Annotated in this window: 35 protein-coding genes; 9 read left to right on the top strand and 26 right to left on the bottom strand. The window is 37.4% G+C overall.

Features of this window, described 5'->3' with window-relative positions:
- Nucleotides 1-187 precede the first annotated feature (187 nt).
- The 7 genes from hemL to RTP52_RS04855 form a co-directional block, all read right to left on the bottom strand.
- Entirely contained in the window at nt 188-1,489 is a 1,302-nt protein-coding gene (gene hemL / locus RTP52_RS04885) for a glutamate-1-semialdehyde 2,1-aminomutase (protein WP_312369573.1), read from the bottom strand.
- A complete protein-coding gene (gene hemB, locus RTP52_RS04880; RefSeq protein ID WP_312369571.1) occupies nt 1,489-2,472 on the bottom strand; it encodes a porphobilinogen synthase in 984 nt (327 codons plus the stop codon). The genes hemL and hemB overlap by 1 nt, the downstream gene beginning before the upstream one ends.
- A gap of 189 nt (nt 2,473-2,661) precedes the next feature.
- Nucleotides 2,662-4,146, bottom strand: coding sequence for a uroporphyrinogen-III C-methyltransferase (gene cobA / locus RTP52_RS04875; protein ID WP_312369569.1), 1,485 nt, complete (start codon nt 4,144-4,146; stop codon nt 2,662-2,664).
- Nucleotides 4,143-5,048, bottom strand: a complete 906-nt coding sequence (gene hemC, locus RTP52_RS04870; protein WP_312369567.1) for a hydroxymethylbilane synthase — start codon at nt 5,046-5,048, stop codon at nt 4,143-4,145. Before hemC ends, cobA begins: the two co-directional genes overlap by 4 nt.
- Nucleotides 5,049-5,185: 137 nt before the next feature.
- A complete protein-coding gene (locus RTP52_RS04865) occupies nt 5,186-5,635 on the bottom strand; it encodes a precorrin-2 dehydrogenase/sirohydrochlorin ferrochelatase family protein (protein ID WP_312105366.1) in 450 nt (149 codons plus the stop codon).
- A gap of 48 nt (nt 5,636-5,683) precedes the next feature.
- Nucleotides 5,684-6,925 carry a glutamyl-tRNA reductase gene (hemA, locus tag RTP52_RS04860; protein WP_312369565.1) on the bottom strand — a complete coding sequence of 414 codons (1,242 nt, stop codon included), beginning with the start codon at nt 6,923-6,925 and terminating at the stop codon, nt 5,684-5,686.
- 293 nt (nt 6,926-7,218) lie between these two features.
- A complete protein-coding gene (locus RTP52_RS04855; RefSeq protein ID WP_312369563.1) occupies nt 7,219-8,127 on the bottom strand; it encodes a LysR family transcriptional regulator in 909 nt (302 codons plus the stop codon).
- Between the two features lie 164 nt (nt 8,128-8,291).
- On the opposite strand from RTP52_RS04855, the gene RTP52_RS04850 reads away from it, so the two are divergent.
- From RTP52_RS04850 to RTP52_RS04825, 6 genes are all read left to right on the top strand, one after another.
- On the top strand, nt 8,292-9,911 hold the full coding sequence (locus RTP52_RS04850) for an FAD-dependent oxidoreductase (protein WP_312369562.1): 1,620 nt from the start codon (nt 8,292-8,294) through the stop codon (nt 9,909-9,911).
- A gap of 32 nt (nt 9,912-9,943) precedes the next feature.
- Nucleotides 9,944-10,897 (top strand): (4Fe-4S)-binding protein, encoded by a 954-nt coding sequence (locus tag RTP52_RS04845; protein WP_312105375.1) that lies wholly within the window; start codon nt 9,944-9,946, stop codon nt 10,895-10,897.
- A gap of 117 nt (nt 10,898-11,014) precedes the next feature.
- A complete protein-coding gene (locus tag RTP52_RS04840) occupies nt 11,015-12,049 on the top strand; it encodes a YeiH family protein (RefSeq protein ID WP_312105378.1) in 1,035 nt (344 codons plus the stop codon).
- Between the two features lie 267 nt (nt 12,050-12,316).
- The gene (locus tag RTP52_RS04835) at nt 12,317-13,105 is read left to right on the top strand and encodes a sirohydrochlorin cobaltochelatase (protein ID WP_312105381.1); all 789 of its coding nucleotides are present in this window, start codon (nt 12,317-12,319) and stop codon (nt 13,103-13,105) included.
- Nucleotides 13,106-13,206: 101 nt separating this feature from the next.
- Complete coding sequence (locus tag RTP52_RS04830) at nt 13,207-14,202, top strand: SPL family radical SAM protein (RefSeq protein ID WP_312369560.1); 996 nt, start codon at nt 13,207-13,209, stop codon at nt 14,200-14,202.
- Between the two features lie 193 nt (nt 14,203-14,395).
- Nucleotides 14,396-14,959 (top strand): DUF6512 family protein, encoded by a 564-nt coding sequence (locus RTP52_RS04825; RefSeq protein WP_312105386.1) that lies wholly within the window; start codon nt 14,396-14,398, stop codon nt 14,957-14,959.
- Between the two features lie 218 nt (nt 14,960-15,177).
- Here RTP52_RS04825 and RTP52_RS04820 read toward each other — a convergent pair whose 3' ends face one another.
- From RTP52_RS04820 to RTP52_RS04770, 11 genes are all read right to left on the bottom strand, one after another.
- On the bottom strand, nt 15,178-17,610 hold the full coding sequence (locus RTP52_RS04820) for a GH36-type glycosyl hydrolase domain-containing protein (protein WP_312369558.1): 2,433 nt from the start codon (nt 17,608-17,610) through the stop codon (nt 15,178-15,180).
- A 20-nt stretch (nt 17,611-17,630) separates the two neighbouring features.
- Nucleotides 17,631-23,750 carry a glucoamylase family protein gene (locus tag RTP52_RS04815; RefSeq protein ID WP_312369557.1) on the bottom strand — a complete coding sequence of 2,040 codons (6,120 nt, stop codon included), beginning with the start codon at nt 23,748-23,750 and terminating at the stop codon, nt 17,631-17,633.
- 268 nt (nt 23,751-24,018) lie between these two features.
- Nucleotides 24,019-25,275, bottom strand: coding sequence for a MerR family transcriptional regulator (locus tag RTP52_RS04810; RefSeq protein WP_312369556.1), 1,257 nt, complete (start codon nt 25,273-25,275; stop codon nt 24,019-24,021).
- Nucleotides 25,276-25,355: 80 nt separating this feature from the next.
- Entirely contained in the window at nt 25,356-26,000 is a 645-nt protein-coding gene (locus RTP52_RS04805; protein WP_312369555.1) for a flavodoxin family protein, read from the bottom strand.
- Nucleotides 25,997-26,479 carry a flavodoxin family protein gene (locus RTP52_RS04800; protein ID WP_312369554.1) on the bottom strand — a complete coding sequence of 161 codons (483 nt, stop codon included), beginning with the start codon at nt 26,477-26,479 and terminating at the stop codon, nt 25,997-25,999. The genes RTP52_RS04805 and RTP52_RS04800 overlap by 4 nt, the downstream gene beginning before the upstream one ends.
- Nucleotides 26,480-26,553: 74 nt before the next feature.
- Nucleotides 26,554-27,348, bottom strand: coding sequence for a MerR family transcriptional regulator (locus RTP52_RS04795; RefSeq protein WP_312369553.1), 795 nt, complete (start codon nt 27,346-27,348; stop codon nt 26,554-26,556).
- A 146-nt stretch (nt 27,349-27,494) separates the two neighbouring features.
- The gene (locus tag RTP52_RS04790) at nt 27,495-29,720 is read right to left on the bottom strand and encodes a glycoside hydrolase family 3 protein (RefSeq protein ID WP_312369552.1); all 2,226 of its coding nucleotides are present in this window, start codon (nt 29,718-29,720) and stop codon (nt 27,495-27,497) included.
- A gap of 680 nt (nt 29,721-30,400) precedes the next feature.
- Nucleotides 30,401-31,879 (bottom strand): Lsa family ABC-F type ribosomal protection protein, encoded by a 1,479-nt coding sequence (locus RTP52_RS04785; RefSeq protein ID WP_312369551.1) that lies wholly within the window; start codon nt 31,877-31,879, stop codon nt 30,401-30,403.
- Between the two features lie 474 nt (nt 31,880-32,353).
- On the bottom strand, nt 32,354-33,121 hold the full coding sequence (locus RTP52_RS04780) for a hypothetical protein (protein WP_312369549.1): 768 nt from the start codon (nt 33,119-33,121) through the stop codon (nt 32,354-32,356).
- The gene (locus RTP52_RS04775; RefSeq protein WP_312369547.1) at nt 33,114-34,547 is read right to left on the bottom strand and encodes a sensor histidine kinase; all 1,434 of its coding nucleotides are present in this window, start codon (nt 34,545-34,547) and stop codon (nt 33,114-33,116) included. Before RTP52_RS04775 ends, RTP52_RS04780 begins: the two co-directional genes overlap by 8 nt.
- Entirely contained in the window at nt 34,544-35,203 is a 660-nt protein-coding gene (locus RTP52_RS04770; protein ID WP_312369545.1) for a response regulator transcription factor, read from the bottom strand. Before RTP52_RS04770 ends, RTP52_RS04775 begins: the two co-directional genes overlap by 4 nt.
- Nucleotides 35,204-35,541: 338 nt before the next feature.
- On the opposite strand from RTP52_RS04770, the gene RTP52_RS04765 reads away from it, so the two are divergent.
- Genes RTP52_RS04765 through RTP52_RS04755 form a run of 3 tightly spaced genes read left to right on the top strand, consistent with a single transcriptional unit; the run spans nt 35,542 to nt 37,589 of the window.
- Nucleotides 35,542-35,691, top strand: coding sequence for a CD1871A family CXXC motif-containing protein (locus RTP52_RS04765; protein WP_312369543.1), 150 nt, complete (start codon nt 35,542-35,544; stop codon nt 35,689-35,691).
- Entirely contained in the window at nt 35,684-36,565 is an 882-nt protein-coding gene (locus RTP52_RS04760) for a 4Fe-4S binding protein (protein ID WP_312369541.1), read from the top strand. The genes RTP52_RS04765 and RTP52_RS04760 overlap by 8 nt, the downstream gene beginning before the upstream one ends.
- Nucleotides 36,543-37,589 (top strand): TlpA family protein disulfide reductase, encoded by a 1,047-nt coding sequence (locus RTP52_RS04755; protein WP_312369539.1) that lies wholly within the window; start codon nt 36,543-36,545, stop codon nt 37,587-37,589. The genes RTP52_RS04760 and RTP52_RS04755 overlap by 23 nt, the downstream gene beginning before the upstream one ends.
- Before the next feature lie 156 nt (nt 37,590-37,745).
- On the opposite strand, the gene RTP52_RS04750 is transcribed toward RTP52_RS04755, so the two are convergent.
- The 8 genes from RTP52_RS04750 to RTP52_RS04715 all read right to left on the bottom strand — a co-directional run.
- Entirely contained in the window at nt 37,746-39,317 is a 1,572-nt protein-coding gene (locus RTP52_RS04750; RefSeq protein WP_312369537.1) for a WG repeat-containing protein, read from the bottom strand.
- A gap of 108 nt (nt 39,318-39,425) precedes the next feature.
- A complete protein-coding gene (locus RTP52_RS04745) occupies nt 39,426-41,645 on the bottom strand; it encodes a WG repeat-containing protein (RefSeq protein WP_312369535.1) in 2,220 nt (739 codons plus the stop codon).
- A 145-nt stretch (nt 41,646-41,790) separates the two neighbouring features.
- Complete coding sequence (locus tag RTP52_RS04740; protein ID WP_312369534.1) at nt 41,791-42,768, bottom strand: glycoside hydrolase family 88 protein; 978 nt, start codon at nt 42,766-42,768, stop codon at nt 41,791-41,793.
- 134 nt (nt 42,769-42,902) lie between these two features.
- On the bottom strand, nt 42,903-43,400 hold the full coding sequence (locus RTP52_RS04735) for a GNAT family N-acetyltransferase (protein ID WP_312369532.1): 498 nt from the start codon (nt 43,398-43,400) through the stop codon (nt 42,903-42,905).
- Nucleotides 43,401-43,458: 58 nt separating this feature from the next.
- The gene (locus tag RTP52_RS04730) at nt 43,459-43,980 is read right to left on the bottom strand and encodes a dihydrofolate reductase family protein (RefSeq protein ID WP_312369531.1); all 522 of its coding nucleotides are present in this window, start codon (nt 43,978-43,980) and stop codon (nt 43,459-43,461) included.
- Between the two features lie 125 nt (nt 43,981-44,105).
- Nucleotides 44,106-44,534 carry a DUF1697 domain-containing protein gene (locus RTP52_RS04725; RefSeq protein WP_312369530.1) on the bottom strand — a complete coding sequence of 143 codons (429 nt, stop codon included), beginning with the start codon at nt 44,532-44,534 and terminating at the stop codon, nt 44,106-44,108.
- A 264-nt stretch (nt 44,535-44,798) separates the two neighbouring features.
- Complete coding sequence (locus RTP52_RS04720; protein WP_312369528.1) at nt 44,799-45,779, bottom strand: lactonase family protein; 981 nt, start codon at nt 45,777-45,779, stop codon at nt 44,799-44,801.
- Nucleotides 45,780-46,134: 355 nt separating this feature from the next.
- Nucleotides 46,135-46,549: cyclase family protein (locus tag RTP52_RS04715; protein WP_312369526.1), on the bottom strand; the 415-nt coding region annotated here is incomplete at its 5' end.

The raw sequence follows: 46,549 nt of genomic DNA, 5'->3' as shown, positions 1-46,549 counted from the left end.
AAGCTTTCGCTCTCATGTCCTAAATTCTAGTGGATCTCTATTATATTTTCTCCAATGATAATTGTTCTCTCTTAGTAACTTCTCTTAGTAACTTCTCTTATCAAAAAAACTATGAACTCCATATCTCACATGAAACATAGCTTGTTACAATGGACTTTATATCATACTTAAATTTGTCTTAAATATTTTATTGATCATCTCTTTGATTGATTGAATCTTTTAAATACTGCTCAATAACGAAAAGAGTATCCTCAATATCCTGATGAGTTTGAGCATAAGAAAAGAACATTGCCTCAAATTGAGCAGGTGCTATATATATTCCATGATCTAACATAAATCTAAAATATCTAGCAAATTCCTTGGTATCCGCCATCTTTGCTGTTTCATAATCTGTAACATTTGAATCAGCGAAGAAAATACATGCCAATGAACCTACCCCAGAAACTTGATATTTTTTATTATATTTATCAAACAACTCATTTACCTTATTCCTAAAATACTCCCCTAGTTCATTAATCTTCGTATAAACCTCCGGATGATTCTTTAGGTACTTAAGCTGAGCCATACCTGCTGCCATAGCTACTGGGTTTCCACTTAAGGTTCCTGCTTGATATACCGGACCAACTGGTGCAACCATTTCCATAATTTCGCGTCGTCCGCCATAGCAACCCACCGGCATACCACCACCTATAATTTTCCCAAAGGTAGCTAAGTCTGGCATGATATTATAATAACCTTGGGCTCCGCTTAAAGAAAGACGAAAGCCTGTTATTACTTCGTCAAAAATTAGAACTGCTCCGTGCTTCGTACAGAGCTCTCTAAGACCTTGTAAAAAGCCCTCTTCTGGTAATACAACTCCCATATTAGCAGCCACTGGTTCTACAATAATTGCAGCAATTTCATCCTTATTCTGCTCAAATAATTCAATTACACTTTCTAGATTATTATACTTTGCTTGTAATGTGTCTTTTACACAATTACTTGGAACTCCCATACTGTCAGGAATTCCGGCAACCATAACTCCGGACCCAGCTTTTACTAATAATCCATCACTATGACCATGATAACAACCTTCAAATTTAATAATTTTACTTCTTTTTGTATATCCCCTTGCAGCTCGAATGGCACTCATCACTGCTTCTGTTCCAGAGTTTACCATTCGTACCATTTCAAAACATGGAACAATTTCACATAATAGTTCTGCCATTTCAACTTCAACCTCTGTAGCAGTGCCATAACTTAACCCTTTTTGTGCAGCTTCTATTACTGCTGCACGGATAACTTCATGATTATGACCTAGAATCATCGGTCCCCATGAATTTATATAATCAATATATTTATTTCCATCTACATCATAGATATAAGCTCCGTCAGCTGACTCAATAAAACGTGGGCTTCCGCCTACTGATAAAAATGCTCGTACCGGACTATTTACTCCACCTGGAAGATGTTTTACTGCTCGTTCAAATAGTTGTTCTGATTTTGTCATTATCCAATTCTCCCATCTTTTATAAACTTGGCCAGTTCTTTCGCATAATAAGTAATTAAAATATCTGCTCCGGCACGGTATATACTTGTAGCAGATTCACATACGATATTATCTTCATCTACATACCCACATTTTGCAGCAGCCTTAATCATGGCATATTCACCGCTTACGCTATAAGCAGCTACCGGTAAAGTAATTTCATTGGCAACCTCGCGAATAATATCTAGATAGGATAGCGCAGGTTTTACCATGATAATATCTGCACCTTCTTCTACATCCAGTAAAGCTTCTTTCAAAGCTTCTTTTCTGTTGTGATAATCCATCTGATAACTTTTACGATCTCCAAAAGCCGGTGCTGAACCCGCAGCCTCACGAAATGGACCATAAAAGGCAGAGCTGTATTTCACAGCATACGACATAATTGGAGTATCGATATAACCATTTTTATCAAGTAAGGCACGAATCGCATTAATTCTTCCATCCATCATATCAGAAGGTGCTACCATATCAGCACCAGCGGCAACATGTGATAAAGCAATATTCGCTAAATATGGTAAAGTGGCATCATTATCTACCATGTCTCCCTTTAATATACCGCAATGACCATGAGAAGTATATTCACACATACATACATCTGTTATTCGATACATATCTGGACATTCTCTTTTTGCCGTTCTTAATGCTCTTTGAACAATTCCATCCTCAGCATAAGCACCACTTCCACATTCATCCTTACTATCAGGAATTCCGAAGAGCATTACACTCTTAACTCCAGCATCTGCTGCTTCATAAAGAGCTTCCGGAAGCATATCTACACTATAGCGATATTGATTTTCCATTGATGGAATTTCTTCCTTAATATTCTTTCCTTCTTTCACAAAGATAGGATAAATCAAGGAAGAGGCATCCATCCTAGTTTCTCTTGTCATTGTACGAATCAGTGGATTTGTTCTTAATCTTCTCGGGCGTTTTAATAATTCCATAACTCATTAATCCTCCATGTTTCCAATACAAAGGGAACTATGTTACAGTTCCCTTTGCGTATATTTTGATTTTCGCACTTGAAATCATGCCTACTCAGTAGTCTGGCTATGCCGAGGACAACGCAGGCACAAATATCCAGACTGAAGTTTTAGATTTTTTTAGGCGTTGTCTTTTGGCGCCTTAGAAATTCACTTCACACTTTCTATAACACTCTCAATTAAACTATCAATGGTAGCTTCTTTTGCAACTGTAACTTTCATACCATGGAAAGTTGCTTCTTTCGCCGTTAGCTCACCAATACATACTGCTTGAACCTTATGAAAATCCATGTTCTTCATTGTTTTAACAAAGCTGCGAACTGTAGAAGCACTTGTAAATGTTATAATATCTGTTTCCTCTATGTTAACTTGTTCATTATTCTCAGAGGCAATTTCATACACCGGAACAGCCTTCATATGAACTTTTGTAGTCGATAAATAATTAGCAAGTTCGCTATCTGCTTCTTTTGGTATTAAAACAAGAACTTTATCTTGTGGCTGGGCCATTACCTCAATTCCTTTTGCCAGTTCCATTCCGTAATACTTCTCTGGCATATAGTCTACACGAATACCTCGTTTCTCTATTGCTTTGCGGGTCGTAGGTCCTACGGCTGCAAAACGACAATTCCATAAGCTTCGAATGTCAATCTGTTGCTTCCATAAACTATCAAAGAAAATATCGACCGCCACTTCACTTGCAAATAGAATCCATTTATAATCCTTGATTGTTATAAGTGCCTCTATCAACTGGGTATTATTCTCAATTGGTTTTGTATAAGTTCCAGATAGCATGACTACTTCTGCTCCAAGATCATAAAGTTTTGTTGCTAGTGAAGATACTTTATCTTTTGGTCTTGTTACAACTACTCTTGCCCTACCAAGTGGTCTCTTCTCTGCCCAAGCAAAGATTTCAGAAAGTGAACACACTTTACCTACTACAATAATACCAGGTGTTCCTATGTTTTGTTTTGTGGCTTCCTCAGGTAACGTAGCAACGGTTGCAATAATCTTTCTTTGTTTTGCTGTAGTGCCACGTTCTAATATTGCAGCCGGTGTAGCTTCATCTATTCCTGCATCTATTAAGCCTCTGCAAATATCAGATAATGCAGCAACTCCCATTAAGAAGACGAGTGTTGTCTCTCCAAGAGCTACTAAACTCTTATAATCTATGGATTCCTGGCATCCTTTCTTTCTATGTCCGGTAATAATATGCAAGGAGGAGGTATAATCACGATGGGTCACTGGTATCCCCGCATAGGCAGGCACAGAGATTGCAGATGTAATACCTGGAACAATCTCATAAGGAACACCATGTTCACAAAGTAACTCAAGTTCCTCTCCCCCTCTACCAAATAAGAAAGGATCACCGCCTTTTAACCTTACTACTTTTTTTCCTTCTAAAGCCTCTTCTAGTAGAATTTCATTAATCATCTCTTGTACTACAGTATGATTTCCTGAATATTTTCCAACATTTATCCTCTTAGCAGACTTTGGTATCATCTGAAGGATTCCTTCTCCTACCAATTGATCATATACCACTACTTCTGCTTGCTCTATAATAGCTTTTCCTTTTACCGTAAGTAATCCAGGGTCCGATGGTCCTGCACCAACTAGCCATACTTTTCCTGCCATCATCCAATCTCACCTCTTAAGCGTAATGCCAATTGTTCACCGACTATTTCTGCTCTTTCCTTGCGGTCTACAACTGTAGCAACTCTATGTTCTGTAGTTTTTTCATTATAATATAAGCCTATTAACTTTAATTCTTCCCCTTCTATTGTTGCATGCGCTGCGATTGGGGAAGAACAGCCTCCATCTAAAGTACGGACAAAGCTTCTCTCTGCTAAGGCAGCATATGTGGTATTTTCATCCTTAATATATTGTAAGAAATCAACATTTAAGTCTCTTCTCGCTTGAATAGAAAGAATACCTTGACCTGCTGCCGGAATCATCTTATCCACTGGGAAATAGTGACTGATACGATGAGGCAAGCCAACTCTTTGTAACCCTGCTGCTGCTAAAATCAAAGAAGTATACTCTCCCCTATCTAATTTAGCCAGCCTTGTAATAACATTACCGCGAACAAAACTAGTGCCAGCAGTTGGAAATAATTTTTGTATTTGTAACTTTCTCCTCGCACTAGAAGATCCGATATTTTGATAGTATAAGACCATATCTTTATTTTCTAAGAATTCACATCCTTGTGGTAGAACTAATACATCTCTTGCATCCCCTCGTTTTGGTAACGCCACAATCGGAAGTTCAACGTTTTCTTCCATTGGCATATCCTTTAAACTATGAACTGCGATATCAATTCTACCATCGAGTAATGCTTGGTCTAATTCCTTAACAAAGAGGCCTTTTCCGCCAATCTTATCTAGACTTTGGTCTAATATTAAATCACCGGTAGTCTTTAACGTAATTAACTCTAACTCTATTTCCGGGTTATTGCGCTTAATCTCTTGCATTACTAATTCCGTCTGCATTACAGCTAATTTACTATCTCGACTACCCACTACAATTTTATTCTTTTTCATATTTAATTACCATGCCTTCCTGCAAACTTTGGGCCGCGTGTACAATATTTGCAAAATGAATTAAAATTCTCAGAGCAAAAAAACTTTGTTCTTTCACTCTGAATTCTTATTGTCTCTAAATTTTTATTGTCTTTAAATTATAATGTTTCTAATTCCTGTTGTATTTTTCTTGTCACATTTTTTGCCAAATGATGATTCGTTCCGCTGGCTGTGATTCCAACTACAACCTCTCCCTTGACTGCGATACCAGGAAAATAGAAATTACACTCTTCTTTACAATCACAAATATTTCGGTAACAATCCAACCCTTTTGTTTCTAAATAAACGGAATAGTTAACTCTTCTATCATTGGTACATGCTAAAACCATATATCCTTGCTCACAATCACCCGTTTCATATTCCTTATGTAACCAACCAATCTGATGATTATGGAATAACTCCAGTAACTCTTCATGCAAATGCGGCGCAATAACCATTATCTCGCCACCAAACGGAAGCAGAGTTTGTATTCTTCTTAAGGCGATGTTGCCACCGCCAATCACAATAATCTTTCTATTCTGTAAATCTATAAATACTGGAAATCTCAAATCTCTCCTCCTAACTAATTAGCATCCTTAGGTAATTAAGAAACTTGTTTACTTAACATAATCCGCACAATTCATAGCTGATTGTTCCAAAGCTTGAAGTACTTCTTCACATTGGTCAATCTGTAAGATGTCACGAAGTCCGAATATAATCTTAGATACTGCTTTTTTAGAAGCCATTTGAACATTAGATTGCAATAATTCTTGTTGTTCCCTAGATAAATCAATTGATTTATAGACTTTTGTCAACTTAGCATCCGTAATATCACTCACAATATTACTAATGTCATCAACCGTTGATACAAGGTTACGGAATTGATACCATTGTTTAAATTCACTTACATACTCAGATAACAGTTCCCTTGTTTCTACTAACTCTTTTTCTCTATCATTTGCTTCCTGACTAAAGTAATCCATATTGTATACATTTACATCATTAAGCTCTTCTACACTAGGCTCGATATCTCTTGGAATAGCCAAATCAATAAGATAATAGGTCTTTCCTTTTAGTCTTTTATTTTCAAACATACTTTTATTTATGGTAAAATGATGGCTTTTTGTAGCACTAAAAATATAGTCCATAGCCTCAATATGTTCATATCTCTCATCATATAATATCACTCCACAACCTTCCGGAATGATTGCTTTACTTTTTTTATATTGGCGAAGGGTCATCCATACTTTACACTTCTTCTCTAATAAATTTTCAGCCATTAAACGACCCATTTCTCCATTACCAATTACCAAACAAGACTTTCCTGATAAATTACCCTGCTCTTTTTCTAGTTGTTCTACAATTGTGTGGGGCAGAGAAGTATTGCTCTTTGCTATTTGAATATTTGTTTTTACTTTTTTTGCGGCTGTAATAGCTGTTCGAAATAAACACTCTAAGACGGAGTCTACATATTGATAATCTCTTGCTTGCTGCAGTGCTTGTTTTAATTGAGTCAAAATCTGGTCCTCACCAAATATCTGAGAGTGAATACCACAACCTAATTCCATTAAGTATTTTGCTGCCTCATCCCCCTGCCTGCATACACAAAACTCAAGCATAGTCTCTTTCGCATCTTCTCCAAACACTAGTTTACTAAAGCATTCGGTTTCCGATGTACCTAATTCACTAAACCAGATTTCTGTTCGATTGCAGGTAGATAATACGATACAACCGCTCGCTTGATACGTATCTTTTATTATTTTTGCAATTTCTAGTTGTTTATCAGATGTTAGAGTAAAATGCTCTCTGTCTTCGATACTTGCAGTATTATAGTCAATCCCAACCATGCTGATGTTCATTTTAATCCTCACCTTTTCATTCCACATAAGTAATACGAAACTCCTAAGTATCTTTTCTTATAATTAAAAATCTAAGAAATTCCTAAGTATCTATTTCCTTTATGGAAAGAGCTTCGCAATTCTTTATAATTTTAGTTATTGTTAACATAACACAGCACTTAAATTGTTACAAATAAGAATCTCCTAAGTCATTCATAAGATTTACCTATGTTATTTTATTAACAGGTTTGGGTGTCACACATCCCCTTCTAAATTTTAATAAGTGTTATTGCAATTGATACCCGAAACCATTCTTACTGCTCTATAATAAGATTGAAGATATCCGAATATTTATACTTTTTAACTAGATTAATGAATTCTTCCATATGCTTTGAAATAAACTTGTTTTTATGATATACAAGACTAAAAGAACGATTCCATGTCGTATCTCTATTCTTAATTACCACGATACTACCATCTTTTACATACTCATTTACAAGACGAATCGACAGTACAGCCAAACATTGATTATCAATCACAGATCGTACCATCGCTGTTGGACAATTTGCAACCATGCTAACATTTATGGATACACCCTGCTCTTCTAAATAGTTTTCAAATAACTCCCTAGTTCCGCTACCTTCTTCTCGCATTACAAATTTTTCTCCTGCTAAATCCTTTGATGTAAAGCTCTTTTTCTTAGCAAATGAATGATTCGCACTACATACTAAAACCAAGTAATCGTCTACAGCTGGTATTGACACTAAATCCGGGCTTTTTACTCTACCCTCTACAAGACCAACATCTAACTCAGAATTCAATATCTTCTCTTCAATATTATGGGTGTTGTTTACATAGGAATAGACTTCAACCTCGTTATTTAACTCTTGAAATGAATTTAATATATCATTAATGAGACAACTTCCTACTGTAATCGTTGAACCAATTTTAAGCTTTTCGTACCCTGTTGTTTCAAACATTTTACTTTCTAAAAAATCAAATTGTTCTACTACTTGCTTCGAATAAGAAAGCAACTGCCTTCCCTTTTCTGTTATAAATAGTTTTTTTGATAACCGTTCAAATAATAATACCCCATAATGATCCTCTAACTCCTTAATTGCTTGACTTACGGTTGGCTGGGAAACATAAAATTTAGCCGCAGCAATACTCATCTTCCCACTTTGTGCTACTTCGTTAAATATTCTTAAATGGCGTATCGTCATGGAATTACCTCTTTACATTCGTTATATTTAGTTCCATTAGAAACTTGAATTTTCATTCTACCATAGGTTTTACCTATGACTTTAATAAGATTTTATCACTTTCCTTATGGTAAAACAAGTGATATATTATGAATATGTTAAAAAATAAACAAAGGAGAGAAACTGTGAAGATTTTAATTATTGGCGGCGTTGCCGCAGGTACTAAAGTTGCAGCAAAATTAAAACGTGAGAACCGCGATTATGACGTAACGATTCTAACCAAAAGCAAAGATATTTCTTACGCTGGTTGTGGATTACCTTACTATGTGGGTAACGTTATCGAACAACGCGAGCAATTAATAGTCAACACACCCGCTAGCTTTTCAGCATTAACTGGTGCTACCGTATTGACTGAGACTGAAGTTATTAATATAAACAGAGATCAAAAATCTGTTGAAGCAAAAAACTTAACGACGAACGAAATTTCTACATATTCGTATGACAAGTTAGTGATAGCTTCCGGTGCCAGCCCAATCAAACCACCGATCGAGGGTGTTAACTTAGATGGCGTATATTACATGAGAACTCCTGAAGATGCCATTGGTCTTCGCGAAGCGGTGGAAGTAGGAAAGATCAAACGCGCAGTAGTTGTAGGTGGTGGTTTTATTGGCCTTGAAGTTGCTGAAAACTTAAGCCTCCAAGGTGTACGTGTAACTGTACTAGATATGGCAGAACATATTCTACCTGGATTTGACCCTGAAATTGCAGAGTATGTTGAAAATCATTTGGCTAATCATGGTATTATGGCAATGACGAATACCAGATTAGAAGCTATTCTTGGTGAGGAGAAGGTTGAGAAAGTTCAAACCGAAAAACGTGCGATCAAATGTGATGCAGTAATTCTTGCAATGGGTATTCGTGCTAACACATCCTTTGTCAAAGACACTGGTTTAGAATTAATGAAAAATCAGACAATCAAGGTAAATGAATATCTTATGACAAACGATCTTGATATCTACGCAGTTGGAGACTGTGCTTGCGTAACCAATGTATTAACGAAAGAAAGTGCTTGGTCCCCTATGGGTTCATCCGCTAATATTGAAGGACGTATTGTCGCTAAAAATATAGCTGGTGGTAACATATCCTATCGTGGTGTACTTGGTACCGGTATTTGCAAATTACCTGAACTAAATGTAGGAAGAACCGGTTTAACTGAAAAAGCGGCAATCGAAGCTGGTTATGATGCTGTTAGTGTTATCACTGTTGTGGATGATAAAGCACACTACTATCCACAGGCATCTTATTTTATAGTAAAAATGATTGCTGATAGAGAAACAAAGAAATTATTAGGTCTTCAAGTATTAGGTAAAGGCAGTGTTGATAAAATGATTGATATCGCAGTTACAGCTCTTACAATGAAGGCAACTTTAGAAGATATTGAGGACATGGATTTAGCATACGCTCCTCCATTCTCTACAGCTATTCACCCATTATCTCATACGATAAATATTCTTTTAAATAAAATAAGTGGTGCATTTGGCAGTATCACTCCAACAGATTATAGGACAGGTAAAGCGGAAGGCTACAAATTAATTGATGCCTCTCTTAACCCATCCATAACAGGAGCTCCTCATTTGGATTTAACAAAGGTTACCGGTAAAGTCGCAGACTATTCGTTGGATGATAAGCTATTACTTGTCTGCTCCAAAGGTAAAAGAGCCTATTTATTACAAAATCGTCTGAAACATTTCGGATATACCAATACACTAGTTCTTGAAGGTGGATCTATATTTAATTCAATTTAGATAAAAGTCAACTAATTTTACGGAGGGAAAACATGACACAATTAAAAGTAACTGCAGAAGATGAAAAAAGAGTAAAGGCTCTTGGATTTCTTAGAAACAAAGGAACTGATAACTTTTCAGCAAGAATTATTACTGTCAATGGTAAAATTACTACAGCCCAAAACAAATGCTTGTCTGAAGCAACTGAACTTTATGGAAATGGTATCGTTACTTTAACAACAAGATTAACAATTGAATGCCAAGGTGTTCATTACGATAACATTGAGAAGTTCCGTGAATATATTGCTAAAGAAGGACTTGTTACTGGTGGTACCGGTTCTAAAGTACGTCCGGTTGTATCTTGTAAAGGAACCACTTGCCAATATGGTCTTATTGATACATTTGCACTTTCAGAAGAAATTCACGAACGTTTCTACAATGGTTATGCTAGTGTAAAATTGCCTCACAAATTTAAAATTGCTGTAGGCGGCTGCCCTAATAACTGCGTAAAACCAGACTTAAACGACTTAGGCATTATCGGTCAATTAATTCCTAACTACGATGAAGATAGCTGTAATAGCTGTAAAAAATGTTCTGTTGTAGAATCCTGTCCTATGTCTGCTGCAACTTTAGAAGATGATGTTCTTTCTCTTGATAAAGATGTATGTAACAACTGTGGCCGTTGTGTCGCTAAATGCCACTTTGATTGTATCGAAGATGGTGTAAATGGATATAAGATTTACATTGGTGGTAGATGGGGTAAAAAAGTAGCACACGGAATTTCTCTTGATCGTGTATTCACTAGCAAAGAGGAAGCTTTAGATATGATTGAAAAAACAATTCTTCTTTATAGAGAACAAGGAAAAACCGGAGAACGTTTATCTGATACTATCGCTCGTATCGGTTTTGAAAATGTTCAAGCTCAGTTATACACAAATGATTTACTAGACCGTAAACAAGAAATATTAGATGCTAAACTTCACTTAGTGGGTGGAGCAACTTGTTAATATAGGGAGTGTGCCCACTGGGCACACTTATAATAACCGATAGGGTTCACTCTATTCGGTTATTATTTCGGGCTTTATTGTTAAATAATTCACATTACAGAAGGGACATCACAAATCATGAACAAAAAATCATACTTAGCAATTGGGACTTGTGTAGTTATCGCGATCATAGCAACTTACCTTGGTAAACTTCAAAATATTATAGGCGCACCAATGATTGGCCTATTTATCGGTATTCTTCTAGTCAACATCTTACCAAACATAGACAAAGACTTTAAAAAAGGTACAACCTTTGCAGGTAAAAAGTGCCTTAACTTAGGTATCATCCTTGCAGGTGGAACACTTAATTTTACTCAAATCTTAGGATTTGGCGCGAAAGCACTCCCATTAATTATTATAAATATCTGTTTATCCTTTACAGTAGCATATGTAGTTGGTAAGCGATTAAAGCAATCATGGAATACTTGTACTTTAGTTGGCGGTGGAACTTGTATCTGTGGTGGCACAGCTATCGCTACTCTCGCTTCCATTATTAAAGCAAAGGAAACTGAGATTGCTTACGCAATGACAGCTATCTTTCTTTTTGATATTTTTGCAGCTCTATTATACCCATACTTAGCAGGTGCACTTAATTTAACTCCGAATCAATTTGGCTTCCTTGCAGGAACCGCAATCAATGATACCTCAAGTGTTGCAGCATCTGAAGCTACATATAATGCAATAAACGGTTTAGACTTAAACCTTGCAATTACAGTTAAACTTACTCGTACTACGATGCTCATTGCATTAGCAGTTATCTTTACTGTAATCACAATTCGTCAGCAATCTAAGAATAACACGGCAAATGCAGAGCAAACAAGTATTTCAAAAACTGTACTTAAAGTATTCCCTTGGTTTATCCTTGGCTTTTTAATCATGGCAGTTTTAAACACAGTTGGTTTATTCGATTTAGTTAAAGGACTAGACAAATACTTAAAAACCGGTTATAAATTATTTATTACGATAGCATTAGCAGGTGTAGGATTTAAGATTAAATTCAAAGAATTATTAACAAAGGGTCTTAAGCCAATTATTCTCGGTGGATGCACTTGGTTAGCTGTTGCTACCTCCTCTATGATATTCATTCATTTATTTGCAGGATTTATTGGTTAATTTATTCACATATTAGAGTTAAAGCGGATACTCGGATCACTTCATTACTTTCTTGTAACCTTACAGTAACTCTGCTACTATCTCAGTGGGTACTTGAACACACTGAGACAAAGATGTTCCCTCGCTTTCGCTTCCCTAAGAAAGCGGGGGACATCTTCTCTAAGGTTATAATAATATGTTTATTACAGTCAAAGCGGATAAAAATATTTGTTTTGTAGTTTATGAATCAAATTTCATTTTATTTAAGAATAAAGGAGCCCTACTACTATGAATCACTTAGATCAACCAAAGAAAGCAATTTTAATTGTAAGTTATGGTTCAAGTTCTTTCAGTACTGATAATAACTTTGACATGACACTGCAAAAACAATTAGAATTAGCCTTTCATGATTACGCTGTATATCCGGCAATCATCAGCCATGCTCAGGATAAGGATTCTACGGTTTTTCCTTTTCTCTTTAAGGTATTAGAGCAGCTACATAATAATAAAATAACTACGCTTTATATCCTACCAACATTTCTTCTACCTGGTCATAGCTTTCTTAAAATGCAACAAACTCTAGCTGATTATCAACATTTATTTCATGAGATCCACATTTGTACACCATTACTGGCTACGAAGGAATGCTATGAATCCATTACCTCGTCACTTGCAACCCTATATCCAATTCACCATAATGATGAGGTTATTGTATTCTTCGGGCATGGTAGTTCCCACTCATCCAGTACTTATTACAATGAACTTGAAGCATATTTCCATTATAATCATCACATAAATTATTTTGTGTTAACGCTTGACTTTCTTTCCGATATAGAAGACTTTATTACCACATTACATGAAAGAGGTATAAAATACATACGTTTAGTTCCATTATTAATGCTTGCAGGTTATCACGTCTTTCACGACATGGCCGGCAAGCATCAAGAATCTTTATATTCTGTTTTAACTACAGCTGATTTTAAAGTAGACTGTGTTCTATCAGGCCTTGGAAATGAACCTTTAATACAACAACTTTTTATAGAGCAACTACAAGCACTTATTACTTGCCACCGTTGACCTAGTTTTTCGATATCATTGACAAATATGTACTTTTGCAATAGTGAGCAAATAATATACAAGTAAAAATGACACACTAACTAAGAATAGGAGGTGGGTCAATGATTCCAAATATTGTTTACTACGAAGAAGAATCCTTAAATTATACGCTTGGCAAAAGTCTTTATGAAAAATACAAATCAGCTGAATGGGTAAAAATTGAAAATCATAACAATATTCCCGAGCTAAGAAGTAATCCGAACTGTGAGTTTGCCAGAATGAAGCAGAATCTTGTGATTGGAATTAGAAAAACTCACAAATATGTATCCAATTCAAAAACCTCTGATTTTTTAGTACCCTATACATCTTCAGGATGTAGTGCTATGTGTCTTTACTGCTATTTAGTGTGTAATTACAATAAATGTTCCTATCTGCGACTTTTCGTAAATAGGGAACAGATGCTAGGCAAACTGATTAAATCGTCAAATCAGAGTAGCACGGATTTGACGTTTGAAATAGGTAGTAATAGTGACTTGGTTCTTGAAAATACGATTACCGGTAACCTTGAATGGACAATAGAGAATTTTGGAAAAAATGAACGAGGATATATAACACTTCCAACTAAATTTGATATGGTGGATTCCTTATTAAATCTCGAACACAAAGGCAGGACAATCATCAGAATGAGTGTCAATCCCCAGGAAATTATAAAGAAAGTTGAATTCGGTACATCTTCTCTGGTAAACAGAGTAAAAGCATTAAATAGCTTAAAAGAAGCTGGGTACAAAATTGGAATATTAGTAGCTCCTGTGATTTTATTGGAAAATTGGGAATATTTATATAAAGAATTATTTCATATCTTGGCTGATACTCTGTCTCAAAAGGTTAAGAATGAGGTGTCTTTTGAAGTAATTTTTATGACATACAGTTATGTTCATAGAATGATTAACACGGAAGCCTTCCCAAATGCTATTGACTTATACGATAAAAATATAATGACAGGGAGAGGGCGTGGAAAATATTGCTACAATTCTATTACAAGAGAGACAGGAGAAGAATTTTTAAGATTTGAAATTACAAAGCATTTCCCCAAGAACAAAATCATGTACGTTGTATAAATTAGTAATTGGTATTTTACACGGACATCTTAAAAATATCAACCAACATTCATACAACTCAGTCGGTAAAAGATTAACAGGCAGCTTATTCCCAATCCCAGGATCAGCTGCCTTTCTATTCTTATATTTAACATCATAGTGTCAAGCCATTTTTACATATACTTTAGTAAACTTAGAAAGGATGTGGTTAGAGGTGTCCAAATCTTCATTCACAACTTCAAAAAATTCCGATCAGCACTGGATTCTTTTAGGCATTCCTATACTCTTCATCGCTGGTTTCTTTATGCACTATATTTATGAATGGTCAGGCAACTCATTAATTGTAGGAATTTTCGCACCAGTCAATGAAAGCATATGGGAGCATTTAAAATTAACCTTATGGCCTATGCTTATCTGGTGGATTGTAGGGTATATTCTCCTTGGTAAAAAAAATAACATTTCTGCTAGTCAATGGTTTACTTCGTGTACAATAGCGGAATTGATATGTCCATTGGTAGTTCTGTGCTTTTACTACACCTACACAGGGGCATTGGGCATTGAATCACTTATACTTGATATATTTTCACTGTTTCTTGGTATTGCTGTAGCTCAAGGCTTGGCGCTTCATGTGTACAAATATGCGAGATTCAGCCCGTATTGCTTGTATATTTCTGTTGGAATACTAATTCTGTTGGTTGTCACATTCACTGTCTTCACCTTTGCTCCACCTCATATTCCCGTATTCAAAGATTCGGTGACTGGGAAATATGGAATCTAAAAGATCCCTTTTATATTGAAATCCATAAATCGTAACAAGGCACTTTACGAAGTTAAACGTAGAGTGCCTTGTATTTTCATAGTATATGCGGAAGGAAGGCTTGGTTAATATTAAAAAAATGTTTACCCATATGGCCATCTGTTCTTATTCTATTGTATTTATTATGCAAAAAAAGTAACTATGCAAAGTAGCATGGTAATACATTACTTTTATATAAACTATACGATAATCCGATGCGTTTCTCCGTCATCCACCAGCAGAACTCTGTTCCCTTTAATTAACCTGTCATCCAAAGTGATTGTTTCCGTTGTCAACATTCCCTTGCTTCTGCTCTCAACACTAATTTCATAGAGAGAACTCCCATACTTATACTCAATGGAAAAATCTCCGAAACTTGCCGGTGTCGCTGGATCAATGACCAGCTCATTCCCCTCTTTTCGAAAGCCCAAAAACCAACTTACTAGCCCTTGATACATCCAGCCTGCGGAACCGGTATACCAACTCCAACCGCCTCTTCCAGTATAGGGCGGACTGAGAGAAATATCTGCTGTCATTACATAAGGTTCCTTCTCATACTTGAGCGCGTCCTTCCTATTTTGAGTAATGTGAATCGGATTAAGCATGGTAAACAGAGTCCTAGCCATGTTATAGTCGTGTAACATCGATGTAGCGATGGCCAGCCAAGCCGCCGCGTGAGTATACTGGCCTCCATTTTCCCGAATTCCAGGGATATAATTTTTTATATAACCAGGATTTTTACTTGTTTTATTAAATGGAGGTGCCAAGAGTAAGGAAAGGGCTTCCTCTTCCATTACAAGATAACGCCATGCTGACTGCATGGCTGTTTTCGCCCGTTCTTTTTTTGCTCCTTTTGATATCACGCTCCAGGACTGGCTGATGGAATCTATCCTGCACTCATCATTTTCCTTGGAACCAAGTTTCGAGCCGTCGTCATAAAAGGCTCGTAGATACCACTCTCCATCCCAGGCGTGTTCTTCGATACTTTGAAGCAGGTTTTCTCTTTTCTGCTCCAGTTCCTGACCATAAGCTGCATCATCTTCCTGATAGCACAAAGGAATGAAGTCACCCAATACGGTATAAAAGAACCAGGCTAACCAAACACTCTCTCCCTTTCCCTTTATCCCTACCTCATTCATACCGTCATTCCAGTCACCTCCCCCCATGAGAGGAAGTCCATGCTCACCGAAGAAGGTCCGGTCGATGGTTTTTTTACAATGCTCATAGACACTTTCTGAGCGCTCGGATATTTCAGGGGTAAACATTACATCATGCTGATCCTCATCAAGTACCGGACCTTTGATATAAGGAACTAGCTCCTTTAAAATTGCAGTATCTCCGGTACTTTGAATATAAGCAGCGGTACAATAAGGCAGCCACAGTAAATCATCGGTTATTCTCGTTCTTACCCCGATCCCCATCGGAGGATGCCACCAATGCTGGACATCACCTTCCTCAAACTGCCGGCTGCAAGCAATTAGAATTTGCCTGCGTAGAATACTTGAGTCTGCAAAGAGAAGTGAAAGGGTATCCTGAAGCTGGTCCCGGTATCCATACGCTCCTCCGCACTGATAAAAGCCTGTCCTTGCATTAATACGGCAGGATACCGTCTGATAGAGTAGCCATCCGTTCACCAGGATATCGATTGCCCTGTCCTTTGTCTTCACCTGAACGTTCCCCAATAACCCGTCCCAGTAGGCTTTCACCCTGGCGAGCTCCTTTTCTGAGGCAGCGACATCTCTGTACTTGTATCTGATTTTGTATATTTCATTAAGGTTACCACTCTGCCCAAGCCCGAACAACACAGTCTTACTTTCACCCGGCTGTATTGCTACGGATACCTGAATTGCTCCGCAGGGATCATAGCATACACCCGTATTACAGGATAGCTTGACTTCCGCTCCCCGCGGTTCCAGTATGCTACCCTTTTGCCCCAGAAACTCCTGCCTATCGCCTGTAAACCTAGTGATCATCTCACTGGAAAACAGGTAGGAATAGCTGTTTTGAAAGTTCAGTGTATAAATGTTCTTTGCATATAAATATTCATGCTCATTGTCGTAGGAGGTTAGAATATAGGGATTGGTTTGCTCCCTCTGGGTGCCCAGAACCCATTCCACATAATAGGTAAGACTCAAATATTTTACTTTATCCGAATTGTTTGTCAGCTTAAGATTCCATAGCTTAAGTGACTCATCCAAAGGAGTAAAAACCGTCAATTCCTGATTAACGAGTGCTTCCTCATGAAGGAACCTGCTGTATCCAAAACCGTGCCTTACTCGGTAAATACCCCTGTCAGATCTTCCTAGGGACATCGGCGTCATTACATCACCGGTTATTTCATCCAGAATATAGATTGCCTCGGAGGCTCTGTCACTTACGGGGTCGTTGGACCAAGGCGTAAGCTTATTCTCTCTGCTGTTGATACTCCAGGTAAAGCCGGCACCCGACTCCGATATCTGGAAGCCAAAACTCTCATTTGAGACAACATTAATCCAGGGTGCCGGTGGTCTGGTATTTCCCTCCAGCAGAATTTCATACTCTCTACCATCACAGGCAAATCCCCCAAAGCCGTTAAAAAATTCATAATTTTCTTTTTCTTTCTCCTCTGTTGTTGGCGCATATGCTGTGTTCAAAGCTTCTTCCTCCTTAAAGCCTAATATTCCTCAAGTAACTCGTACTGATTTTCTTTCATATTATTAAAATAAATACCTGTCTTTTCCGAAAATACGACCTGTGCTACCGTATACAGCAAATCAATCTCTGCTGGTATCATCTCATACGTATGCAGCGTAAAGAAGCTTGGTTTCTCGCTTCCTGAATCATAAAGCCTAAGAGAGCTTGTCATATCGTTGATTAAATCATCTACCTCCTGCAGATAACCATGTTTGGAATCAATCAGGATAATCAAATCCACGGGAACTCGGTTGATTCTCAGGTATTCGTAGGCCTTTAATACATCCTTTACAATTCTTTCCACTTCAATGGACCGAACCATTAAAAGCATGATAGGATTATCACCGGACACGCCGAATTTCCATAAGAAGCTCTGATTCTTAAAATTCCGTCTAATGTTTTCATGCGGGCCTCTGTAATTACCTGAGATATAGAAAATCGGGCTGATCAGATCTTGAAATGCGTTCAGCTGAAGGTTCGTAATCTCAAGATACTTTAACTCCAGATTCGTCTGAAGCCGGAACTTCTCTAAGATATCATCAATCCGGTAACATACATTCAATTCCCCAGCAATTTTTATTGCTTCCTCCTTACTGCCGCACACTCCGGTAATGAACGAAATACAGGCTGTTTCACCTGGCTCTATGCAAACCTGTGCACGCAGGCTCATAATCGGATCATTACAAAAGCCCGAATTATTGAAAAAGGTAATACTGTTAACTACAGAATCTGGATTCTCCAGGGTATTATTTCTTCCGATAAAGCGTTTTCTATCATTCTCGAATTCTATTTTTTTGCATAGCTTCGATCCTGTTCTTACCACATGCATCAGATAAGGATTATCATCGTCCTTCTTCCGCCGTCTTTTTGTAAGAAAGATTTCCTGTTCTTGCAGATACTCACTTTCCAGAAAGAGCTTATTAAACGCAGGATGGCTTAACTCTGCCAGATGGGTATCATCCACCACCTCCAGATAACTGGTCACTTCCAGCTGCTTTTTCTCATTTCCGTGATTGGTTAATGTAACCTTGCGTACCTCAAAATTATGATCCGCATCCAAGCTAACAATCATGTGTGTTGAGACATCCCCATCCCTGCGTTTAAATTCTGCCTTGTCCGGACAGAATACCACCTGATATTCCTCTGGCTCCGATCTTGTAGGATGATAGGTAGTACTCCAAATCTTACCCTGCTTCATATCCTTTATATAGATATAATTTCCTGTATTTGCATAGATATCCGACCGGAAGCGGTAAAGCATTCGGTCCTCATATTTACTAAAGCCGTCCCCATCCGAAGTTATCATTAGTGAATACTTCCCGTTAGAAAGATAATTTACAACCGGCGGATTCATCCCTGTATTACTAACATATCGATTACTGTAAATAACTTCTTTAAAGAGGGGCTTACCGATTTTTATTGTATAACCCCGCTTTGCAATGGAAATTAAATGGGACTGGCGTTTTTCCTCTAGCAAGACTTCTGTTGCCTTAATCATCATCTCCGCATGAAATCTCTCCCGGAGGATACCCTCATTCAGATAATTATTAATCGCAGCCAGATTCATCCCCTGATGATGCGCCATATAGGATTTTACAATGCAATAAGGTGTCAGATCCACAGAATTCGGTACGTTAAAATCAATAGATTCATAGAAACCGTAGTCACCGAAAACTCCTAATTCCTTTAGCCGCGTAAGATTCTTCATGCATTCCTCTTCTGCGATATCAAGTGCTAACATCGTTGCATAGGGAGCAACCACCAGGGAATTTCTACGGACTGGCTGAAGTCTTATTTTGGGAACACCGAAGGCTTTGTACTGGTAATTTGAGTTTAAGTCAAAACGATAATATTGGGATTCTGATATACCCCAAGGTATCTCCGCTTCCTTTGCATACTTCATGTGCTGGAGTACCGCTGCCCTGGAGGCCTGTGCATAGACAGAGCCTTCATACTCCTTAAATACAAGATTCGGCATCAGATATTCAAACATCGTACCGCTCCAAGAAACGAAGCACGGAATGCCGCCAACAATGGTCAGCGGTCTTCCTAATTTATACCAATGTTTTAACGGAACTTCTCCCATCGCGATTGCAAGAAGGCTTGTAAGTGCAGATTCCGACGCCATCAGGTCATAACAACCGTCATCTAGCATGTGCGACGATACATGATATCCGATATGGAACAGCATTCTCTTTTCGTCAAATAAAAAACGTAAATCAACATTTTTTAAAATGCAGTCTATTTTATTACTGAGTTCTCTGATCCGGTTAATCATACTATTCGCAAATTTATTGTCCTTTGCTGCAACGTAGCGAAGCGTAGGATAAGAAGAAAAGCTCTCTTCTTTTAGCTTTAAAGCCGCTACTTCATTTACAATACTATCAATCTTGTCCATCAACAGCCTGGTATAGCAATAATCTGTAGATGGTTTAAGCTCCATCTCGTGTAAGTTTTCCCAGATATCCGCAATATCTTCTATTAGTTCACCTATCTTTTGATACTCGGCTCTAAGCCCATTTTCGGTAGAATTGCCTGTTCTTAGCTGAATTTCCTCATTACTGTTCTTTATCGCTATCCTAAGTTCAGATAGAAAATTGTCCAGATAAACCGGTTTGTCGATTTGCTCCAGAAGGCCGTTTTTTAAGGCAACCAGATGTCCCAAAAAATTACCGCTGTCTACGGTTGATATATAGGCTGGATTAAGCACCTCCAAGGTTTTAATATCATACCAATTATAGAGATGTCCCTTCCATTTTTGCATTTTCTGAACCGTTATCATCAGGTTTTCCACATATGCAACCATAGAGCTCAGAGTTTCAAACCCAAAATCCCTGGCTGACAGAATTGCCAGAAACTGAAGTCCAACATTGGTTGGTGATGTTTTTTCGCTGACTTTTTCAACCACCTCAATCTGGTAATTATCCGGACAAAGCCAGTTGTTTTCCTTCGTAGAAAGATCCTTAAAAAACTGCCAGGTTCTGCGCGCAGTATTAAGAAGCATCTCATTATCCTGAACTTTATCCCTCAGATGAAAATTCTTTTTCGGCTGACTGATTCGGTATGCTATCTCATAGGCAAAACTCCAGTCAGCGAGTATGATTGCTGTCAGAATGATCCCTGCTGGACTTAAATATCCCATAAATACAATTACCACAAGAACAAACGCCGGGAGTAGAGAGCTCCACATGGTAAGAAAATATCCTTTTCTGGTATTCGTAATGGAAGCATCCACTGCTTCCGCCGTGTTCCAGCGAAGCAGATTTCTTTTGCTGATAAAGATTCGATATAGGGTTCTAATAATTGCATCCGATACGATATAAGCACGGTAGGGAGTGATTGTAAACTCTAGGAATGTTCTTTCAAACATCGTAGCAATTTCCTTTAAGAAGCCTTTATAAACAAGGGCAAGCTTCGGACGAATCAGCTTCTGGGTTATCACTGCAATTAATAAAATAATCAGGTTAAATATATCATTAAAGAAAACGAGAGGTATCCAAAGGTAATATGCTCCTGGCATCCATGCAAGATTCAGCAAAATAAACAGCGTCTTACTCAGAGGAACCAAGCTTCGTCTCAGATTGTCAAAGATTTTCCATTTTGACAATGGGCTTAGACTTCTCCCATCCGGAGTCTTCTTCAAAAATAACCAGGGTAGCAGCTGCCAGTCCCCGCGCAGCCATCGATGTTCCCTTTTGGTAAAGGATAAAACGCTGTTCGGAAAATTATCCATGATTTTGGCTGCACTAGAAAAAGCCGTTCGTGCATAGCAGCTCTCAAAAAGGTCATGACTAAGAATCCGATTTTCCGGTACCTTATTATGAAGTACCTTGTGGAAGGCTTTAATATCATAGATCCCCTTCCCGGTATAGATACCTTCGTTAAAAATATCTTGGTAGATATCTGATATTACGGTTCCGTAATGGTCAAGACCCGATTCTCCTCCGAAGATTTTCGTAAACCTGCTACCATTCTTATTTACGATATGATTTCTTACTGAGGGCTGAATGATGACATAGCCCTCCTTCACCTTCCCACCTTCGTGATCCAGAACTGGTTTATTTAAAGGATGATCAATCAGTCCAACCAATTTTGCTGCATTGTCACGAATCAGATTCGTATCCGCATCCAGTGTAATCACATATCGGAAGGTGGTAAGAAGCTCTTCGTCACAATAAATAGAGGAAAAGGTGGTATTCTCCTTTACAGTCCCATTTAAAAGGTTATTAAACTCTTCCAGCTTTCCTCTCTTGCGCTCCCATCCCATATAACAATTCTCAGCTTCATTCCATTTGCGGTAGCGAAAGAATAGAGAAAATTGCTGGTGCTCCGACGGATAGAGGTCATTTAGTTCCTTCATACGTGCAGTTAGAGCACTCTCTATCACCTCGTCCTTTTGCATGTACTGGTCCGAGGAATCCTCAAAATCAAGAAGCAATGCATAGTAAAGGTTCGGCTGTCGGTTGGCCAAATAATTCTTTTGAAGACGGTCCATGTATACCAGCCCCTGTTCCTTCGAGGAGACGATAACCGGCATGACAACAAAGGTTCTTGCTTCCTCCGGTATTTCCTTCAGATAGTTCAGGGATGGAATCTTCTTAACCATAATCCTTCTGGTAAATATAAAATTTGTAATCTCTATGGAAATACCCATTAAGAGCGGCATTACCACCAGAAGGGTAATTACATGTCGGCTGGTATCCTGCATGCCGCCAAAAATTCGGAACGCATAGAGCAGGCAAGAACTCAGTCCCAGAATAATAAGAAACAGGGAAAGGAAATAAATGAAGCCCTTCACATTCTTTTTTTTCTTAAGGATTTGGGGGATCGGTTTTCCTAATATCTTTGCTTTCAGAATCGGATAACCCTTGCCCAAAAGATAGGCTCCCACATGATGAGAGCAATACAGGTCATCCCTTCCTTGAACTGCCAGTTCCAGGCAATCTTTCGCTATCTTTTCTTCCACCAGCTTATAACGGTGCGATAATTTAACGATAATACCTCGGTACATTCCCCTGGCTTCCAAATCCATCTTTGAATAGACTCCATCCGGATCTTGTGACAAAATCTGCTCCAGGGAGGAATATTCCTCAAAGAATTTTTCCTCATCCACTTCATTGATATCCCTCAGGCTGACAATTAAAGTACGGATATTTGTCTCAAGAAATGATTCTATCTTTCCTTCCTTCAGGAATATTTCGGAGGTTTTCACTTGTCTTCCTACGGAAGCAAAATGATATTCCAAGTATTTTTGAACAGAAGCCTCATGAAAGGACATATTTTTCAGCAGGTATAATACATGGGCATGGAACGAGTAGTTAATCTTCAGGTTATCTTCTATTTCGCAAAGCAGTGTCGATATATCTGTTAGCCCCTGATTACTTTCCTGCTTTTCTCGGAGGAATTTATCAGCCTTCGACTTTACATCAATGATATGAAGAATCTCATCCGCAATTACAATGATTTCTTCAAGAAGGCAAAATCCCAGCATTTCCGGCAGAACCCAGATTTCCCTGTCCGTAAGCGGTATCTTTTGCTGATAAGCGTTTAACATTACAGAAATATTTTCTTCACTTAAGTGTCCGCCGGATAGGGCCACCATCTTCTTAGCCACAACATAGATACGTGGGAAATTACGGTATTCCTTTACCTTTAGGATCGGTAATACGGCATAGCTCGTTCCCGAGGTACGTACTTTTTTAATTTCCCGGTACATCATTTGGAAATTATCAAAGAGCCAGCGTGCTGCTGGAATTAGCGAAATGATATCGGAGGGTAGGGTAGAGATACTGTCCCTGATTTTATTCAGTTTTTTATAGGCGGCTTGATTATAGTCATTAAGAACATAGCTATATCCAATCAGCCTAACCTGATTGTGGCTCTCTGCCAGATCAAGCATCTGTTTCTCCCATTCCCTCGAATCCGGTTTATCTCCTTCTCCCTGTGAATAGATTTTGAAATGCACTTTCTTACCAAAATGGTTATACCGATAATACAGCATTAATAGAACAAAACAGATCAATGCAATCAGGATCAAAAATATAACTAGCAGAAACGGTGAATTTATATAAAAATTAATTCCATCCAACAAGATCAGCAATTACAGCCCCTCCTTATTTAAGAAATCTTTCATGCATGATGGCATCATCTCACAGATAGTTTATCTGTTTTCCAAAAAAAAATAGCACATTATTATATTGTTGCATTTTTTATGTTTTTTATTAAATTTTTGTCAGATTAATCATATCATTCTTTTATTCGAATTCTTTTAGTAACCTAAATAGAAAAGACGCCACGTAGTGGTAATACCCTTTCTAAAAAAGACATAGCTCCCCTTTGGTGGGAAACTATGTCTTTTACCTATATACTTATTTTACATAAAGTTGCATTGGATAGGAAAGATATTGAAGTTCACTTAACTTTTCAACTGTTACAAAGCCAGCAGGCGCATTAAGGATTGTGGGAATCCTATTAACTATGTTTGCACATGTATGCTCCACGGTGGCTGGTTTTTTTACAAAGAATGTAGTATCTGGCTCTCCGATAATCTTCCAATCACACATATCACCGTCATCAGGGCCATATACTTTACCAATACACTGGGTCTCAAGGATAGGACCTTGGAAAGTTTCTGTGGTTACAACTGCACTCATTCCAATACAATTACCCTTAGGGATTACGCGGCCAAGAGTCTCGGAATACAGATCCGTCTCATAAAAATAAGGAACACATTTTTGTGTCTGAGATTTGATCGTCCAGCCCATCTTCGAGCATAGAGCTTCATTGGAATTCCATACATAACTTGGTTCCAATGTTTCAGGATGAGCAATCTGTGCTTCAAACTCTTCTGGGGTTAGGCCTGCCCCATGAGCTTGTGCTAAAGCTAATCCATAATCCTCTACATTATAACTTACAGCACCTTCTATTCTGTCAATCCTATGTACACCGCCTGCTACACATCCAATCATATTGATCCAATAAATATCCTGCATTCCTGCACCTACGATTGTGCAGTTATGTTCCTTTGCAAGTTTATCAAGCTTATTTGTGATGGCAGAGGATGTCGTCCATGGATAAATTGCTTCTTCACAAGTAGTTACAACATTAATACCGCGCTTCACACATTTCTCAAAATGAGGATAGACACTTTCCTTAAGTTCTCGAAGTATTTTCTCGTAGGTAGCAATTCCATAATCATAGAAATTAATCCCTGAATCAATATAGTAAATTTGTCTTTTGGGTATGTATTCCAATACAATTGATCCATCTGATGGAGAACATTCATACCTTTCGAGGCTTTCTACAGTACGATCAATTGCTCGTTTTTGATACTCAAGTTCCTTAATCTGATGATCCATCTGATTCTTTCGTTGGCTTAAAATATCCTTGATGCTTGGCATGTCACTACAATCTAGCTGCTTTTTAATTTCTTTCAAATTCATACCAAGCGATTTCATGTATTGTATCATGTCTAACTGAGCACTTTGTCTGATATCATAGTATCGATAACCATTGGATTCATCACGGCGGCATGGAGATAATAGACCGATTTTATCATATAACCTAAGTGTCTGTTCCGAGATATGGTTTAGCTTTGCCATTTGTCCTATCGTAAGATTTTCCAATATTGTCCACCCCCCTGACTGAATTATAATCCTAAAAAATTATAGTTGCAATAAGGTTTGTAACTATGAAATGCCTTATCCTATAAAAATGGTCTATCAAGCCGTTTATCAAATGCATGATTCTGCCTTAGCATTTTGTGCCACCCCACATTATTAAGTCCTAAATCACATAATAACTGAAATAGAAACGTTTGGATCTTTGATAACTCATATGGTTTCCCTAAATCTTCAATTATATTTTGATCAAAAGCATGAGTTTCTTCATAAATCTTGCCTAAATCATTTATTTTCTTTAACACCTTTTTAAACATTTTGGGGAACATATATATTCCAGCGGCTTCTCCCTTGGAAACAGTGCCCAAATAAATATAATTAAGCTGTTTTGCTAAAGATGCAAAATAGCGTTCTACATACTTTTCCTGTGCTGTTTCTACAAAACCTGCCTGTATAATAAACCCAAGGTATTTCCCTTGTATGGATGCCGGTTTTAAATGTTCAATAAAATTCATCATGATTCCAGGCATAGCATGAATGTAAAGAGGTAGAATGATAATTACTGTATCATACTTCTCTATATGATGTGCCAGTTCTTCTAAATCAGAATTTGCAATACATTTTATATCACAGGGCGTTTTCATGCCCCGCACAAATTCTTCACTTATAATTCTTGTATTACTGTTTCGTGCATTTCCTTTTGGTGATCCGTTTATAATAATTGTTTTCATTTCTTATAACCTCCAACTCCAACAAAATCTTCAATAGGCTTAACTATGATGTTTTTTGAATAAAATTGGTAAAACACACGATTGATGTATCTTTCGAAAATTTCTAGGCCATCGTCAGTTTGAAATTGCCCATCATAGTAAAATTCTATATCAGGGTATTTTTCATACCTTTTTACATGCATGGACTCGCCCGTTTTATAGGTCGTATATGGAAGGTAGAGAGGTATCATGCGATCCAAAAGGCTTTTTAGATTGCCTGAGATAAATCCCTTTGTTACTTTCGCTAAATAAATAGCTTTATCTGCTGTTATATATTCATGATAAAATTCGTTTAAGTCATTAAACACGCATTTTCCAGGGGTTTTCCACCAGCAAGTCCAGCAACCGACACAGTGGGTAACCTCTATTCTTGACAGGTCAAAGGTATAGGTATTTGCAATTGAAATATCTGTACATTCCTTAATTACTACGGTTTTCATATCCTACTTTCCTCCTTAAATTTGAATCTGATTCAAGTATAAAGTAGGGGGTAACACCCATGTCAATATGTCAATTATTCAAAAGGAATAAAAATTTCTATGTAAGATTTAGCCTTATTTTCCTTATATGTAATAAGACGTATCATAGCGAAAGCTTCTCCTAATAGCCTCAGACCATGTGTATTTGCATATTCAGATGATAGTCTGTGCATTCTTTCCATTAAATCTTCCTGCTCATTTTGCTGTTGTATTTCTTCCGTAACTGTATATAGGCACTTAGGATATTCCAGGAAAATATCATTTTCATTTTTAACTTTAGTAGCATCAACTATTAACATTTTTGTTCCAGTAACACTGTTTTTATTGAAGGTAATGTAGCGTATAATTTGTGACAGCATATCATTATTATTGGAATTCATAATATCTATTACATTTTCATATTCTTCAACCGCAATAAAATCCGACACCTCTCCATTTACTCTGTACAAGGGTAACGGCTTAATAGTAAATTCATTTAAGCTACTGCTCAAATCTCTATTAAATAATTGCGCCTGTTCAATCCTTTTCATCATGCACTGCCCATCATATATCACTTTTTCAAGCTCTTTTTTCTTGTTCTCAAGTAGGTATTCTATATCCTGCACATCACTTTTCTTTAGTAAGTCTTGAATCTGGTGAATTGACATACCCCGCTTTTTATAGAAATCTATAATCATTATGTTATATATATCAAAAATATCATAGCTTCTATAGTTGTTTTCACTATTCTTTTTGGGACTTAATAATCCTTTCTCCTCATAAAAACGTAATGTATCTCTTGTCACCCCTAGATAGCTTAACAGTTCACCCGTACGATATTTTTTAAGCACTTCACACAATCTTGCGCCTACCTCCCTTTTTCTTTTTATTTTGAGATTTCTAAAATAAATTTACCTATTTCAATTGCACAATCTTCACTTTGAGGATATACTCCTACATTGTCTGTAATCGATTTACAATTTACTTTATACACAGCTTATTTTTTATATGTTTTTACACGTTCATCTATAATAATCCCGTTAAAGTTCATGCCATAAGCAAAATCATATTTATGACCTTCTTCATCAATATAACATTCCATATCATGAGCTAAATCTTCCTTTTGCTCTTCCACTGTTTTCATATCTTTTGGCATTTGGAATGGAAGTAATCCACTCGGCTCTTTCGTTCCACTCATAATGTCTAAAATTGCTTGTGTTTGAACATTAAAGTTAAGTAGAATTGAATCAACTACATTTTCAAATTCCCCGACTACTGTAGGGTTTTTACAATTCATAGATACAATCACTGGTTTATTATTCATTGCAGTTTTTGTCTCTAAAATAATATCTAAATCCTGTTCATTCGTAGCTGTGTTTGATTTATTTTTATAACTTCTACTTTCTCCTATATCACTAGCAATGCTCTCTTCTCTCGCATACTCTGCTGTGTAAGGTCTATATTGAAGCGTTACTGGTATATATCCCTCTTCTTTTTTATACCCAACACTATCCGGTGATTCAATAAACACCATTGCAAAATCTGCATCTTCTGGTTTTTCAACTACTGTATAATATTTTTCAACAATCTTCTTTTCTACTGGGAAAACTTCACTTGCTGGTATTACATTTCCAAACCAATCCACGCCTTCCTTTAATCTACGCTTTGGAATATAAACTTTTTTATTACGATTGATTGGTAGTATATTATTTTTATTCTTAAGCATAACGATTGATTTAATTTGTGCATTGTAACCTTCTTGCATAAAATCTTCATTACCAACTATATTCTCAGACTCTTTCGGATCTACATATGGATTTTCAAACAAACCTGTTCTAAAAATATTTCTAAGTAATCTTTTTGCAGATGTTTCGAATCTATTCCGCATAAATTCTTCACCATGCTCTTTCACACCCATATCATAAGCATCTAAGATTGGTTGCATATCATTGTTTCCACCAAACTGATCAACTCCTGCCATCAATATTTTATAATGGCGTTTCGCTTCCCCCATCGTTTCTACTCCCCAGCATTTACCAACTAAAAACGAATCAATAGTAGGTGCATCTTTTGTAATCATCCAATCGGTACATACAACACCATCATAGTTATATTTATTACGTAGTAAATCTGTAATGATAAGCTTGTTATATGAATTTCCTACATTTTCATTATATTTGTGGTCTTGATCATAAGAAATAGTATAATAAGGCATTACTGCTGATGCTTCCTTCGTTCCATTTTTTAATTTAAAGGCACCATCCGTAAATGGTACTAAATGTTCATCAAAATTATTCCCAGGATAAACAGCATATTTTCCATAACCATAATGTGCATCACGCCCAGCTTCTCCACTTCCTCCACCTGGCCAATGCTTAACCATAGCATTTACACTGCCCCTGCCCCATCCGTTTTTTTCTTCCGTTGTTTGAAACCCGTCACAATATGCCTCTGCCATATCTCTAGATAATATGGAATCTTCTCCAAATGTACCATTAAAACGCATCCATCTAGGTTCTGTTGCAATATCAACTTGTGGTGATAGTGCAGTTGTAATTCCTAATGCCCTATATTCTTTCGATGCAACTTGACCAAATCGTCTTACTAACTCAGGATCAAAGGTAGCAGCTAAACCTAGCGGTTCTGGCCATTTAGAAATATCTCCACCGGCTCCTGCATTAAACTCTGTATTAGCACTTGGTGTATGACGTGGATCTGAGCTATTATTTGCAGGGATTCCAAGTCCTAATCCCTCTACAAAGGCTTGAACATTGTTATTCCACGTTGCAGCCGTCTTAGCATCATCTACAATAGTTAAAAGAATATGACGTAAATAATCTTCTTTTAAAAAACTTTTTTGTTGATCTGTTAAATCACTTATATCTTTTCCACTCTCCTCTAGTGATTTTCCATCATAAGTTCCACCAAACATTTTAGCAAATATGCTATCTTTAGTTGATACTGCTTGATGCCCACTATATAACATTAACCCTGCTATTTCTTCTTTACTCATTTTACTTGATAAATCATCAATTCTCTCTTCTATTGGTAAACGCCAATCTTCATAAGGATCGAGAACTCCATTTTTATTTAAATCTTTAAATGCAAACCCATCAACTTCTAGTATTGATATCCCTGATTCCTTAGAATAGGCAATCTCTATTCCTCCTTGACTTTTCACATATCTATAATTATCTTTTTCTATAACTGCATATTTTTTCATAGAATCCTCCTTATATTTTTATTAGCCATTGGTACTCCTCCTTTATATTAGAAACAATTATAACACACTCTTTTATGAATATGCAAAATGTGGTTTAGTTGTATCATATTGACAAGAATAGAGTGCAATTCCTTGTTCAAGAAATGCACTCTATTCTTGTTCTTCTATTCACTTATTCAATAGTTTAAGTGATAATTTTCTTAACAGTGATAGATATCACATAATCTTAGAAATCTACTTTATCCGGATGAAGCCCCGAACTTCCACAATCGGTTAGTCCATCAATCTTGTTTATTCTGTTTTTGACCATTTGATAATACAATCATATTTCTTAAGAGTATTGACATTTATGCTTGGGCTTATTTTAGCTTTTCCGAACTCTTGGATATCGTTTAGTTGATTTTATAAGAATTGATTGTAACACAATTAATAATACTTCTTGATACAAAAGCCCCCGGGTATTATACCTATACTCGAGGGCTTTTATCACTGATTTAAGCACGTTTTACTGTGTTCGATTCGAGATTTCGTTCTCTATAAAATCCTTGGAAATATACATTGCACTTATGATAGGGTTGAATCGCTTGTATTGAACCGTTTCTTTGTCATACTTGCTTTGAGCCTTCTCGGTTTTGCTTATGATTGAAAGCACAGGTGGTAATGCTTTTTCTTTTCTACCTTTACAATTTTATTGTTTTTGTTGCAACATTTTCACAAAATGCTCTATCATGCTCTACAAATAAAATTGTAGGTTCATGTTCCATTAGCAATTTCTCAATCTGCATACGAGAAATGACATCGATAAAGTTCAATGGTTCATCCCAAATATACAAATGTGCCCGTTCACTCAAGCTTTTAGCAAGCAATACCTTTTTCTTCTGTCCTCCACTAAAGTCCTCGATATTCTTTTCAAACTGTTCTCTTGAAAAATCAAGTTTTATAAGCATCGATTTAAATAAACTCTCGTCAATACATTGTTTATCTGCATACTCAGATAAGTTACCATATAAATCTGAAGTATCTTGTGAGACATATGAAATGATTAACTTATTATTCATTCTTACAGTCCCACTATGGGGGATGCCTTCTCCATAAATTAATTTCAATATACTTGATTTTCCGCTGCCATTCTTTCCTTGAATCGCAATTTTTTCACCTTGCTCTATAGTGAAGCTTATTCCTTCACAAACAATTCTATCCTCATATTTAATTGCAACATCTGTAAGTTCTACAAGTTTTTTATCATGGAAAGTAAGCGGTACTATTTCTAAACTTTCATTCGATTCAATATTTTTAAGGAGCTTCGATTTTTCTTCCATCATGTTTTGTTGTCTAGCTTCTATATTTTTAGCACGCTTCATCATTTTTGCAGCTTTATGCCCAACATATCCTTTATCTAATTTGCTCCCAGAATTGGTAGTTCCAAACTTGCTGCTTTCAACACTATCTGACCATGTAGATGTCCGTTTAGAAGAGCTTGCAAGTCTGTTAATATCCTTTTTCAATTTTTCGTTTTCTGCTAGCTCAAAACCATCTTGTAATTCTTTGTTTCTCCACCATGAAGAAAAATTTCCTTTTTGTATTTCAATATTAGTTTTATTAATAGACAAGATATGGTCAATACAATTATCCAAAAAAGACCTATCATGTGAAATCAGAATAAATCCTCTCTTTTTTTTCAAGTAATTACTTAGTTTTTGCCTATCTTCAGCATCCAAATGATTGGTAGGCTCATCAATTAGCAAGAAGGAATTCTCCTTTAAAAACATAGCAGCCAACAATGCTTTGGTCTGCTCTCCTTTCGATAGTGTGTTAAACTGTCTATATAAAGTATCGTAGTCCATATCTAACAAAGATAATTCTTTTACTATTTCCCAATCCATTAAATTTGGGCTAATCTCCCTTATGACATCTATGGTGTAATTGCTTTGATTCTGCACCTCATAGGGAAAATATTCAAAAGTTACATTAGCTGAAATGTTTCCAGCATATTCGTATTTCCCAAGCAAAAGATTTAAAAAAGTAGTTTTTCCTCTTCCGTTTCTTCCAGTAAAGCCTAATTTCCAATCGGTATCTATTTGAAAACTTACATTTTCAAAAATATTTTGATAGCTACCTTCATAAGCAAAGGTTAGGTTCGTAACATTTATTAATGACATATTTTGTCCTCCTCAGTATTTAATATTATAAATAACAAAGTCGGAACAATAGGCGACCTTGTTATTCCTCCATATAAGTGTCGTCTGCAGTATCCGACTCTATATGGAGATTATCATGTGTTAGCGAAGTATCTTTATTTATCATAATATTATTTCCCTCCTTGTTTGATTTTTTATAAAAAAATAAGAGCCGCAAGAATTAAATATTCTTACAGCTCATAGATATACGTAGTTAAACTAATCATGATAGCATAACATAAGTGTATATAGTAAGAGAAAAAAGAATAACTTTCTTGCATTAGTACAACAAAAACAAACAGAATGAACCTGTTTAACTTTGTATTAAATGTACTTTAAAAATTAGCAAGAAAAATTAATCATTTTTTCACCTCAAACTTCAAATTTTTTATCATTATACTATTATGTGTCGCAAAAGTCAATAAAGAGTGAAAAGGGAGCGAGGAAGGTTGTCAACTAACGTGCTGATGTCAGAGAAAAATTCAGCAAATCATAGTAACCGGATTCTCCCGTCTTTTTATACACAATTATTCCAATCTGATCATTTTCATAACTTTGGGTTGCGTAGTCACTATTGCTTTTTAACGATCCACTGCCAGAAAGACCGAGATAGGCTTCATATTGTTCAAGCAAATCCAATATGTTAGTACTGCTAAAATCAATCGTCTGAGTAATCAAGCGGATTTCTGCCCACCAAATTTGGCCCGTATACGCGTTCAGTGTTAGCAGTATCGATACTTCACGATTGCTTGCACTAACGGACCAGAAGCTGTACGCCGGATCCGAGGCGGGGGAACCCTCCGCGGGGACTACTACTCTGGGAGCCTGTGTATCGTATAAAACCGCATTTATCTGCGTGAAGTCACTCTCGAGGAGGTCTTTTGGCAAAACGCCGTTTTCACAAAAATACGATAACCCGGAATTTGCCGCCTTAATCGCCTCTTCCATCGTTAGCTGACCATCATACGGATCATGATAATGCTGCCTCTGGCTTGATTGCCAAACTTTGAGAATATTTGCGATTTCCTGAGTGCTCAGGGTAACCTTTGCCGGTTCGGCACCTAATTCAGCTTCCGGAGGTTCCGTAGCGCTTATGGAATGCACAGTATTCATCAGGTCAAAATGTTGTCGGTTCAGCAGCTCATTTGTTAAAAGCCAGCCCCCGAACACAATAAGCAGCGAGAAAACGGCTACAACCGCTGTGAGTATACGTCGCTTAATCACCCGATCCACCACCTTCCAACGGTAAAAGAAGAGAGACCGTCGTTCCCTTGCCCTGCACACTTACAAACTCCAACCGGCTGCCGTGTATTTGAGCTATTTTTGAAGCAAGCGAAAGGCCGAGGCCGGCGCCGTGCTGTTTTCTGGATCGGGACTTGTCCACCATATAAAATGCCTCTGTGATGCGGTCGAGCTCGTCTGCCGGTATACCGCACCCGTTATCCGAAGCGCCGATGCGATAGCCGTTCGCCGTAATTTCCCCGGTCAGGATAATTTCCGCGCTTCCCGCTTTGACCGCGTTGTCTACGAGATTGAGCAGAAGCGTTTTGACAAGGTCGTAGTCGACTCTGATATAGGCTTTCACCGTTTCCAACCTGAATTTTATATTTTCATTTAATAACAACGGCCTCAGCGTTTCCGCGATATTCTGCAGGAGCTCGTCTGCAGGAAGTTCCTCAAGGACAAAATCCTGTCGGTTTAAAACGATTAGATCCATTAGCTTGAGCGAGAGTGCCTCGAGGCGGAGGCCTTCATCCATAATGTATGCGACCGCATTTCTGGTATCCTCCCGGGACAATGAATTCTGATAGATCATATCCGCATAACCTATGACCGATGTCAAAGGTGTTTTCAGTTCATGGGCAAAATTGGAGACAAAATCCTCCTTCTGTTTAGCAGCATTTGAAAGCTCTGCGATTCTATCCTCAATCGTTTCCGCCATCGTATTGAACCTCCTTGAAAGTTCTCCCATTTCATCATTAGAAAAAACCTTCAGCCGTTCACTGTAATTACCGTCGGCGATCCTAGCCGCAGCCACCGACATCTTTCGGATTGGACCGGTCAGCAAAGCAGAAAAGATCATAACCAGGATAATGCCAAAGCCTATCGTGACGAAATAAATAGTACCGTAATTCTGGATCATTTCTTCTTTTTGGTCGATAACGGCCTGAATATCGGTTGCGGTCAGGAGATAAACCGTCTGGCCGCTCTGTGTAATCTTACCGAGCACTAAAACGTAGATTCTATCCCCGATTTGCTCTATTTTGTTGATGATTTTTTGATTTAAGTCATAGTTTGATATATTGAAACCCGGATTAGAGGGAAAGGTCGAATAGATGGACATCTTATCTTCTCCAAAAACAGAAATGTAATTCCCGCCGCTTGATAAGCCAGGCAAATTCTGACCTGCGAGCTTTGAAAAGCTTGTAGAAATCGGATCAGATAAATTGTTTTTATTGATTTGATCGCGTCGATTTAGAAGATCACCCTGAAGCAAAAACTTAATATACTGATACTGATCCATTGCGCGCTGCGTTTCCTGATCAACCGCATTTTTGTATGACAACGTTATGAGCAGATATCCGGACAGGGACAACGCGACGCTGAGGACGATCATTGCGCAGAGAAAGATTTTTGCAAACAGCTTCATTTTAATACCTCAAGCCGATAGCCAATTCGAAATACTGTCTTGATACGATCTTCCCATTCCAGCTTTTTTCGCAGACGCTGGATATGGGTATCAAGTGTCCGTGTCTCGCCTGTGAATTCACCTTCCCACACCCGCTCATATAGCCAACTGCGCCGAAGCGCTACATTTTTATTTTGAATTAATTGAATCAACAGTTCAAACTCTTTCACGGTCAGCTCAATTAGTTGGCCGTCTTTTCGTACCTCACGGGAATTCAAATCAATCGTTACGTCATACAGCTCAATTTTCCTTTCGCTTTTTCCAAAACGCCTAATGACTGCCTCCACACGCGCCAGCAGTTCTCCCACCTGAAACGGTTTGGAAATATAATCATCAGCTCCGAGTCGTAGCCCCCGGATTCGATCATTGATATCGGTTTTAGCGGTGATAAAAATTACGGGTGTTCCCAATGGACGTATGTACTCAAATAATTCGTATCCATTGATTTTCGGAAGCATGATATCTAGTAAAATCAGGTCATAGTTATTATTTTCAATGAGGTCGGCTGCTTCTTCCCCGTCATAAGCACGCGTACAGCAGTATCCTTCATCGCTCAAGTTTATATAAATTAATTGATTGATTGCCAGCTCGTCTTCTACAATCAAAATATTCAGCAAGTGATCCACCAGCCTTTCTATGCTACAAAGATAATTAAAGAATAACACGAAGTTGTCTCAAAGATGTTAACACGCTAATGTAAAACTAACATTTTTTCCCTTACACCAATACAACAGTTCTATTTATAAGTATAACTCTTTTTTGCTGGGTTGTAAATTTTATAATGGTATTTCCTCCCAGACAAGAATGACGGACGGATATGGCAAATAAGAGTGGCGCAAATCTTTTCATTACCTTTATTACATCTTTGACACAACTTTTACGCAGCTATGCAACAACCGCCTGCTAACATGAAAATGTCGGCGATAATATTCTATTCAAAAAGAAGGAGGGTTCTATGAAAAATAAAATGAACATACGATTTACGCAATATTCAATACTTTTTCTGGCTGTTGCGGTTCTGGTGATTGGTACTTTAAATCGGGAGTATGTAGCAGTGTTTAATAAAGCAATAAACATATGTCTGGAGTGTATTGGCATTGGTTAAAAAATCTAAACGTACAATAATTCAGTGCTTGTCTGCCGTTTTGATGAACGCCAATTTCGCCGGCTTTTGGAAGGGTAAGATTTTCACTGGAAGAAGCAAAAACCTCTGCCTGCCGATACTTAACTGTTATTCCTGTCCCGGGGCTCTTGGAGCTTGCCCTGTCGGCTCCCTCCAGGCATCGGCAGGATGTTCGCCTTACGGCATATCCTTTTATGTGCTTGGATTTTTAGCTCTTATGGGAATATTGTTTGGAAGACTTTTGTGTGGATTTCTCTGCCCATTTGGGTTTATACAGGATCTTTTGTACAAAGTCCTCCTTCCAAAACTAAAAATCCCACAAAAACCTGATCGGATCATGCGGTTTGGCAAATACCTAGTGCTAGCCATCCTTGTAGTACTATTGCCGTTATTGGCTGCAGATTCCTACGGATCCACGGTTCCGTTTTTCTGTAAGTATTTATGTCCCGCAGGTACCTTGGAGGGCGGTATTCCTCTGGTCAGCATGAATAAGCCTCTTCAAGCCACCATCGGCTGGTTATTCTCATGGAAAATGCTTATTTTAGTGGTTGTAATTCTTTCCTCTATGATGATATTCAGACCGTTTTGCAAATATTTATGTCCATTGGGTGCTTTTTACTCACTGTTCAGTCGTTTTAGCTTTTATCGCTATTACATAAACCGGAACAAATGCACTGACTGCGGGATATGCAGCAAAATCTGCCCCATGAATGTGGAACCTGTGAAAACACCGAACCATACGGAGTGTATCCGCTGTGGTTTATGTAAGAATAAATGCCCTAAAAATGCAATTCAAGTAGAAAAAACAACAAATAAATTTTCGGAGGAAAATCATGAAAAAAAATATTATGAGTAAGATATTTACTGTTCTCTTGTGCGCATTCATGCTCACCGTACTCTTAACCGGCTGCACACAAGGTGTAACTTCAAAAAATGACCAAAGTACGGTACGTCAGGAAGAAAACTATGATTATACCGATTATAAAGACTACACTGAAGATGGTTTGGGCATCACACTTAAGCTACCGGGCAAATATTTCGATAACGAAACCATCATACCGGGTAAATATGAAGTGATGTTTGGCGATATTTCTCTATTGGGGAAGGATATTCCCAAGGCTGAAACCGACCCTTCCGACCATTTAGATATATTCTTCATGCCTCAAAAGGGTGAATACTGCCCGTTCAAAGTTCTGGCATATTCTGCGGAAAAGTGGGATGGATGGATGAATTCCGGTAAAAATGCCGCTGACATCACGAAGTGTGCCGCCTCGGAGGAAATTTGCCGGAAGGACGGCACCGTATATATATACACACAGACCACAGTTGACACCTCCGCCTTTGATTCCAATATGAAAGTAGATTATGACGAGATCATGCAAATGCTCCCAGCCATAAAGGCAAGCATAAAACCTGCAACATTCACCGTAGGCGACCTAGGTGCATTTTCTGCAAATGATCTAGGCGGCAAACCTGTTGACAACTCCATTTTTGCGGAGTATAAACTGACAATGGTCAATATATGGGCTACCTTCTGCCAGCCTTGCATTAAGGAAATGCCCGATTTGCAGAAAATGAGCGAAGACATGCCGGAGGGTACCCAGCTGATTTCCATTGTAGGCGATGTAAAAGATGAAGAGCTTTTAAAACTGGCCCAAAAAATTGTCAATGATACAGGTGTCTCTTTTACAAGTATCGTGCCCGACAATTTACTGAAGCAGTACCTTGACAATAATTTAGTTGCCTATCCGACCACACTGTTTATTGACTCGGAGGGAAAAATTATAGGAGACCCCATCGTTGGCGAACGGGATATGTCTGTATACAAGGAGGTGCTGAATGACAGATTGACCCAAGCCGGTTCAGGATCCAACAGATAACACGCTACACACCGGACGTGTTTCAGAAAAGAATGGATGGTAGAAATTCCTCATGGTTAACGTTACTTACAACGGGACACACGGTAGGGCGAAAAACGATAAGGACGCGTCGCATAACGACACGTCCTTTTTTTCTAAAATTATTGGGTGTTCAGTTTATTTATAGCGCGTTGGTGCTGCAGGATAATTCTTCGTCTTCCAAGTAAGATATCTACCTGCCTGATCATCGGATAACATAAAAAAGTTTCTTTGGTTAGGAGAGCTTGAATCCCCTGTTGAATCCACGTGATAGTATTTACCATTAATTTTTACTAAATTCCACGCATGACCTATCCCATTGAGTTTATCAGCTCCATGAATAATGATATTCTCAACTCCGGCAAGATCTAATAAAATATGTAGTGCTTCAGCATATCCGTCACAAACTGCTATTTTATATTTCAAGGCTCCATATGCAGTGTGTGAAACTCGAGGTATATTAGTATTCGAATCATAATAAATCTCATGTGTTACATAATCATAAATCTTATCAAGCTTTTCATAATCCGACATAGAATCATTAATGATATCTTTCAGAATTGACTTTGCCTCTTTTACGCAATAATCATTTTCTTTTTTCAATTGTTCTTTTGTTACCTCATACGGCTTAATAAACCATGTTAAATCAGTTTTTATGTATCCCCAAGAATTAAATTCTTTTACAGGGGCAACACCGTTCTTAAAGGAATCCGCACATGTAAATTCAGGTATATTAAGCCAGGTTCCATCTTTTTTAAGAAAACCCCATTGATCAAAAAAAATATCACCATTACCGTGATTTATAGCTATAGCAGCATAACCCTCACTAAAACCCTTCGCTTCTACAAAGGGATATTCCACACCTTTACTAGGGCTATAACTCTTAATCAACTTACCTTTCGAGGTAAGATAGGCATACAGGTTTTTTCTATTTGGGTATTTATCACTTCTATACTCAATTAATCCAATTCCCTCGCTTACACTGATTATTTCACCCGGGAGTTTCTTAGTGCCTTTGTCAAGCACTATATAATGGGTCCTTTTCAGAATATCCCCAGAAGCATCTTCTTTAAAGAGACACACAAATGGCTTTACATAACTTGGCATTCCATCATATTCGGGCTTTATAAATGTGCCTTTCTCTGTAATAACCCCATATTTTAGATTATCTTTACCAGTATAATTCTCTCCATTAGAAATCGTAGCTCTAGTATTCCCTATACCCACTTGTGACAAATAATACTTTGACTTTTGAATCGGCTTACCCTTTTTGTCTATCGTTGATACATAAGAATTGTCATCCGTAACAATGGCAAAGCTATCTTTAAATTCATAGGCTGCAGTATACTGAGGCTTAATAGAAAAGGTGCCATTTGGCTGAATATAGCCCCATTTCAGTGCTTCTGAATCTTCTAATACTGCTGCAAGGCCTTCACTAAATGGTTTAGCACTAAGAAATTTAGGCTCTATAATCCATTTACCTTTTTTATCTACATATCCATATAATCCGTTGCTTTCCTCATATTTTGGACTTAAGCTTATTTCCGATTTAGAATTTGTACTCATTATTTCCAACGTAATATCATCGGTCACACTTTTTTTAGCTGCATATGCACTATTATCGCTTAATAAGGTTGTACTAATTATAATGAACATAATAATGACTAATTGTACATTTTTTTTCACAGTAATTACCATGCCTTTCTTCAAAACCTGCAAACTTTGGGCTGCAAGCACAATATTTGCAAAGTGAATTAAAATTCATATTGTGAAAAATCTTGATTTTTCACAATGTCCCTGTTTTTATCCTATGAACTGTCAGTTCCATCTTATTTTGCCGGATTTATTTACATATCCTAATTTATTATTTTTATAAAAATATCCTTCTCCATTATGAAATACACTGGCAGAATTAAGTTCAGGCAGAACCAACCAACTACCATCTTCCTTTATATATCCCCAGTAATAAATAATATCTGAATCTGTAATTACCTTTACCGGTGCGACTCCATCAACAAATTTAAAATTTGAATTTTTCGCAGCTTCCTCTTTCACTTTTCCAGCTGAAGTAATACAATAATATTTATTACCTTTCCATGCACTTGCCATTCCATCTTCAAATTCTGAAACCGTATCATAAATCGCTTTGATAACAATTTTTCCGGTCTTGTCAATAAATCCGAATTTATCTCCTATTCTTACAGGAGCTAATTTTTCATCGAAATCAAAAGCGCCATTAAACTGGCAATCGATAACAAGCTTACCCTTTGTATCAATATATCCCCACTTGCCTTTCGATGACTGTACAGCTGCTAATCCGTTATGAAATGATTTCGCTTGTGAATACTTTGCATCCTCACCAAATGCATAATCTCCTTTTTTGTCAATGTATCGATAATAGTTGTCTTTATAAACACAAGCATATCCATCACTAAAGTCATAGCCATGATCAAATTCCTTGTTTATTCGCTTCCCAGAGGTATTGACATAACTTGTTTTCATGTTTAGCATCACTCTGCCCATTCCATCTGAAAAGGGATTCGTATTATCAAATAGCTCAGATGTTATCTGTTTTCCTTTTTTGTCAATATAGGTTTCCTTATCATTTACTCTGATACTTCCATAATCCCCATGAAAACTAATAGGTCCATTTGACATAGGTTTTATTTCTGTGCCATCAACAAAAACGAGTCCCATCAAGTCATCTAATTTTGTATGGTAATATGGCTCAATGCCATCATAATATACACTATCATAAATCGGTTTCACTACATATTTTCCATCTTCGCCCAAATATCCAATCTTGCCATTTAACTTAATGTAGGCAACGCCATTCTCAAATTCACTAATCGTATCGAAGTCAACCTTAAATATTGGTTTACCCTTACTGTCTATAATGACTTCTTTACCATCCTTTTTTACTTTTGAAGCACCTTTAATACTATTGAAAGGATACATGTATTCATAATCCTTATCATATTTATTGCTACCGTCATCATTCAGAATTATTTTCTTGCCATTTAATATCGCTTCTATCTTGTCATATAAGATATATACTTGATCATAAATCGGTTCCGCTTTATATGTTCCATCCCTATTTAAGATTCCGTACTTACCATCTTTCTTAACAGTTGATAATCCTTTATGAAAAGCAGTAATTTCATCATATTCTATGGGTGTCAGTAAGCTGGCATCTGAATTAAGATAACCGTACTTTCCATCCAGCTTAATGTGACAAGTACCATCCTCAAATTCTCTTATTTCATCATACTTAATATCAAGGATGTATTTACCATCAGTACCTAGAACACCATATTTTCCATCCTTCTCAACCTTACCAATTACATTATTGATTCCGGCAAAATGGTGAATCCAATCAAAGGTAGGTTCAATGACCTTATCATTAAAAAATAGTACTCCATATTTTTCTTGCCCATCAACCTTGCCTACAAGCTCAACGTAATGGTCCATAATTAATATTTGATTATATTTTGGTTCAACTAATTTTTTTGTTTTTAAATTGTAGATTCCATATAGATTATCTTTATCGACAATCGCATAACCTTTTTTCATATTATAATCGCTTAACGAAATATCATTGTACTTTAGATCAATTAAAATGTTTCCTTTGCTATCAATAAGGCCATATTTAAAATTATCGCCTTGTTTCATTCCAACTATAGCAAAACCATTTTTCATATCGGTAGCATAATCGAACTGAGGTTTAAAAAGATAACTACCATCCTTTTTTATGTAACCATACTTCATACTACTAAGGCTTTTCCCCATACCTACAACGGCTAAGCCTTCACTAAAACCATTCGCATAATTAAACTGTAGATTAATTACTGTCTTCCCTTTTTCATTGATGTATCCATATTTCCATATACCTTCCCATACTCCAACTACTGCATAATTTTCGCTGAAGCAACCTGCATAGTCAAGCTCATAACTCAGTGCACTGGCCTTTGCAGGAGAAAAAGCTATTCCTGAAATCAGGATACTTAAAGTTACTATTATTGATACTATTCTCTTCATTGTACTAATCCTTTCTTTGGTATTATAAAAAACGTCCGAAGGCGTATTCTATCAATAACTTTACTTCAAATAATAGTAATATTTATGTACTTTTATCATCTAATTAATGTACCATGTTCTACCATTATGGTCAATAATAGTTCAATTATTGTAAATCTGTTTGCCTCTTGTATAAATAATCATCATAAGCAGCCTCCATCAGAATATAAAATGCCTGAATTTCCGGAGCCGTTGCCGGGGCATTGAAATCAGGTACTCCGCAGGAGCCTTGAATTAAACCATTCTGATCCACCCTTAAATATGCAGCTTCTCGCATTTTATCAGCATATTCAATATACTCTTTATTTAACCAGCCGTTTTTAACACTCCTGTATATTGAATAACTGAGCATTTGAGCCAGATTTGAATCAATAAATGTAGAGGAATCATCTACAATGTCATGAAACAGACCATTTTCACATTGGTGAGCCAGACATCCATCTATTACTTCCTTTAAATACCCTATAAGCTGACTTTTCTCAGTTTGCATCTTCTCTGGTAAGACCTTTAAAACGCTGACCATACCGGCTGCCGCCCAACCGTTTCCTACTCCCCAGTGGAGTTCACGTGAAAAGCATCTAAGGTTATCATCCCACTGGTGAGCATAAAGCATCTTTTCGCTATTCCATAAATATTTTCTATAACCTACAATCTGTTTTACAGCTTCTTTCGGATATCCTGCTAGCGCTAGAAATGGTGGTGCCATATAAAAAGAATCCACCCAAAATTTTCCTTCGTTCTCGTTGTGATAAATTATACCGTCACTAGATTTTGGTGCCCTATAAATTAGATATTCCAACATTTTTTGAACTGCAGTCTTGAAAATTTCTTCTCCAGTAATTTCAGCTGCCCGTAATACTACTTCCCCGTTTGCCGCAGGATCGGTAGCTGCTCCTCTTTCATACTTCATTCCGAGTCTTCCATCTGTAGACTGATTGGTCACTGCTTCTCTTGCCATAAGCGTGGCCATTTCAATATCGCCAGCTTCCAGAAATGCCTGCGCTACTACACCCTGCTCCCAAGGCCAACGCTGCATAGCAAGTGTAGCCTTTTTTACTTTCTCTAATTTTTCCGCTCTAAGCATAAATTACTCCTTTTGAAAAAACTTAGTTCTGTCATTTCATAGATAAAACTAGTTTACCATATTTTACTATACAATAATAAACTAAAATTACAAATTGAGTAATTCGAAATCCTTTCATCAATTGAGCAGTTATATTATAAAGCAGACATTCTTACGTTTCTAGTATTTACTTTCATAACTTTATCGCTCCTTTTGTATTGTTCAAATCTTCTAAGAGTTCCATACCATCGTGAGATCACTTCTTTTGTTTCCTCGTCAATCTGTTCAGTCAAAATCGCGAATCCTTCTCTCAAATAGAATGATACTGCCCGCTCATTTCTTTTATAAACATTCAAAAGAAGTTTATTATTCCTCTCTTTGACATAATCAAGCAGTTGACTACCAATTCCTTTCGATTGATATTCTGCATCGACAAAAATTCCCTCGATGTAATCTCCGTTCAGTCCAAGAAACCCTTGAATCTGACCATTGAAATCATGCACATAAATGGTTGCTTGCGGCATCATTTTTTCGACTGTGGCATAGCTATCTATCCAATAGCTACTATTAATAAAATGATGCACCTTGATATTTGTATTAAGCCATATCTTCATAATTTGTTCGATATCGATTTCTTTAAAATCTCTGATCATAATTAATATACTTTCTCCTTTTCGCCGGCAAATGGTAATTTTGACTTACCGCATTTTATTATCGTTTTGAGTAATGAAACACAGCAATTCCATCATTAACGGTGTATTTATCAAGATGTAGCTGTATTGTTGGATTGTTCCCTAAAAACAGTGGACGGCCTTTTCCAAGTATCGTTGGTATGATTCCAACAATATATTCGTCTATAACATTAGCTTTAACAAAGTGATCTACCAGACCGCCACCACCAAACAGAAATATATTTTTACCACTGTCCTTTTCTTTTTCTAATATTCTGACTATATCGCCACGGATAAAACGAATATTACCCTTATCTTCTTTCTCATCACTTGTAGCTACATATATTGTTTTTGTTGAATAGTCTTTAGCAAAACCCTGATCATAGCAGTTTTTGCCCATAACAACAATATCAATGCCCGCAAGAAACTCTTCAAACTCACTTCTTTCGGCTGTATCAATAGAGGTATCGCCTTGTCCCACAATCCAGTCAAAGCCGCCGTTTTCATCAGCAATATATCCGTCAAGGCTCATTGCTAAGTTCATAATAATTTTTCCACTCATTTTTCTTCTCCTTTATAAATTCTAATCGTTCTACTCACAGCGTTGTAATTCTCATATACAACAATTAGATTGTCAATTAATGTTGTAACTGAAGCGCCAAGTGTCAAATACTTTTATTTTTTCTGTTATAATTTTGTAAGCTGCAGCAGCTTTGTACCGGTGTTTGAGTTTCTGAAGGTTATGCTATCGTACAAAGACGAGCCAACAATCTTTGACCAACGTGTTCTCGAAAAAGTCTTTAGAGGTGCAGACCAAAAAACAACCCTACCAAAATATGCAACCGTTTCATATTCAGGTTTTATTTCGCCTACTTCCTCAAATACCTCCTCCACTGTTATCGGCGGTATTATAAATATTGGATTATGCTTTGAATCCTTATCCTGCCCCCACCATAAAGGAGCGTGATCATACGCAGCCGATAGATCACTTACTGATATGATTGAAACAGGTCCTAGGTCAGAAATGGTATATCCCATTCCTTTTTCTTTTGTTAATATTCCCAATTCACAGAATTGCTTAATTACGTAAAGCACATAGCGGTAACTAATATTCATGTATTCGCTAACCTTATTATCATTTGCTTTAAAGTCTATTTTCGTTCTCCATTGTTAGAAGCATATAATTTTCTATGAAATAGGACATGAAAGTTTCCTCTCTCATGTCCTTTGTTTTTAGCTTATTTCTTTTATTTTTCTATCATTTGATAATCGTCACCACATGCACTTGGGAATACAAACAAGATTCAAATGTTTTTATAAGCCTCTTCAACTCCTTTATGGGTACATCAGTAGCATCTTCTATCTTCTATCTTCTATCTTTTATACTTCTAGAATACCGCTGGGAGCAGTAAAATCCAAGCTGCCAAGCTTTCCGATTATTCTGCCTTGTTCTGTATCCAGCAGAAAGCAGACTACCTGATGGGAATTCTGGTTACATACCAGCAACTTCTTGCCATCCCCAGAGAGTATCATATGTCTTGGATGCTGTCCTCCACAATCATATTCTTCAAGATAGCTTAACCTCCCATCACTACCTGCCGAGAAGAGTGCAATGGTCTCCGCTCCGCGGTTAGCCGCATACAGGTAGGCATTATTTCGGGAGAAGCAAAGGGTAGAGCAATTACTTCTGCCGTTAAATCGGCCCGACAAGGTAGAAATTTGCTGAACCAGCCTGTCCTCATCCTTCAGGTCATACACCAGTATCTCATTGGAATACTCTGTGATTACATAAAGATATGACTCATCCTCTGAGTACAAGGCATGCCTTGGACCGCTGCCCTGCGGAGCCTTTATGATTCGCTCCAAGGTCAGGTAACCCTGGTTTACTGCATAGATAAATATACGATCCAATGCAATATTTACTGTAACCAGCCTGTCTTCCTTACGATTTAACAGGACACAATGAACACGGGTCAGTGCAGTACCTTCCTGCTGAATCTCCTGATGAAGGATATCACCAAAGTGACCTGGCTCCACCTTCACAGCAAATAAGGTACCGGTGCCATAGCAAGCTCCAAACAACGCTTTATTCTTTGCGGAATAAGTAATATGACACAACGCACCACCGTCTATCCTCTTATGATCCAACAGCCGATAGCCCTGTCCTTCTCGACCGTAAAGATAGATGACCGCGTCATCATTTTCTGTAACAGTAAACAGATATCCGTCTCCCTGGCATAAAAAGCTTGGGTTCACCACGCTGTCCTTCCAGCTCTCATGAAATGTCCCATCTTCCTTCAATATAAAGCCTTTGATGGTATCCGCTGTCTTTACTCCATATCCTGATATAATCAGCTCCATAAGTTATCTCCATTTATTTATTATTCTATGATAAGGGGTGTCAAAAGGACGCATCATTCAAATGATGCGCGACTATATTGCAGAAACTACATGTGAAAAAAAAGCTTTTCAGCTGCTGTTATTGTGCAATAAGTCTATGCTACATAACAGCATAATCTTTTGCTTAAAAGTTTTTAATGATACTCTCATTTTAAAACATAGTAACCATTATGTCTATGAATTTAAGTTGAGTGACACAATTTCTAGCTCCCACGATTGATAATTGCGCTAACCTTATGATCATTTGCTTAACCGTCGCTAGCATATGCTGCAGTTAATTCTAATCATGCTAAAAAAAAGAGCATAAATTTGAAGTCTATTTTTCACCAGTATCCACCACTACTTTACACCGTAGTCCAGTAGCAACAGGATCATCAAACCAAAGAGTATAGACCTGAAAGACATCATTATCTAATAATTGAATAAGACCACTAAGATTCTCAATAACGAAGATACCATTCTTCTCTAGCATTCTGTCAGCAGGCTCGTGCTCTTTTCCACGGCGTATTCCTGAACAGTCAATTCCCAAAAAGCGTAGTGGTTGATTAGAAAGCCACTGTATTAACTCGTTAGATAACTGCGGATGTTCTCGAAAATAATCAGCTGTACCATATTTCTCTCTTCCACTCCGACCAGTGTGTATTAGAAGAAATGCATTTTCTGGTATATGTAAATCTCCAATATCAGACAAGGAAATTTCACGATGTTCTGCAATATCCGATACATCCCAA

It is taken from the genome of Lachnoclostridium sp. (assembly GCF_031997925.1).
Classification (GTDB): Bacteria; Bacillota; Clostridia; order Lachnospirales; family Lachnospiraceae; genus Lachnoclostridium.
This window is presented reverse-complemented; position numbering and strand designations above follow the sequence as displayed.

Bases quoted from the DNA above. Each gene is read 5' to 3' on its own strand.
- hemB (WP_312369571.1), bottom strand. From the start codon at position 2,472: ATGGAATTATTAAAACGCCCGAGAAGATTAAGAACAAATCCACTGATT.
- hemC (WP_312369567.1), bottom strand. From the start codon at position 5,048: ATGAAAAAGAATAAAATTGTAGTGGGTAGTCGAGATAGTAAATTAGCT.
- RTP52_RS04775 (WP_312369547.1), bottom strand. From the start codon at position 34,547: ATGAAGCTGTTTGCAAAAATCTTTCTCTGCGCAATGATCGTCCTCAGC.
- RTP52_RS04845 (WP_312105375.1), top strand. From the start codon at position 9,944: ATGACACAATTAAAAGTAACTGCAGAAGATGAAAAAAGAGTAAAGGCT.
- RTP52_RS04840 (WP_312105378.1), top strand. From the start codon at position 11,015: ATGAACAAAAAATCATACTTAGCAATTGGGACTTGTGTAGTTATCGCG.
- RTP52_RS04765 (WP_312369543.1), top strand. From the start codon at position 35,542: ATGAAAAATAAAATGAACATACGATTTACGCAATATTCAATACTTTTT.
- RTP52_RS04800 (WP_312369554.1), bottom strand. From the start codon at position 26,479: ATGAAAACCGTAGTAATTAAGGAATGTACAGATATTTCAATTGCAAAT.
- RTP52_RS04785 (WP_312369551.1), bottom strand. From the start codon at position 31,879: ATGTCATTAATAAATGTTACGAACCTAACCTTTGCTTATGAAGGTAGC.
- RTP52_RS04730 (WP_312369531.1), bottom strand. From the start codon at position 43,980: ATGAGTGGAAAAATTATTATGAACTTAGCAATGAGCCTTGACGGATAT.
- RTP52_RS04755 (WP_312369539.1), top strand. From the start codon at position 36,543: ATGAAAAAAAATATTATGAGTAAGATATTTACTGTTCTCTTGTGCGCA.
- hemA (WP_312369565.1), bottom strand. From the start codon at position 6,925: ATGAACATCAGCATGGTTGGGATTGACTATAATACTGCAAGTATCGAA.
- RTP52_RS04735 (WP_312369532.1), bottom strand. From the start codon at position 43,400: ATGATCAGAGATTTTAAAGAAATCGATATCGAACAAATTATGAAGATA.
- hemL (WP_312369573.1), bottom strand. From the start codon at position 1,489: ATGACAAAATCAGAACAACTATTTGAACGAGCAGTAAAACATCTTCCA.
- RTP52_RS04745 (WP_312369535.1), bottom strand. From the start codon at position 41,645: ATGAAGAGAATAGTATCAATAATAGTAACTTTAAGTATCCTGATTTCA.
- RTP52_RS04720 (WP_312369528.1), bottom strand. From the start codon at position 45,779: ATGGAGCTGATTATATCAGGATATGGAGTAAAGACAGCGGATACCATC.
- RTP52_RS04725 (WP_312369530.1), bottom strand. From the start codon at position 44,534: ATGAATATTAGTTACCGCTATGTGCTTTACGTAATTAAGCAATTCTGT.
- cobA (WP_312369569.1), bottom strand. From the start codon at position 4,146: ATGATGGCAGGAAAAGTATGGCTAGTTGGTGCAGGACCATCGGACCCT.
- RTP52_RS04835 (WP_312105381.1), top strand. From the start codon at position 12,317: ATGAATCACTTAGATCAACCAAAGAAAGCAATTTTAATTGTAAGTTAT.
- RTP52_RS04740 (WP_312369534.1), bottom strand. From the start codon at position 42,768: ATGCTTAGAGCGGAAAAATTAGAGAAAGTAAAAAAGGCTACACTTGCT.
- RTP52_RS04830 (WP_312369560.1), top strand. From the start codon at position 13,207: ATGATTCCAAATATTGTTTACTACGAAGAAGAATCCTTAAATTATACG.
- RTP52_RS04790 (WP_312369552.1), bottom strand. From the start codon at position 29,720: ATGAAAAAATATGCAGTTATAGAAAAAGATAATTATAGATATGTGAAA.
- RTP52_RS04855 (WP_312369563.1), bottom strand. From the start codon at position 8,127: ATGACGATACGCCATTTAAGAATATTTAACGAAGTAGCACAAAGTGGG.
- RTP52_RS04805 (WP_312369555.1), bottom strand. From the start codon at position 26,000: ATGAAAACAATTATTATAAACGGATCACCAAAAGGAAATGCACGAAAC.